The sequence below is a fragment of the Cellvibrio mixtus subsp. mixtus J3-8 genome (genome assembly GCF_000766945.1).
Taxonomy (GTDB): Bacteria; Pseudomonadota; Gammaproteobacteria; order Pseudomonadales; family Cellvibrionaceae; genus Cellvibrio; species Cellvibrio mixtus_A.
In genome coordinates this window covers 752632-810302 of record NZ_KN266207.1, presented here as the reverse complement: position 1 = coordinate 810302, position 57671 = coordinate 752632, and the positions used below count along the sequence as shown (strand labels likewise).

The following is a 57671-nucleotide window of genomic DNA, read 5'->3' as shown; positions in this document are numbered from 1 at the left end:
GAGTGCTAAAGAAGCCACTCAACCCATCATCAAAATGCTGGAAGCCAACGAGGATAACGATGTTTACCTGCGCCAGGCGGGTGCTATCGCATTAGCACGCATTGGCGATCAAAAAGTATTGGGTGAACTCTCCACGCATTCATCGGAAGCCGTGCGGATTGCTGCCGTTGTCGCATTGAAAAAACTAACCAGCCCGCTGCTCGCAAAATTCCTCACCGATAAAAGCGAATACGTAGTTACCAACGCAGCGCGTTCAATTAGCGATGATGAATTGGTGAAGGATGCCCTGCCCGCGCTCGCCGCGCTGCTGGATAAACCCGCTTTCACCAATGAAGCACTGTTGCGTCGCACTATTAATGCCAACGTCTATGCCGATGATAGTGAAGAAAATGCCGCGCGCTTGATTCGTTTTGCGCAACAACCAAAAATTTCCGGTAACTTGCGTGCAGAGGCCATCCAGGCTGTTTCAGTTTGGGCAAATGGTTCCGTTTATGATCGGGTAAGCGGTGTTTATCGCGGTCCACTATCTCATCCAAAATCAGAAGCTATTGATGCATTGAAAACCGGTTACAAACAATTGTTGGGCGATAATAGCAGCGAGGTACGCAAAGCAACTATCGCCGCGTTAGGCGAATTAACACTGCAAGATGCAAACTCACAATTGATTGCAATGCTCAGATCAGACAAAGATGCAAATGTGCGTATTGCTGCATTACACACTCTGAAAAAATTCAATCACCAAAAAATTGGCGATTTGGTATTTACCGCGTTAAGAGATAAAGAACAATCTGTGCGTATGGCTGGCCTGGCATTGGTCCCGGAATTAAATATGCCCGTAGCGCAAGTAGTAGAGATGCATAGCTTATTAATTAAAAACGGCACCGCCTTTGAACAACAAGCTGCCTTGCTCTCACTCGCCAACCTAAAAGCACCGGAAGCCGAAGCTGTTTTCCGCGAGCAAATGACGCAATTAATTGAAGGAAAAATTGCACCGCAAGTTCAGCTGGAATTAGTAACTGCCGCAGAACAAATTGGCTCGCCCGAGTTAAAACAATTACTCGCGGATTATGAAGGCAAGAAAGACAAAAATAATCCGCTCGATACCTATCGCGAAGCGATTTATGGCGGCGATGCAGAAAAAGGCGTTGCCCTCTTCCGCTACAGCAACTCAACACAATGTGTACGTTGCCATATGGTGGGATCGCGCGGTAATAAAGTGGGTCCGGATTTAACCACCATCGCCACACGCATCACTCCGGAGCAAATGGTAGAAGCACTGGTTGCACCTGCTGCACGTATCGCCCCCGGTTTTGGTCGAGTAACAGTCGTGTTGAAAACTGGTGAGCGGATTGAAGGTTCGTTTGATGCAGAAACCAAAAACGATGTCACAGTCACAGCCAATAATAAAGCGCAAACGATCCAGCGCAGTAATATCGAGAAACTGGAATTCGGTGGAATTTCGCCAATGCCGCCGATGGGATTGGGTTTAACCAAAGCTGAATTACGGGATCTGGTTGCTTACCTTTCCACACTGAAAGAAGAGGTTCATGAGGGGCATTAATTTTTAAGTTAGCTCCACTTTTTTGTACCTTCCCCAATAAAAGGCTTAAACGTTATTTGCGTTTAAGCCTTTTTGTTTGAGCTTGAATTTGCACAACCGCATAAGCTAAAGTACGCCTCGTTGCGGCCATCCGCAACCGTTCAAACTTCTCTCAAGCAATTCCGGCACCGGCGAGGTTTTATTCTTAATCGCCTGCATGAATATTCAAGACTCACCTGATAACTCCCCCCTGCTATATGCCAAGCGGCTCATCTGCTGCTATCGGATGCGTGGGATTTGTTTCAGACAGTTGTTCATAAAAAGGATGATGAATAGCCTATTTGTATTTTTGTAAGACACTGATATTTTCGCCAGCGCCTAACTCACAGTACAGCCCTTCTTTGAAAAATTTGGTTTCAACATAATTGAGCAACGATTACCCAAATTGCGCGGTGTAATCGCTCCTGAAGAGGTTTTCGAAATTCAATCTTCCCTACTCCACAACTAAACTGCCAATGGTAATTACATGAGGTCTGGTGAAACCAGCAGTGCAAGTGGTGCATACTGGCAACACCTATTCGCGGAGTTTGAACATAATGCGCGACATCAAAAATATCGATTTAAATTTGTTGAAAGCACTTGATGCCTTATTGGATGAACGCAGCGTGACGCGCGCAGCGGAGCGGCTTTCGCTGACACAACCCGCGATGAGTGGAATGTTGACGCGGTTGCGGGAAAGTTTTAACGACCCCCTTTTTGTGCGCTCGCAGCGCGGGATTGTTCCCACCCAGCGCGCGCTTGAATTGGCCGGGCCGGTTAAACAGGTATTGGCCGAAATTGCGATGCTGCTGACGCCTGCTGAGTTTGATCCGTTCACAGCGCGGATGACGTTATCCATTGCGGCCACCGATTACGCTTTGCAAGCAGTGGCAGTTCCATTTGTGCTGGAACTCAAAAAGCGCGCGCCGAATATTCGGGTGGCATTATTGCCCATTGAAAACTTGCAATTGCATGCACAACTTGAGCGTGGCGATATCGAATTGGTTTTGCTTAGCCCGCAAAATAGTCCGCCCAATTTACACGCACGCCGTTTGTTCGACGAAGAATATGTCTGTGTGATGCGCGATGGACATCCCGCCGCAAAAGCACCGCTATCGCTCGACGAATTTTGCGGTCTTGAGCATGCACTGTTTTCCTATAACGGTGGTTGTTTTAGCGGCGCTACGGATGAGGCGCTGGAAAAAATCGGGCGCGAGCGGCAAGTGATGCTTTCCGTGAAATCCTTTTTGGTGATGACCAATATTGTCCGCGCCAGCGATTTAATTGCTGTTGTCCCCAAGCGCTTGGTTGAGCACCTTGATGGATTGGTGATGCAGGAAACTCCCCTGCCCGTTGAAGGCTTCGCCCTGATTGCTGCCTGGCATGAGCGAACCCACAAAGACCCCGCACACCGCTGGGTGCGCGATCTGTTGTTTGAATTATTTATTACCGATTAAGCGCTTCTCTTCTTGCATGCATTGCCGCAGGAGTTCACTGCCAATCCCCTGATATAAAATTTCATGATGGCAACCATAAGAAAATAGAAATATTTATATACCAGAAGAGCGGTTACTCTGCATTCCACGAATCTACGAATCTACGAATGTAGTAAAAGCCGTTTTCCTCTGGAGACTTACATGTCAGAACTCTTTACCCGCTTCAAATTAAAGGATGTTGAATTACGCAATCGCATTGCCGTGCCACCAATGTGCCAATACATGGCTACCGACGGTTTCAGTAACGACTGGCACCTTGCGCATTACAGCAGCATTGCACGCGGTGGTGCTGGTGTGGTGATTGTGGAAGCTACCGCGGTATCGCCCGATGGCCGCATCTCCCCCGGTTGTTTAGGGTTGTGGAGTGATGAGCACATCGAAGGTCTTAAACAAATTGCCAGTGCCATTAAAAAAGCGGGCGCCGTTCCAGGAATCCAGATCGCCCATGCGGGTCGCAAAGCCAGTGCCAATCGTCCATGGGAAGGTGATGACCATATTCCTGCGGGTGATCCGCGCGGCTGGGAAACTATTTCTCCGTCTGCCGTTGCCTTTGGTGGTGATTTGGATAAAACCCCACGTGAAATGAGCATCATCGATATCAAACGTGTGTGTGCCGATTTCTCCGCCGCCGCACGCCGCGCTCGCGAAGCCGGATTTGAATGGTTGGAATTGCATTTTGCCCACGGTTATTTAGCGCAAAGTTTTTTCTCCAAACACGCTAATAAACGCACCGACGAATACGGCGGCAGCCTTGAAAACCGCAGCCGTTTTTTATTGGAAACACTTGCCGCTGCACGCAGTGTATGGCCAGCAAATCTGCCGCTAACGGCGCGCTTTGGTGTTATTGAGTACGATGGCCGCGATGAAGAAACACTCGCTGAATCCATTGAGCTGGTAAAACAATTCCGCGCTAACGGCCTTGATATGTTGAGCGTGAGCATTGGCTTCTCCACGCCAGATGCCAACATCCCCTGGGCACCTGCATTTCTTGCGCCCATCGCAGAAAAAGTTCGCAACGCAACCGGCTTGCCGGTGTCATCGGCATGGGGTTTTAGTACACCCGCATTAGCAGAAGCAGCCGTCGCCAATAAACAATTGGATTTGGTAATGATTGGCCGCCCGCATCTGGCAAATCCGCATTGGCCTTATCTCGCCGCGCGCGAACTGGGTGTTGAGAAGCCAGCCTGGGTATTACCTGCGCCTTATGCGCATTGGCTTGAGCGTTACAGAACCTGATTGACCTGGTTAAGGTGATGCACAAAAAACTGCTGGCTGAACGCCCGCAGTTTTTTATTGTGTTTGTTATCAACGATAATTTTATGCAGTCTTTCTACTTTGGCTGCACAAGGATTAACATCAGGTCAATTGCCATCACCGCCTACCACCCGGGTTTAGGAACAATTACCCCGGGCTAACTGAAACGGGTATTACATTTGCATTTGATCTTCCGCGCAATACTGCTGTACAAAATCTTCATGACTGGGTAATTTCATTGCGCGCCTTTTGATATCGGCCGAAAAATCCTGCATATATTTGCACAGATCCTGATGATTCATTGCATCAACATATTGGTGATAATCCTCAGGAATTATTCGTTGCCCGATCATAACCTGTGACCAGGAATCCAGCTGGAAAATTTCACCCTCCGCTTTATAGGCTATCGCCGTTTCCCTGAATAGTTTAATGCGATGAGCGAGCGTATCCGGTACATCCATATCCCTGCAATAACGCCAATATGGCGTGTCGTCCCGTATAGTTGCCTTATAATGCAATATCACAAAATCACGAATACGCTCGATCTCGGTTTTTGTTTGCTCATTGTATTCAGCCACATTGGATTCTTTAATGCCGTTGCTGGGGAAAAATCTCACCAGTCGCAGCGCGCTGTTCATAATCAAATGAATACTGGTAGATTCCAACGGTTCAATAAATCCGCTCGATAAACCCAGCGCAACACAATTTTTGTTCCAGCTCTGTTTGCGGCGGCCAGTTTTAAACTTCAATACATGGGGCTCATTAATTAATTCGCCCGGCAAGTTATCGAAAAATGTTTTTCTGGCTTCTTCATCAGAAATATATTTACTGCAATAGACAAAACCGGTACCGATACGACTTTGTAACGGAATATGCCACTGCCACCCTGCTTGATACGCAACAGCGCGAGTGTATGGCAATGCGGGCAACGGGTTTTTAGTTTGTGCTGCAATTGCACTATCGTTCAGTAACCAGTGCGACCAATCTTCATAACCCGTGCGCAGGGTTTGCTCGATCAACAAACCGCGAAAGCCGGTACAATCAATAAAGAAATCCCCGTCCACCACTTCGCCTGATGCCAGGGTCACGCTTTTAATAAAGCCATTTTCATTGTGCGTTGCAACCTCGACAATCTTGCCTTCAGTGCGCTTTACACCACGAGCCTCACTGTATTTGCGCAAAAATTTTGCATAGAGCGATGCATTAAAATGATAAGCATAATTAGTGCGCGGATTTTCCGTGATCGCAAACTTTCCCATTCGAGCCGCTTGTAATTCAAAACAAAAATCCCCGTAATCATTTTCCAACCCCATTCCCTTTGCTTTTAACCAAAAGTGAACAAAATCGGCCATCCACAATTCTTTGCCAGTTATTCCGAAGGAATGGATATATTGATCGCCCTTTTGCCCCCAGTTTTCAAAATTGATTCCCAATTTGAACGTGCCTTGGGTAGCCCGCAAAAATTCCTGCTCATCAATATTTAATAACTTATGGAATGCCTGCATAGGCGGAACAGTTGCCTCACCAACGCCCACCGTTCCAATTTCTTCCGACTCAATCAACCGTATATCCAATACCGATCCAAGGTGATGTGAAACAGTGGCAGCAGCCATCCAGCCTGCAGTTCCCCCACCGGCAATTACGATTTTTTTAATGGGTGTAGTCATATTTTGTCAGGTCCAAATCCAGAGCGTGTTTTTATTAAGATTTTTTAATTTGCAACGCTATAGCTGTGAGGAATAATTTATTACTCACCCTTTTAATTAATCCGATCAGGATGAAACCACATTAACAGCTCACAATTGCGTGCGCTAGTGTTAGCAGGAACAGGGGTTATGTACAGCTAAAGGTCATAGATATTAGCTATTGCATACTAGTGGATTTGCCTACTCTACTGGTTACAAGGCAAGGTTATTGGGGAATTAATTTTCATCTTTTAAAAGATCACTGCGAGTTATCAAATAAAGAACTTGAATGCACAAACATTAAGCCTTTTTATTTGAACTTGAATTTGCACAACCGCATGAGCTAAAGTACACCTCGTTGCGGCACAATCCGCAACTTGGGTTTGGCGACCCGATTAACTCAAGGCGCATAAGCGCCCTACCATGTTACAGGCGCTTTTTTTTCGTCTGCAATCTGATCTATGGTAGCTGTACGTGGGAGACCTTCGGGTCTGCCGGGTTCTTGAGTTCCGGTTCGCCAACCTGCGTGCAGCTGCCACCCTTCAATTGTTTGGCGACAATCGTGGCAGCTTCTTTAACTCAGGGAGCATTACACATGGAAAACACCGATCAAAACCCGTTCAAACCCCTCTCCAGCAACTTCGGCACTGGTGAGGTTTTATTCTTAAATACCCTGGCATCTCGCTTCGATATTATCGACGCCGCTAATCTTCGCTTCACAGCAGCAAAAGATTTAATCGGCACTATCGCTTGCATGACCATTCAAGACTCGCCTGATAACTCTCACCCAGCTATATGCCAAGCGGCCCATCTGTTGCTCTCTGATGCATGGGATTTGTTTCAGGCGGTTGTTCATAAAAAGGATGATGGGAAATAAGCGTATTTGTGTTTTTGTAATTCCATGATATTTGCGCCAATGCCTAAAACAGCTAATATCGGTTTTAGGTTTGGCTTTTTAAGCATTCGTAGCCCACGCCTCCCAAGTAAATATATACACGGCATTTCGTGTGCTCGGCAGCCTGCATACAGTGTTATATAGAATATGAAGACTATGAAAATTAAAATCGTAATCTACACATGCGGAACCCTCGGTCTTGCTTTTATTGTTTTTGGTGGAATGAACATTGGATACTCAGTCAAATCATGCACATTACTTGCATTGACCGGTGTCTTTTTGGGGTTGGTTGCCGCACCAGAAATATCACCCAAAGATTTTAAGCACCCCACTGCATGGCAAATATTCTTCTGCATTGCAGGTTTTTTGGTCGCAGCATTTACATTATCTTCGCCACCAATGGGTTATATTTTGGCAATACTATTGGGGGGTGTTGTTGGTTATTTGGCTCCAGACTGGATTAAACACATTAACTTTCCATAAAAAGCATAATAAAGTGTAGCAGTAGCGAACTGCATTATTTTTTACTTGGGGCAAATATGGAAATTCAATACAAAAAAATAGAGCGCAAAGAGCAACTTCTGGCTTTAATCAAGAATTTGAGCGAAGAAGATTCAAGTAAATGGGAAAATCAATCTTCTGTTGCATTTTTAGAGGCGTTAGGTGCATGGCTTGAAAGTGCTGATGCACTATATAAAAACCTAAATCTTGGAACTAATGCGAATATCCCTAGCTGGCAGTTGTTTGCCGACGCTTTGCAGGCAGCAACAATATATGAATAAATAACAAATCGCCCCCAAACTCAGCGTCAGGTTAAAATAAGTGCTCAACTTTATAGATGCAGAAGCAAAACATACCGAGCTTCTTCGAGATATATTAATAGCATCGAAGGGCTATTGGGGTTATTCTCAAGAGCAACTTGAGATATGGAAATCCAACTTAAGGTTTGAAGAAAAGTATATTACTCGCAATACAGTTAAACTAATTTTGCAAGACGAAGAAATAATTGGATTTTTCGCCATAGCGAAAGGCGATAGTGATGAGCTTGATCACCTTTGGTTATTGCCAAAAGCCATTGGCAAGGGTTATGGCAATCTAGTATTTGCGCAGATTCTTTCAGAATGTAATACATTAGGGATACCCAGCTTTTACGTCATCTCTGACCCTGATGCTGAAGGATTTTATTTAAAGAAAGGTGCGTTGAAAGTTGGAGAGGTTTATAGCGAACCCCAGAAAAGAATGTTACCCAAATTAAAATTTACGCTGGTAACACCTACCTAGCAATCACAGCAGTCGATACCAAAAAGAACACGTAACTGCTGCAACCGTTATAAAAGAGGACGTAGATTGTCACAACATCACAAGGTATTTTTGTTGGGTGTGCTGATCGGATTTATTTCAATGCTCATGCTTTGGGTAGTTTTTTTTACCACTTTAAGCGGTGTTTTGAAATTTATCATCTTTGGGATATTTGCAACTCTATACATTGCAATACAAATGTATGCTTTAGAGAGATTAAAAAAGTCACATTTAGAGCAGCGTTATAACTTGGAGGTGTTTCAACAGGAAATTCGGAACTATAAATGGTTTGGTATATTTTTCTTTGGTGCTGCTTCGCCTTACATATTATCTTTGTTTGTTTATGTGGTTTTAAAAAAATTATAAAAAGGTGCTGCAACCTGCTCACTTCAAGGTTTGAACAGCTTGTAAATTTCGATTAACACGATACAGAAGGAATGCCAATAATGAGCAAGAGCCAGGAAATAAAAATAAGGCTTGCAAAATCAGAAGATTTCGAACAATTCTGTAACACCAGAAACTCTGAAAACAAAGCACAACCCTCCCTTGATGGTAGCGTTGCGCGATACGTGAATATCTTTTATCGTAGACAAATCTTTACCCACATGCTGCCATAAACACATGCTTACCCGTCCGGCCTGGAAAATTGCTTTATTGGTTTTTGCCATTATTTTTCAATTGGCAGAAACAGCTTATGCCAGTAACAGCCATGACTGTTGTGCCGATGCTGCCCCCTGTTGCGTCATGATGACATCATCAAAGACTTGTTCTCCCTGCGTTTCACCCGGTATTACAGGCATCCAGGTAGTATCAGGCGAAAAAGATGTTAGAAACGCTGATTACTCTTTTTCCAGTTCTTATCGCTCATTAAACTTCCACGCGATATGGCGCCCACCTATTGAAGAAAGTGATAACTAAAAAAACATCCACTTTTTCAATGAGGTTATTTATGAAAGCAAAATTGTTAAAAATCGTTGCGGGTCTGACTGCAATGGCAACGCCGGGGGTGGTATTTGCCGCAGCCACTTGTTGTGCTATTGGCGCAGCATGTTGTACTGGCGGGATGCCCTGCTGCCCTTGATTACGTCGGTAATTGAGTGATCGTGAATGCCCGGTGTAACTCACCGGGCATTTTCAATATTGCAGATATGTTTGAGTTATTCATTGCTACCGGATTCATTTCATCCGGTAGCAACTTATCAAGTTGCCTTATGGGCAAACTGCATTTTTACCCGCCCCCTTCACCAAACTCACTTTAGAGAAAGTGATATCCAGCTTTCCATCCGTTAACAATGAGAAAGGTTGCAACACTTGGGTCCAGTATTCGCTTGGCGGTTGGTTAACACCGAAATTTGCACCGGAGTTGGGGAAGCAACTCAAGGGTACCGTTACTGTTTGCCAATTTTTTCCAACGAAGGATTTTAATTTTTCCGTTAAATTAATATCCGACGTGCAGAAAGAGCCACACCCCAAACGCAAGAAGGTAGTTTTTGTTGGCGCTGCATCGACTTTAATTTCAAACACCAGCGCGGTATTTGCCGTAACGTAATTGGTAAAGTCTTTACGATCACTCACCGATAACGCAACCTGCCCGGCACCCTGCCCGTTCCATTCAACACGGCGCGCATCTTCCTGAACATTGCGGTCCACGGCAGAAATTTGCAATGAAGATGCTTTCGCGCTTTTGCTGGTCATGGGAACGCGATCATTCTGGAACCCAATAATTTCCAGTTGCCATTCACCAATCGGGCGGCGATTAAATAAATCCAGCTGATCCACAACCGATTCCGCTTTAATGCCCTCTTCTGACAAATTATCACCCAGTGTATCTTTATCGGCATAACTCAAACCATAACCGTAGGCGAACAAAGGATCGTAATTTTTATCGCCGACATTTAATGGCGATTGGGTGGGATGCCTGGGCCAGGAAAAACTTAAACGGCCTTTCATATCGTAATTAATCTTGTCTTGTGCATTTTTGAAAATCACATCGGCAATCCCCTGGCCTTCAGTGCCAGGTAACCATGCAGCAACAAATGCATCAGATGCATTAATTTCACGGTTTACCCACAATGGACGGCCAGAAATAAATAACGACACCACCGGAATATGTTGGCTGCGTAATTTTTTCAGTAATTCCCAATCAGCAGTATTGCGCGGCTTATAGGAAAGGTCACCAAGGTCACCTTGCATTTCAGCGTAAGGATCTTCACCAAATACAACGATTGCTACATCCGGTTTTTCCTTGTAACTTCCATCCACGCTCAGGACAGCTTTACCACCGGCAGCGCTGACAACTTTATTAATACCCGCATAGATAGAAGTAGCACCGGGGAAATCTGCATTGGTATTACCCGTGCCTTGCCAGGAAACAGACCAGCCACCGGATTGTTTACCAATATTGTCCGCCCCATCGCCAGCTACCAATACTTTTTGATTGCGTTTTAACGGCAACAAATTATTTTTGTTTTTCAACAATACCAACGATTCACGCACAGCCTGACGGGCAATTTCACGATGTTCCGGCGCCCCCAGGACTTCTTTTTTGCCCGCGAGTTCGCGAGTTGAAGGAGCGCCCTTTTCAAATAAACCTGCACGGATTTTTACGCGCAAAATCCTGCGTACCGCGTCATTCAAACGATCCGCAGTAATCTCACCCGATTTTGCTTGCGCCAATAAATTTTGGTAGAGCTGTTTCCATTGCGGGTCCGGCACCATGTAAATATCCAAGCCAGCCATAAGCGATTGCGGACAATTCACTACGGTACAACCGGGAATAAACATATGGCCGTTCCAATCGCCGACAACCAAACCATCAAAACCCATGCGATTTTTTAGTACATCAGTCAGTAAATATTTATGGCCGTGCATGGGCATACCCTGCCAGGAACTGAAGGAGGCCATTACTACCTGCACACCGGACTCAATAGCACTGAAATACCCGGCACCATGAATATCGCGTAGCTGCTGTTCATCACCTTGGGTCGCGCCGCGATCTACACCGTTCAAGGTTCCACCATCGCCAATGTAATGCTTGGTGGTGGCAATAACCTGTTGATTGTTAAAAAGCTCTTTGCCCGGTTCACCTTGCAAACCTTTGATCATTTCGCGTGCAAATGCATTAACAATACGCGGGTCTTCCGACCAGGATTCGTAAGTGCGGCCCCAGCGATCATCGCGTGCTACTGCAACGGTTGGCGAAAAATCCCAATCCAGGCCAGTCACGGAAAGTTCACGCGCGGTTGCCCAGCCGATTTTTTTCAATAGCTCGGGATTGTTGGTCGCCCCCAAACCAATGTTGTGGGGAAACAGGGTTGCGCCTATTACGTTGTTCATACCGTGTACGGCATCGGTACCCCACATAATGGGAATACCGGTGCGGCCGTTGGATTTATCCACGGAAGCGTTATAGAAACTGTCCGCCATTTTTATCCAGTCTTGCAGGGGCGCATATTTATTGCGATACGGCGTAGCGCCTCCACCATTCAACACCGAACCAATGTGATATTGCTTGATCTCCTCCGGCGTCACTTCGTTAATTTCCGGTTGGATAACCTGGCCGATTTTTTCTTCCAGCGTCATGCGGGCTAATAATTCATCAATACGCTTTTCAATAACCGGATCTTTGGCAATCGCACTTGTTAGTACCGGCCATTCATTGGTAAAAGTCGATTGAGGGGCCGGAGATGTTTGGTCAGCGACTTGTTTATCGCTTCCTTGATTGGAATTACAGGCGGTTAATGCCGAGCACAAAATCGCGCCCGACATCAGCAAATAGAGCGATGTTCTTTTCATGGTGTTGTTCTCGCATTGCGCCGGATGCGCATTATGATTTTGAAATTCCGACTGGGGAAACGCCTTTGGGGCAACATCAGAATAAGAAAAAGAAACATAAATTGCGCTCCAGTTTTAGCGTTGCGCCTAGTGGTGCGAGTACAAGTTTATGCAAGAGTGAAAAGTGGAACGTTTTGGCAGGTTGAAACAGCCGAATCTTCAAATAATTCAAGAGTTGCGCGGTGTTGAAACCTTATTGTAAATAAACGAAAAGACGATTTTGCACCATGTGGGACAGTGAATGACGTCCCAGTTTCGAAGGGGAATCTACAAAAGTGGTAGTTCAAAATGGGGGGTGTAATCAGAGGAGAAAGATTATTAAAAAAAAACAGCACCAGGCAACCGGTGCTGTTTTGACTCTTGGTGATTACTGTTGCATATATCGTTCAAACGCTTTCACAACAGGAGGCGTTGAATTGTCAAACTCGGGAAGTCCTATTTGCCTGCGTTGCTCCGCCAGATCGCTGTAAATTTCCTGAGTTCTCGTCTCAATCAATTTAACTTCAGATTTAGTTGGAGAAAATTGGAACATTTGTTGGATTTCCTGAACATTTCCGTTAACGAAAGCACCCTCACCACGCATTCGAGCAACCTCAAGGTAAGACAAGGCTTCAATTACTGCTTGTCTTTTCCTTTCTTCGGTTGGATTAGGCTCATAACGTGGTTCAGAACTAAGCACACTAGCAAGCTGAAAAAGGGCGAAGGTTGAGCCATAGGCAGCGGCTTTAGTTAAAACTTGCTGGCGTTGCGCTGGAGATATAGAAAGACGAGCAAGTTCATGGAGTGCACGGACATCTCCTTGATCACCAAGTTTTTCCAATACATCTTGCGGGTAACTACGGTAATCCGGTGCATTATTTGAACCACTATTCAACATGTCGTGCCAACCACGCTCAGCCCTCCATTGCAATAACTGCTCTTTCTGTACCTGATTGTCTGGATTCCACTTGATTTGGTTATCATCTTCCGTCGTTTCTGCATCTGCATATAAAGTCCCTGAAGAACCCTGAGTAGCCGATTTGTTAACCTCTTTAATAACCATGGATTCGGACTGGCCGCCAATTGAGTCAATAATAGAAGAAGGATTTTCTACGATATTTTGTCTTGCGTAAGTAAAATGCAATATCAACACGATAGAGCTCACCGCAAACAAAATTAAATTTATTCGTAACTTCATAATTTGTGCACTCATTTTAAACTCCTACCATTGTATTGGCCCACAAATGCCCACGGCGCGCCCTCGTGCTCGATTTTCCTCTGCTGAGCAGATTGATTTAGTGTAACTCGCATAGGAGTGAACCATATTCTGACATTCCATGAGCAGATTATATTTAAATGTCATGTTGTTTTTCACAGAGAGCCTGGCTCCAGTGTAGTCAAAACTCCACTCCAAGGTTCCATGATCTCGGCAACCGGCATATTGTGTTGCACGATCAAGATTGACTTCAGCTTCACAAGTTTGGAGGTCTGCTCGAATTTCATATGCAGCAGTATCACAAAACTGTTTCCTTTGTTCCTGTGTCATAACAGGTGCTGGTGGCGGTGCTGGTGGAGGTGGAGGTGGAGGCGTTGGTTGCGGCTTGGGATCAGGATACCAATCGCAATGTGTTCTTGGCGTACAGGTTAATGTGCCTGATGTACCCTGCCAAGTCATCGTGCAATCATTAGTGACTTTACAAAAATATCCGGCATTCGCCGATGAAGCAATCGTGGATAGTAACTAATTGTTAACAGCGAGCGAAATAGCTTTGGTACAAGTTTTTGATAAACATTTTTAATTTTTCGATACAACTATCCTAAATAAATCCTATGCATTTTATTCTCCTGATTAATTCCCTATGCCCATATGATAAGGCGAGTACATAGTAGCTTCGCAAAAATACCATGAGCAACTATTGAATAATATTTTAAGCGTCAGTAATTGACACAGATATATAGCGATAAGGTGAAATGAAGAATTAATTTTAAGGATAAAAATAGCGTATATTAATTGTATGCATCGCACATCACACTTATTTTTTTAAGTTCACAATAGCCGCTTCCGACTACGTTTCTATAACGGATATTTGTATTCTTGGAGAAATAATCAGGCACGGCAATGAGCCGTGCCAATACAGGATTAGTAATTTATTGGTTAAAACTTACAAACCTTCGGATTATCCTTCACGAAATAACTTTTATAGTTTTTCGCTTTTTTATCCATGCAACCTTCCAGATTCAGAATACGCACTTTACGGAAATCCGTCGGCGCAGTTTCTGCTTGCAGGGCGATATAACCGCCTTCCATCGGCTTGCCGTCATCCCATTGCAGATCGTTGTACTCGAATACTTTCTTACCATTGATGATGTGTTGGGCCAATTTACTGCCATGTACCACCAGTTCAGCAGTTACCCATTGATCACCATGGAAGGTGTCGCTCGTTGAGTTCATACAATGGTCTTTGCGCAATTCGCCGTTAATCACCACTTGCGAACCCGGTGTACATAAATTGCCGGTACTGCGCGCATCTTTGCCATTGCCACCCAACAATTGATATTCCATGCAACCGGGGAAATCTTGCTCCACGGTCATGGTTTTTGGGTCCTGGGTATGGAACATAATACCGTTGTTACGATAAGCCCAGTCCGGGCCACCTTTTACCTGATCGCCCACAAAGCGATATTCAACCTGGATTTTGTAGTAGGAAAACGGACCGGCATTGGAAAAGATATGACCAAATTTTCCGCCAAACTCATCGTATTTGTCGTAACGGATTTGCATGATCCCGTCTTTCACACGAAAGGTGTCCAATGCGTTCTCGCCAAGAGGATAACCGCGAACCTTGGGTGACCAGTTGCTCAAATCTTTACCGTTAAACAGGTCGACCCATTCCTCCGTATCCGCTGCTGTAGAGGTTGTCCCGGCTGCGTAAAGGTTGGTAGCGACCAGACAAGCGAAGGCGCTGGATACACAATAGAGGGCAAGCTGTTTTTTTATCATGGTCAGGTTCCTGTCAGGTTATTAGCGTTTTCAGCAAGCCTAGCGCAATTATCTGATAAATGTCAGCCAGGTTTACAAAACCAAACCCAACGCACCTGCTCCATAGGAACCTCCCGTGGGACAAGGTCAATATCCAGACATTTTTCTATGAAAAATCATACTTAAAACTGGCTAACGGCTTCGCCAAATATTGGCTAGATTTTATTCATGGCATTGATTGGAAGGAGTGAACTGATGGGAACTGAACTTAATGATATTGAACGTATTCGCACGGCCCGAATCCTTTGCATACAACATCGATTCCGGGAAGCGATAGAAATTGCGCGAAAAGTTGAAGACCCTGAAACCCGTGAAACGTTGTTATTTATTTGCAAATGCTTCCAATCATCGCAACTTTCTGTTCATGCGGTATGAGTTAACCCTATAGATCCGCCTGTAAGAATTTTATTCGGCTACGTTTTTTACTGCATCACAAACGTTTTCGCAAACGCTGCTCTGCGATAATTAAATCATCGGTTGATTCAATATATAAACTATCTTCTTCCGACATCAGATAAGGAATAATATGTGTGCGAGGGATTTTTTCTTCACGTAAAAATTCATCTACTTTGAAAATGGAAATAGCCTGGTTAGGCATGTAGAGCGAGGGTAGATCCTGGCGGTACGAGTAAGAGGCATGATCACCTGCCAGTGGATGCAAAAACTCCCCGCCGCCCACAAATGCCTTTAAATATTTATTGTTAATCTCATAAACGCTGACGAGGCTTCGGCACGTCGGGAAATCATTAAATTCTGCAAGCGCTTCGCTAATATGGTTTGCTGTTCGCAGTGGTGATGTCGGTTGAAGTAAAACAATAAGGTCTTTATTTGCCGGTTTAATGCGATGGATAAATTCAGCAACCACTGGATCAGTTGGTGAATCATCACGCGCTAAATGCGGATCACGTTTTATCCGTTCTGCATTGTAATAGTGAGCAACTGATAAAATTTGTTCGTCATCAGAGGATACATAAACTTCATCTATGACTGCAGAAGCTTGTGCCGCTTTTATGCTATAGGCAATAAGGGGTTGATCCAATAAAGGAGCAATATTTTTTTGCAATATGCCTTTTGATCCACCACGTGCGGGTATGAGTGCGAAGATCTTCGACATAACATTCCCCTTCAGTTGCCGTTACTAATATAGATTAGTTATATAGCAAAAGTTCTATTAAAGGTCACGAAATTATAAAGATCGTTAAATGATGAAAAAAATGCTAGAAATAATTTAAAAAAATACGCCGCCATTCCACACGGAACAGCGGGTTTTAATTAATTCTTGGAGGTGAAAGGCAAACGATCCAAAATACCGTCCAGGAAATCACCGGTAGAATTTAATGAACGAACGATACTTTCCATGGCCTGGAATTGTGACATAAGGCGCGCACGATAAGCATCACTACGACGCGTTAAGGCGGTTTCATCTTCCTCAACTTTTTTAATGTCTTTGTTAATCGTCGTTTCGCGCTCTTTAATTATACCGGACGATTTCAAATAATCATTTATCTGATTGCTGAGCCCGCCGGCCAAACCACGGGAAAATGTAATGGTTCCGCCAGTTGCGCCGGGCTGCACGGTCATACTCAAACCTTCTGCGTCAGAACCCAGGGCCGGTAGCAATACATTGCCATAACCGAATGCAACTTTTCCGGCAACAGTGCCGCCCACATCAGTACCGGCCGTGCCGCTACCAAGCGCAATTCCCAGGTCATCCATATCCGAAGAGACTGCCGTAAATTCCACTTTACTGGTGCTGCCATAAGAATCAGAGGTAAATACCAGTTTGCCGGCATCGACACTCACTGCAACAGTGGATTTTACGCCTTTGATATTTGCATCAAGGTTAATCAGGCTTTGGATATCCGCAGCCAGGGCGCCCGCTGAAGCATAGGTTTTTCCGGCAGGAATAGTGATTAGCGCACTTTCGGTTCCATCCAGTTTAACTTTAAAGTTGTAATCTTTTCCGGTGGTATCTAATGGAAAAGTTATACCCATTGCTGCACCGGTATTTTTGCCTTTGGATGGTTGCTGGGTAATAACAACATCATATGTGCCCGGTTTACTTTGGGCAGTGTATTTGTTTAATTCAATATTGGCGGCTGAAGATGATTTTTTGGGTACAAATAAATCGCGCACCATATCGTAGTGCTTATCAATGGCTGCACGGAAACCAGTGTTTTCTTCGTCCTCAACAATCTTTAGCGAACCGTCACGCTCAGTACGAATACCAAGGCTCGACAATGAACTAAAACCACTATCACCCAAACCGGGAACTGCGCTGGATAATAAATTACGAATACCTTGTGTCAGGCTTTTCGCGAGTGGATCTGTTTTCAAACTGCCGTAATCTTTTAGCTCAGTATCAAAACCTACCAGTTTTTCCACTTCGGTTTTAAAAGTATTGTAAGCAGCGACGAAATCGCGAATCGCTTTTTCGCCAACACTTTTGTCTTCGTTGATAGAAACACTGATTGTTTCGGTTAATGACGCGCCAAATAAATCGAATTCCAAACCGTCAATTACATCTTTAATTTGATTGGATTCACGGCTAACCAATAAACCATTCACGCGTATTTTTGCATCAAGGCCTTCTTGTTGCTGGGTCATGTTGCGTGTGGTTTCGTTGAAATCAAACTTCGCCAAACCCAGTGCGCCGGCATCTTCGGTAGCCGTTATTTCGATTTCATTTTTAGCACCGGATTTAGCGGTCAATAACAAACGATAAGAACCGCCATCACCTACGATACTGGCAGACACACCCATGTTTGCTTTGTTGATCGCGTCGCGCAGACCGGTCAGGGAGTTGTTGCTATCGTCGATAGTAATAGTGCCGCCACCAACTTTAGAGGAGTCGACTTCAAAATCGGTACCGGCAGCGTTCCATTCGCCCAAACGAATAACCAATGTGCCTTTGCCAATGGGATCAGTCATTGAGCTGAACGTGCCGGAACTAACGGATTGCGATTGGGCAACCTGCTCTACTTTTAATTGATAACCACCAGCAGCCGCTTTTGCGTCCAGTTTGGTGATACTGAGCAATTTGGTATCCGGAACCGAAAGGGATTTGGCATTGAAAGTATCAGCACTACCCAATGCTGATGCAGCACTTTCAAGTTTGGATAAAGCGCTGCGCATTAAACCGTAATCTGAAATCTGGGTTTCCAGTAAGGTTTTTTTTGTGGTTAAACGTTGAGCCTGGACCTGTTTATTGGCTTCTGTGAGTTGGTCAGCCAGTTTATTACTATCAATGCCTGAACCAGTCCCCAAAGCACTGATGATGCTGGAACCTGTTGATGCATTGCTGTTGGTTGAACTCGTTGTACTGCTCACCATGGATACCTCCACGCCATAAAATTACCGCTTACCCGGGTTAGCGGCAACTCATGGGTAAACTTTAGCCGGTTTTGCCGCTTTTTTTAAGAAAACATCTATACAGGTCCAACTCAGCATAAACCGGGCCAACCCCCCTGAATATTGCATGGTAAAGAGTTTGGTAAAAATACTGTAAGCCTTTGATTACTCTACAATTGGTATTGTGAAGAAAAATTCGGTGCCTTCGCCTTCTACAGAGTGATAGTCGATTCTTCCCCCGAAGCGCTCAACAATGGCTTTGGTGATACTCAACCCTAACCCCGTCCCATCGCGCCGCCTGGTATCTGACGAGTCCACTTGTGCAAACTTGCGGAAGATACGCTGGCGAAATGCGGATGGAATTCCCTGCCCTTCGTCTGCCACGGAAATTTTGGCTTCATTTCCTTCGCGCATCATGCTTACCCTTACCTTGCCACCCAAATGGGAATATTTAATCGCGTTCGATAAAAGGTTGGACATAACCTGTAAAAACCGGTCTGCGTCCAGATTCGCACGCAGTTCCCGCAATGACACATCCACGTCATCAAAAACCAGCTCTACGCCATAGCGCGCAGAATATCCCTGGTTTTGGGCTACCGACTGTTGCAACAACGGACAGATTGCAATGCGCTGGTTATTTAATTGCACATTGCCAAATTCCAGTTTGTCGATATCCAGAATATCGTTCACCAACCGGGTGAGGCGATCAGCATTATTATTGGCGATGACCAATAAATCCCTGATGCGCACTTCCAGTTGCCCGATGTCACCACTCAGGGCAATTCCCAGTGCGCCTTTTATAGACGTTAAGGGGGTTCGTAATTCATGGCTTACGGTAGAAATAAATTCATTTTTCAAGCGATCTACTTTTCGTTTTGCTGTAGCGTCATGAACCATGATGGTAAAAAATTGGCGCTCCTGGAATTCCACCGGACTCACACTTAATTCAATCGGCAATTCACTACCGTCACTACGAATTCCTGTGCTTTCACACCAGTTGATCGTTCGTAACACCTCTCCGTCTGCCGTTACCATGTTACGCAGTAACGGAATTAGCTGCCCTATTTCTACCGTTTGTTGGGTATCCAGTTTATAACCGAACAAATGCGCGGCGGCCGGATTGGCTTTAATAATTTTTCCCCGCTCATCCGCCACTAAAATTGACTCGACGGCATGCTCAAGAATGGCGGCAAGTTCTTTTGTGCGCTGTTCAACCAAATCGCGTACATGTTGCGCACGTCCGGTAATCAATAATAAAAATCCGCCCAGGAAACTGCAAAATAATAATCCACCGACTAATACAAACCAGGATTGCAGACTGCGATGTTCCAATAAAAAAGTTTCAGAAGGAATAACACTTACCAAAAGATGCCGCCCGCCAAAAGCAAGTTGACGTTTTATTTCCAGGCTTTGTGCGTAAGCGGATGCGGGTTTCGCGTGATATGAAAAGAAAATAACAGGTGTAGACGTATCAGTGACATCCGTAATCTGTATTTCAAAATCAGTAGCAGTAAAACTGATTAATGCCGGTGGAATTAATTCATTGACACGAATAATAGCGGTGGCATAGCCAATCAGTGCTTGTTGCCGGGCGGCGGCAGTCGATAGATATTCCGCCTTTCGATATACCGGCTGGTAAACAATAACACCGGGTTCATAACCCGGATTTTGTAATAGCTGCAATGGCGCTGTCATGGCGAGGCTGCCAGTATCGCGCGCACGAATTCTTGCAGCGGTGCGAACCGGCTCAACACCAACATTAATTCCGACCAGTATTTGATTTTCCAGCCAGGGTTCAACATAAGTTATTACCGTGTATTCATCGCGATCCGGGGCAATTTCATAAGTTCCAACGGCGGTTTTTTCCTTGATATGAAAATTTTCAAACCCTTGTGTTGCCATTTCTTTTTCAAAGAAATCGCGTTCATCTGCACGCACATGTTGATTCCACGCAACACCCGCTACGCCTTTCGTACCCGGAATAACATATTTGACATAGGCCGAAAATTCTTCACGAGTGACACGGTCCGAGGCGATAAATAACCCGCGCAAGGTTGCAAGGCTATAGGCAAGTGATGACAAGCTTGACTCGACCGAGGCGGTAACTAATTCCGCTTGTTGTTTGAAATGATCTTCCAGCTTTTTCTGTTCATTGTTACTCGCGAGTACAAAAACAGTAACTACCATTACGCTGCTAACAACGATTGGGGCACCAACCGTATAACGGCGGTTATGCCAAAAATGATAGGGCCTCGCAAACAACACACACATTAAAGGGGTGGCAATTAACACACCGATGGCGTCACCTATCCACCATGTCCACCAGGTAAAAAGCATTTGTTTAAAATGAATAATGTCGTTCGCGTAGAGCACGAGGACGCCGAAGCTTGCACTCAAGCTGGTAGCGACCGGTCCACCCAAAATAAAAAACGCAAAAATTTTCCGCTCATCCGTTAACTTATCGGGAAACCCCACGTAGTGGCGAATGAGCCAGGTTCCTGCAAGGCTCGCGATAGTGCTGCCAGATGCAATTTCAGCGGCAACTGCAACCACCGCCAGCGAAAAAGGCTGCCCGGTACTCATAGAAACTGAAATGTTTAATAAGGTTGAACCGAGGAAAACACCCCACAACATGGGCATTCCCCAAATCAGCACTGCACCTAACGCAATACCCATCGGTAAAAACAAACCGGCCACGAATCCCGGCGGAATCGCCAGTAATAACGAAAGCCGGCCAGCGATGACATAAGCCACAACCAGCCAAAAAATACGCAACATCCATCGATCAGTAGATGAGCGGCCAATATCAATCATTCAAAAGACCTGCGTGAAAAAGCATTTTGAAATAATCCGGTCATTTCTATTATCTAGTAAGCCTAGCCGATGTTTGCCGGTTCATCCCGCCAGGATGTTTCAGGTAAAAACAAAAAAACCGCAGCTTGTGAACTGCACCTTGCCCAGTTGGACGGATGTCCAACTTTTGGGGTGCAGTTTAAAAGCTGCGGTTTTTTGCGACCGATGTTAATCGGATTAACGGAGCAATTGCAGAACCTGTTCTGGTCGTGCATTTGATTGTGCCAACATCGCTTGTGCTGCCTGTTGCAATACCTGCGCACGGCTCAGTGCAGCAGTTTCTGCGGCGAAATCCGCATCCACAATCCGCGAACGGGAAGCCGATGTTTTTTCCGATACGTTCGCCAGGTTGGACATGGTGAAATCCAAACGGTTGTTGATCGCACCTAACTGTGAACGCGCGTCGTTAATCGTCGTCAACGCATTATCAATAACACCCAGCGCTTTTTGTGCACCCTGTACCGTGGCGATACTGATCGAGGCAATCGCGGTACCGAATGCACCTTCCGCCGTTACGTTGGATTCAAGCAAGCCCAAAGTAGCAGCAACGGCATTTGGCCCCAATTTAACGCTAATTGGTGAACCATTGCTGCTGGTCAACTTGATCCCGCCAGGAACTGTTTCCGAGGTTGCACTAATAGTAGTTGCCGCACCGGTACCGGATTGAATTTGTAATGCTTCGCCGTTCAAGTCGGCCAAACCGGTATTGGTAGCATCCACACCAAATGTGATTGCAGCAGAATTACCTTCCAGTACTACACGGGTTCCCAACAACGATGCACTAATACCGGTTACGTCGGTCTTTGCGTTAAATGCGGCAACGACTTCGGCAATAGTTGTCAAACCGTTGATGTTGATCGGCTCACCATTCATCAACAACGGCGCAGTGATCGCCGTCAAATCGATACCGCCAAAATCCAGCGTTGTTGAAGAAAACACGTCAGCGGTTACACCGGTATCTTGCTGCGATGCGTTAATGGCATTTATTTTTCCTAACAAACTATCGGTATCTTTGTTAGAAATGATGACGCCATTAATCGACAAATCACCCACATTCCAGGGTACCGCAGGCGTTGTGATACCAACCCCTTCAATTTGGCCCGGGTTAGTGTTTTCACGGAAACCCAGCGAATTCAACTGTGCCAATGTACCGGTTGAGCCGCGAGTGATGGTGATTGGATCACCGTGTTCGGATTCAAGGACCAAACGACCAGCATAAGTGCCGTTAATATTACCGCCCGCAGAGTTGGCAGGAAGGCTGCCGTCAGTGATTACGAATTGCGATACGTTAATACCTGCAATACTTAATTTGCTGTTCTCACCTACCCTCGCATTCAGCATGCCACCACTTTCAGTGTTGATTTTTTCAGCAAGCTCTTCAATATTTTTGGTGTTGCTCACCTGTACGGTGGTTAATGTACCGTCGAGTTTGGTGATCGCAATCTGGAAGATCTGCCCCTCTTCCAACACACCGGTACCAGCACCTGTTGCAGTGGCTTGCGCATACGTGGAAGCATCAATGCCCAGAACGTTTTTGTTGATCAAATTAATCAATTTATCCAGGGTTTGCGCGGCTACTGCTGGCGGGCCAACGATATTAAAGCCGTTGTAACTTTCCAGGGATTTCGCAATCGACTGGCCATTAATAAGAATGTCATTCTCATTAATTAACAAGGTAGAAAGATCAATCTGGCCACCCAGCATATCCACACCCACAAAACCCATCCCCAGGGTTTTGGCATCCATCGCAGGAATTTTCATGGTGATGGTTTGGCCGGCATCGGCACCCACTTGCAAATCAACTTTACCCAGTGAGCCATCCAGTAATTTTTGTCCGTTGAAGGACGTGGAGTTGGAAATACGATCCAATTCCAGAATCAGCTGTTGAACTTCCGCATCCAGTGTTTTGCGGTCTGCCGGTGAATAGATTCCGTTCGCAGACTGGATGGACAGTTCACGCATACGTTGCAGGATATTGGTTGTTTCCTGCAGTGCGCCTTCTGCGGTCTGGATTAACGACACACCGTCGTTAGCGTTGCGGATCGCTTGATCCAGGCCGCGAATCTGGGACGTCATGCGGTTGGAAATTGCTAAACCTGCTGCGTCATCTTTCGCAGAGTTAATACGTTGGCCCGAGGACAAACGTTCAGTTGCCCGATCGAGCGCGTTTCCTGAACTCAGCAATTGGCGTTGTGAATTCAAGGAAGCGACATTGGTGTTAATGACTAAAGGCATAATGAATCTCCTAATGATTGTTCCTGTTCACAGTTGCTATTGCTGTGACAAGTCGACTAATGAAGTTCATAGCCATCGACTAATCGACTCGCTTTGGACCGTCAGAACTTCGTGGCAAGACTTGTAAGAAATTCGCTACCAATTCTTTTCAACCGAACAGGTTGCAACAAACAGGTTTTCTATACGGGTCGCCTAATCCGACTTTTGCACAGACTGTGCCAGAAAATATTCAGGAGATTTTTTCAGGAGCAAGCGGAGGGAAATTTTGCATCGCTATCAACTACGGAACGAACACTAAGTTCGCACAAAATTTTTCGAGTTTCCACGGAAAATTTTATTAAAAAACCATCGCAAAAAAATAAAAAAAGAGAGTCGCTTACACGGCTCTCTTTTATGGTTAAAGCACAGGGTTAAACCCGCAAAAAAAATCAATAAAACCCTATTTTTAAAGCGTTTTACGCTTGCGCACTAAACAGCTGTCCAGGTTCATCCGGATTATGTGTTTGAGCCAAACGCAAAAATATTTCATCGGGAATTTGACGAATAACTTCTTGCGTTGAACGATCCAAAACTTTCACCACAGTTTCACCGGAATCCGGGTCATAACTGAAGTTTAAATCGCGTTGAGTGGACTGAATATACTCATTCATTTGCGCTACAGCAGCCTGCACTCGCTCCTGAACCGCCTGGGAATTGACAGGATCCTGGGGTAAAGATCTTGCCGCTTCAGCGGCAGGCGGCAAATCATTGCCGGTTTTTTGACCTTGGGAAAGCCCCGGCAACGACGAAACCGGCGCAGCTTTCGCTTGAACCGGATTCGAAGCAACTTTAGTGATGTCATTCATAACTATCTCCTCACTAAAATTCCTCCGGGCTTACGGAAATCCGCGCCCGGAGGGAGCCGTTAATTATCTCAACAGAGACAATACTTGTTGTGGACGAGCATTTGACTGGGCCAACATGGCTGAAGCCGCTTGTTGCAACACTTGTGAACGACTCAGGTTTGCAGTTTCCGCTGCGAAGTCAGCATCAGTGATACGTGAACGCGCTGCTGACGTCTTCTCAGAGATGTTTGCCAGGTTAGATACGGTAAAGTCCAAACGGTTGTTTACCGCACCGAGTTCTGAACGCACATCGTTGATGGTGGTCAGGGCATTGTCGATCACTTTAATCGCTTTCTGGGCGTTAGCCTGGGTGTCGATGCTGATGGTAGAAATCGCTGAACCGAAAGCACCACCTGCACCAGCATTCGAATCAATCAAGCCAGATGCCGATGCACCAGCAGTGGTTACATCAACTGAAATCGGGTTGCCGTTGTTACTGGTCAGTTTTATACCTCCATCAGTAACCAGGGTATCGGTTAACGGAGTTGCCCCAGCAGTATTACCTTCAACAAGTTTGACGCCGGCAGTTTCTAGATCAGCCCATGCACCAGCAGTACCATCTGTACCATAGGCAAAACTGGAAACATTACCTTCTAGCACAACACGGGTGCCCAATAAGGATGCTGTAACACCTGTTTTATCTTTCACAGCATTAAAAGCGTCTACAACTTCTTGTACAGAATCACCTGTTGCAACACCAGATAAATCAATAGCAACACCATTGAAGAGCACACCATCTTCAGCGCCCACATCCCCCATATCTACACCATTAAAATCGAGTGTGACCGAAGTAAATGCAGTAGCTGTAACGCCTGTTTGATCCGAAACTTTGTTGATTGCTTTAAGTTTGTCAGTCAAACCACCGGTATCACTAGCACCAATATCCACACCGTTGATCTTTAAGTCACCAACAGCAAATGCTGTAGAGTTCACTTTAGAACCTTCAATGGTGCCCGCTTTATCATTCTCTTTAAAACCAAGGAAACCGAGTTGCTCCAATGTACCATTGGAACCGCGGGTAACCGTAATTGGATCATTATTGTCCGCCTTAAGTGATATGCGCGCGAGAGCTGGTGTTGTAATACCAGTTCCCAACGCTGTAGAGGCATCAGTTACGGTTATAGATGTAACATTCTCAGCTGAAATCGACAGTTTTCCATCATCGCCGATAGTCGCGTTAAATTTACCACCACTTTCAACATTCATTTTTTCAACAAGTTCTTTCAGGCTACTAGTCCCACTTGGGCCACCACCAACAGTAACGGTAGTTGTTGTGCCATCGAGATTTTTCAAGGCCACACTAACGCTTTGACCGGATAACAAAATACCGTCACCAGCATCAGTAGCTGAAGCCACTGCATAGGTCGATGCGGTAACCCCAAGAACATTGGTGTTGATCAAATCAAGTAGGTCTTGGGTCGTATCCGAAGCACCATCAAACGTTTCTGTTCCCTTGGCGATTGACTGTCCGTTAATAAGGATATCGCCTTCGCTGATGGTTTTAGTTGTTGCAAAAGATGCAAGAGCTGTCTCACCGCCCATCAAATCCACACTGGTAGAACCCATACCCAATGTTTTTGCATCCATCGCAGGCACTTTCAAAGAGATGGTTTGGTTAGCACTTGAACCTACTTGCAGCTCTACTTTACCTAACTTGCCATCCAACAGGTTTTGACCGTTGAATGAAGTGGTTTTAGCGATACGATCCAATTCTGATACTAATTGCTTAACTTCCGCATCCAGGGTTTTGCGGTCACTTGGAGAGTAAATACCGTTCGCAGATTGTACAGACAGTTCACGCATACGTTGCAGAATGTTGGTTGATTCTGACAGCGCACCTTCAGCGGTTTGAATCAGAGATACACCGTCGTTAGCGTTACGAATCGCCTGGTCAAGACCGCGAACTTGTGAAGTCATACGGTTGGCAATTGCCAGGCCGGCTGCGTCGTCTTTTGCAGAGTTAATACGTTGACCTGAAGACAAACGCTCGGTTGAACGGTCAAGAGACGCGCCCGAATTCATCAACTGACGTTGAGCATTCAGAGAGGCGACGTTGGTGTTAATTACTAAAGCCATGATGAATCTCCTGGATTTAAATTTCAGTGCAGTGGTTTGTTAAGACCGTGCTGCTAGTGTCGGTTGATGAAGTCTGACGCCAACAGCTTAATCAGCACTTCTAAAAAGGTTATCGACACATCCGGGAGGAGCTTTAGAAATTTTTTATTGCAGAAACCAACTATTTGTAACGAAAAAATCCAAATTCAATTTCATTTAGTTATATAGATTGCTTGCGGTGTCAAATTAACGACCGTAAGCATCCAGCGCCTTATTCGCTGTAACTGATTGACGCAAATCTGACGCTTTATTATCCCTGTTTAGTTCTGCGAGGTTGGTGAGGTGCTGGTTAATGCCTTGAATCTCCTGGATCAACGTGGCAGCCTGGGATTCCAGATCTGCCTTGGCAAGGGATTGCAGGTATTCAGCATCATTAATTGATAACAAACCTTGTTGGCGTTGTTGCACCAGCGTCTCAAAAGAATCCCAGTCGCCCGCCTGGGCAAGGGACAATAATGCCTGGGTTTGACTAAGGGCACGTACCAAGGGGTCTAACAGCGGATTGGTATCCATAGAATCACTCTTCACAATGGAACTAATTCAGACTAACGCCATTAACCAAGATTAGCAAAAAATAAAAATGCTGGCGCAGTAATTTACTGTGCCAGCATAATTCACCGGGGTCATATAAAGCTAATTAAAGGTAGGTAAATAGTGTTAATTGACTCACCTTTGCAAAACTTTGTTGTGCAGCACTCAGCACCAATGACTGCATGGATAATTTAATTGTTGCATCGGCATAATCGAGCCCTTCCAAACCTTTCAACGCGGTTTGCGTTGACAAGGTGATATCCAGATTCAATTCCTTACTGCTTTCCAATGTATTAAGGCGCGAACCGAGTTCACCTTGCACCGACGTTAAATTGGTTTCAACATTTTTCAAATTAGTGATTGTCTTGGCCACAATCTTTGCCAGTTCAGCTTTGCTTTCAGGCGTATCTTTTACATTTTTCATCGCTTCACTAAAACGTGTAAGCGTTGTTAGCAAGCCTTGTTTATCGGTGGACTCCACAAAGAACGTATCACCCGGCTCGATCAGTGCGCCAACAGTAGATGATGTTCCTGTTCCGCGCGTGTTTAGTCCCGTTAATAAATCCAGGTTCGCATTTCCACCTTTAATAGTAACCCTGGAATTATTATTGGAAATAATCCCCTGGTCCGTCACCGTTAACCCCAGGCGGGTTAACTTGGGATAATTAGCAGGATTATTAAAAATTTCAGTCAGTGTGTTAGGCGAAACACCGGTGATGTTTTGATTGAGTGTGAAGGACTCCACTTTCCCATTGACTTCCAGTTGGAATGTCGCCGGGGTTGAACTGAAATCCGTTGGCGTAAATGTAAATGGCAAATTGACTGAGCGAGTTCCATCCGTTCCCATTATTGCCGTAGCACCAGGACCGCTAGCACCGTTCACAACTTCAATATTTTGCCCACCTGCGCTTTGGATTCCCGCAGCGGTTATCGTAATACCTAATGACGCCAGCTTCGCAGCATTTCCTGTTGGCAACGCCGGCGGAACAGCAGCGCCACTATTTAATTCTGCGGCTAATGCCGCACTGTCACCTGCGGCGATAGGTGTCGACATGGTGAAATATTCTGTTTTACCACCGATACGAATACCAAATTGGTCCCCTACTCCCAATGCGGTTGCCGGTGTTACACCAAATGGTAAATTAGCGGGGATTGCCGGTTGTCCGGGGAATGGATGCCCCATAACTTTGAATTTGGCTCCGGCCACTTCAATATCACTACCGGCCACATACAATTGTGTAGGCAATAAAATTTTTCCAGTGGATTTTTCAGTCACCGTAAAATTAACAGCCGATCCATTTTTGCTGAATGTGATCTGCAGGTCTTCCGGATACAGACGATTGAATTCATCCTGATCAATAACTTCACCCACCGAAATAATCGCCGGCGGTTCTGATTTGTTACTGGCACTTGCTGATGTATTAAATGTATTGTGTCCACTGGGAATGTCGACAAATAATTTTTTCCCGGAATCACTTACCGCTACTGTAACTGACGTGGATGCCTGCAAGCGAAGCTGCCCTTCATCACCCAGGTATGAATAGTTTCCACCGACATCGCCCACAAACGGTTTGGTATCGCCTTTATAGCCTGCAAAAATATATTGTCCGGAAGCGTTGCGGGTATTTTGCAAATTCACCAGTTCAGAAATTCGAGTATCTACTTCTGCGGCTAAAGCTTTGTAATCTGATGAGGTATAGATTGCAGTGTTACCGGCTTTTACCGCCAGTTCACCCATGCGCTGCCCCAGTTTCACAATGGTTTGTATGGTGGATTCTTCGAGGTTTAAATTGGTTTCAGCAATATTGATATTCTTGCCGTATTGTTCAGTGCGAGCCAATTCCTGGTTGAAACGAAGGATCGCGGTTGCAGCAACAGGATCATCGGCCGGTGATAGCACTTTTTTCCCGGTCGCCATTTGCTCCTGGGTTTTAGTGACGGCAGATTGTGCCTGGGTCATACCCAGCGTTGCAATGGTATAAATTTGTGATGTGGATACACGCATGCCAATTCTCCTGAATGCGGCAAGGGCGGCAATAAATTGCCCTCGCCAGGCTCATGATATTAACAATGCACAAACTGATCCAAATTGAAAAAATAATTAAAGCGAATTCAACAGCGTATCAAAGAGTTCGCGCGCAACCGAAATGACTTGCGCATTAGCCTGGTATAGTTGCTGGAATTTAATTAAATCGCTCGCCTCTTCATCCAGGTTCACACCGGAAATACTGTCGCGCATACTTTGCGTTTGTTCTAACAAACTTTTGCTGGCTTCCGTGTTTATTTTTAGCAAGCTGCTTCGGGTTCCAACTTCTTCTACCAGTTTTCCATAACCATCATCCAGCGTCAGCGTTCCGCCTTGCATTAATTTTTTTGAATCCAGTGCAGCCATCGACAAGGCATTGCGGTTATCGTTGGTTCCATTAGTATTAAAACCAATAGTGAATGTATCGCCTGCTTTGGGTTGGCCACTAATTGCCACTTGATAACCCAGGAATGATGGCGCTGCAAAATCGGCAGCAGAACTCTCGCCAAATAACGGACTATTGGATGGTGATGTACTGAGTGTAATACCATTCGCCATCGTAATATCAATTCTTCCGCCAACAACAATGCCCTGCAATTCACTCGCACCGGTATCTGCACCTGTGACACGAACACTCGGATTTCCGGTTGCATCATTTACATCAAGGCTACTCGCGCTCGACGCTTGAAAACGAATATCCAGATCTACACCGGATGATGCAACCAAACGTAATTCGGGTGCGCCAGTGACAGGATTAGTACTGCTTTGTGCGCGAATGCCCAATGTTTTTAAATCAGGGTTTTCGTTAATTTGTTTGGCAAGGTAATCGTTAAATGCCGCTTCGCCATCGGTATTGATATCCGGAACGTCCATATGGAATGCAGTGCCGGCAGCATCGTATTTAATGATGGGCTTGCCATTAATAAATAATTGCGTCGGTGGATCCTGGTCAGCGGTATCCAATTTTAAATTGGTGATATTTGCGGTCGTAGACGCACGCGCAGAAACACCGGGAATCGTACTGATTTGTGCCGCGGTCTCCATGGCCGAAGCGCCGGGTACGGTAGTTATTGTGCGTGTGCTTTGCGAACCGGTGTTTGGATCAGTAATCGTAAAATGTAATTGTTCAGCCAGATAACCGTTTTTGGCTAACGGATCTGTTAATGACATCACTGTCTGGGCTGCACGACCATCCGGCAAACCGAGGCGATCACCTTTACCGATAACAACGGTTTCACCAATGTCGCTGGTAAAAATATTATTGCTGGTACCCGGAATAAAAATTTGCTCGCGCATTGCCGGGACTAATGGCTTTGGATTACCCGGGTCACTGTTATCCAGAACTTCGTAAGTTGTTTCAGAGGTGAAACGAATAATAATCGGTGGCGATAGTTTGCCGGGTGTGGAATACGCGGGCAAGCGATTGCCATTACTATCCACCAGGCTCAATACCTGCCCTGCACTGATCAAACCGCTACCGGAGTTGCCGGTATTGGATGATGTGCGTATAGGCGATGCAAATGCCAGGTCTTCCGGACGTTTTATTTCCGAGCGAATATCGCGTGCGCCATTTTTAGTGGGTTGCAATACAAATGAATCCCCGCCCTGAAATGAACCGCTGGTTAAATTCAGGTTAACGCCATCAAAAGAAATAGTTGCCGGATAGGCCCCGGACAATGTTCCCTGATTAACAACCGTTTTGTCTGAGAGACGCGTGATTACATAATTCGATGAACCCGGCAAAATATCAAATTGATAATCACTGGTAGTCAATGCATTCGCGTTCTCAATGGTGACAGACAAAACACGGTCAAATGGCGCTTTGTTATTGCCGTGGACAACACGGTTTTGCGCGATATCCGTCGCATTGATATCACCAAAAATACGTTGCCCATAATCGCCATCCAGGTCAATACCTTGCTGTTGCTGGGTATTAAATTCGTCGGCCATGACCAATGCAATCCGCCCCATTTCATTGATAGACTGAAATAACACATCATCGCGAAAATCGAGCAGCCCACCCAATTTTCCGCCAGATATTTGCGAAGTAATATCAGTTGCCGAGTTTTTACTGACAACCTGGATCTTGCCGTCAGTAGTGACATTGAATTCGCTGACAGAAGCGCCCACTACTAATGGCTGGCCATTGCCGATAAAGATATTTAGATCACCGGTATCTTGTTTAACGGTCTGGATTGAAACCAATTCTGATAATTGCCGCAAAGCCTCATCGCGTTTATCCATTAAATCATTGGGCATATTGCCATTGCCTGACGCAACTTTTTCCGCAATAGATTGATTGAGCGAGGCAATTGATTTGGCCAGGGACGAAACCTGTGCCGTTACCGTTTTTATTTCGCTATTAATACTTTTTTCTATTTCAGAAAGACGTTGGTATAAATTATTAAAACGTACACTTAAACTTTCCGCTTCAGTAACAATCAATTGCCTGCCCGGTGTGGACGCCGGGTCATTCGCACCATTTTGCATTGCGGCAAAAAATGTTTGGAAAGCACCGGCTAAACCTGTTGACGCATCCGAAAATAATTTATCGATTTTTCCGATATTGTTGTTGAAGGTATTGAGTTGGTTATAGGTAGACGTATCCAGGCGGAGTTGATTGGTGACAAATTCATTCACCACGCGTTCGATAGACGTAGTGGTGACACCGGAACCGATGAAGCCGGCACTGCCAATATATTGTTCCGGCCTTGTTGCGTAAGTAACTTCCTGGCGAGTGTACCCTGCAGTATTCGCATTGGAAATATTATGGCCAGCAGTACGCAGCGCATTTTGGCTTGCCTGCAAACCGGCAATCGCATTGGAAAGAAGACCGGACATAGGATTACTCCACTAACTTCCGGCCAGTGCTGGCCGCGTTGGAAATAAAGGATTGCGCAGTTTGCGCCAACTCCCCGAGCGAGCGGATCGCATCGGAGTTTAATAAACTTTTAATTTTTTTAGCATAATGGGGATCCGTTGCATAACCAGCGGATTGCAATGCGTCAGCATATGCCGATGAATTTTTTCCAGCATCCAGGGCATCCTGGTAGCGCGGATTATTCTTCATCAAACTCACATAATCGGAAAAACTTTGGGCATAGTCACTGTACTTACGGAAATCCGCTTTTTCATTAGCGGCAATACCATCGCGATATTCCAATGTAGAAATATTCACTTTATCGCCTTGCCAACCACCAGACGCTTTAATATTGAACAAATTAAAACTGTTATTGCCTTTTTGATCGTGGATAACATGTTTTCCCCAACCCGTTTCAAGCGCGACTTGTGCGATCAATACATCCGGGCTGATTTGCAGTTCCGCCGCCGCTTTTTCGGCATGGGGCTTTAATAAGGTCACAAAATTTTCCTGGCTCTCGCTAATGCTGGATTTTTGCCCGGCGCGTGAATTAATTGTTTGTGGCTTGTTGAGTAATGCAGGAATATAGGCTGCGTTGAACACGCCATCATTTTGTATTGCCGGTTGTTGATTCTCATCAGAGAACATTAACTGATCATTGGTGTTGTCACTCATCCGCATAAAATCAGCCACCCAGGAATTCAGGGTTTCAAGGTCATTGGCAAATACTTCTTCCGTATTATTGGTTGCTGCGTTTGCAGTGTTGGTTTGTTTATATTTAACAGCCGCAGGCAATTCCCCGATATTTGTTGAATCGGTTTTATTGGTGTCCGCCTTCATGGTGGCACCGTAGGATTGCATCATCTGCTTATAAAAATGATCCGCCAAACCCATACCGCGACCACTGGTTAAATTAAGCACCATTTGTTGGTCCAGCATGTCGCGATGAAAACGGGTTGTGTTGCTATCAAAATAATTGCCTTCAGAAAAGGCTTCATTGGCTTCGCGCATCGTCTTCAGCATTTGTTGTACAAACATTGCTTCAAATTTTTGCGAAATTGCTTTTAATGCCTGCGGATCTCTGGCGCGCCCCATCGCCTTGACCGAGTCAAGCGCATTTGCATCAAGATAGGTATCCTGAACTTGTGGAGTTTTTACGCCAGTATCAACAGACAACATTTAGATCACCACTAATTCTGCTTTAAGTGCACCGGATTCTTTCAACGCTTCGAGAATCGCCATTAAATCACTGGGCGATGCACCGACGTTATTTACCGAACGAACGATATCGTCCAGGTTTGCGCCCGGTGAAAATTTAAACATGGGATTCGTTTTCTCTTCAGCTTTTATATTACTGCTGGGCACGACAACCGTTTGACCGCCAGCCAACGCGTTGGGTTGAGTCACATTAAGGCTTTCTGCAATAGAAACTGTCAAACTGCCATGGGTTACTGCAACCGGAGAGACGCGAACATTTTTACCAACAACGATAGTGCCGGTACGTGAATTGATAATAACTTTGGCAACCTCTTCGCCCGGTGTAACTTCGATATTTTCCAACATCGAAACAAAATCGACACGCTGTGCCGGGTTAACCGGGGAATTCACCATAATTGAAACGGCATCCAGTGGGCGCGCCACATCAGGGCCAAGCATTGCATTAATACTTTTTGCCAATTGGTTGGCCGTCGTGAAATCTGCACGATGCAAATTAAACACAATGGGTTGGCCGCCTGCGAAATTGGTTTCTACGATGCGCTCAACCATCGCGCCACCGGGAACGCGGCCAGCGCTGGGAATATTGACAGTAATTTTGGAACCATCATTACCGGATGCACTCAATCCACCAACAATCAGATTACCTTGCGCTACCGCGTAAACTTTTCCGTCCAGACCTTTTAACGGAGTCATTAATAAACTACCGCCGCGCAAACTTTTCGCATTACTGATGGACGACACAGTGATATCAATAGTTTGGCCCGGCTTTGCGAAAGCAGGTAATTCTGCTTGTACCATTACCGCCGCAATATTTTTCATTTGCATACGCGCACCTTCCGGTACGGTAATACCAAATTGCTTCAGCATCGAGTTGAACGATTGCACGGTAAATGGCGATTGGGTAGTTTGGTCACCAGTACCATCCAGGCCTACCACCAAACCATAGCCAATCAATTGGTTGGAGCGCACACCGGCAACACTGGCAATATCCTTAATGCGTTCGGCTTGCACTGTTGCGCTCATTGCCAGCAACAGGCTAATCATCAAGCAATAAAATTTACGCATAAGAACCTCAAACACAGTGACTACAGTTGGATAAAAAATCAATAACAGCGGTCAAGTAAAAATCCGGCGTTACAATGGCCATATATCGCTATTGAAAAAGCGCGACAACCAACCCATTTTTTGCGTGCTCGCTAATTCACCCGAACCGCTGTAGGAAATTTTTGCATTGGCCAGGCGGGTAGACACAATAGTGTTATCTGGTGCGATATCTTCCGCGCGCACTATGCCGCTGATACGAATGAATTCATCACCACGATTCAACGTTATCCATTTTTCTCCGCGCACAATTAAATTACCGTTAGGTAAAATTTCCGCCACCGTTACCGTGATATTGCCCTGCAAGCTGTTGCTTTGATCAGCATCGGCACTGCCATCAAATGTTCTGTCCTGATTTAAGGTGGTGGTTAACTCTTTGCCCTTAATGGTGGGGTTCGCACCTAATAAAGGACCCGCATTAAAATTAACGCCGCTTTTCTTACCGGTTTTAACACCGGATGATTTTCTCGAAACAGTACGCTCACTCAGTGTTACGGTAATTACATCACCCACAAAATGGGCTTTGCGATCATTAAATAAATTAATACCGTAGGCATCCTGGTATAACGAGCCTTCGGTGCGTTGCGGAACCGGCATGTTGGCAGCGATGGTAGGTGCATAAGCGGGATCATCGGCCATCGGCTTGTTATTAGCACAACCTGTGGCCGCGACAATCATCAACACAAGACTGGTACATTTAGCGATAGTGAAGAAAATTTTCTGGCTCATGATGTGTTTACCTGGGTTACTGCGCAAAAAAATACTAATGTTCAATTAAAGGTTTTGGGTAATGAATTGCAGCATTTGGTCTGCAGTGGACACCACCTTGGAATTCATTTCATAGGCACGCTGGGTGGTGATCATATTCACCATTTCCTCAACAATATCGACGTTGGAATTTTCCAGCATCCCCTGCTTTATCACACCCATACCATTTTCACCGGGAGTGCCTTGCACAGGGTTACCACTCGAAACCGTTTCGACAAATAAATTACCGCCAATGGGTTGCAAGCCGGAATGGTTTACAAAGTCCACAAGAGTGATGGTGCCTAACTGTTGTGGGTTGGGTTGCCCATTAGTGAAACCATTTACGGTTCCGTCTGTGCCTATGGTGACCTTATTGGTACCCTGTGGAACAACGATGGCGGGTTCCAGTAATAAACCGTCAGCGTTCACTACCTGGCCCTCGCCATTCAATTGAAGCTGGCCATTACGCGAATAAACGATAGTGCCGTCAGGCTGCAAAAATTGCAGGAAGCCGTGGCCATCAATCGCCACATCAAATGATTGTTCGGTTACCTGTAAATTACCTTGGGTAAATTCTTTTTGTGTCGCTACCACGCGCGCACCGGCACCCAATTGCAAACCGGATGGCAATTGCGTTTCTTGTGTTTGTTGTGCGCCCGGTTGACGCTGGTTTTGATACAACAAATCTTCAAAAATCGCGCGATCACGTTTGAAACCAATAGTGCTGGTGTTGGCCAGGTTATTGGAAATAGTGGTTAGCTGGCGATCCTGTGCTGATAAACCGGTTTTACTGACATAGAGCGCTGCGTGCATGATCTATTCCTCTGGTTAAATGCGTTTAATAACGGCACTTAAAAAATTGACGATTAAAAATTACGACATTTGTAAAAGCTGTGAAGACGCCGCTGAATTTTCTTCGGCAGTTTTCATAATCTTCACTTGCATTTCATACTGACGGGCAAGGCTGAGAATTTGTGTGAATTCTTCCACCGCATTAACGTTACTGCCTTCGTACATACCACTGCGCAATATCACCTCGGGAGCGGCATTAGCATTCAAGCCATCGCGTTGGCGAAATAATCCGTCATCACCTTTCTCAACATTTTTTACATCCGGATTCACTAATTTGAGTTGGCCAACTTGTACCATGGCTTCAGGGCCCTGCCCCAATCCCACAATGGAAATAGTTCCATCAGAACCAATTTGGACTTTTTCATTTTCCGGGATATTGATCGGACCACCGGCGCCCAACACAGGTAAACCATTCGCGGTGCGCAACATGCCGTTGGCATCAATGGCGAGGTTGCCAAAGCGGGTATAGGCTTCGGTGCCATCCGGCGCCTGTACGGCAAGAAAACCATTACCTTGAACGGCAACATCCAGAGAATTATTGGTGGTTATCATCGGGCCGGATTCAAAATTGGAACGCGGGGATTCTGTCAGCGCATAAGCGCGTGTTGGCTGACCTTCACCGTAATAAACCCCCATGCTCCGCGATTGCTCGAAATCCGCGCGGAAACCGCTGGTACTCAGGTTTGCCAAATTATTGGCACGGTTGGTCTGCGCCAACATATTGTTTTTGGCACCCGTCATGGCGATAAAAAGAGCTTTTTCCACAATCGTTACTCCGGTTGCCAGCGCGAATTGTTCAGCGCTGGTTTTTTGGCGAATTTGCCGTTACCGGAGATTTTGCAAGAGCGGTGCCAATATTGGATTTATATTTAATTATTTGATTTATAAGGATATTTTCAGTAGTAGTCACAGGCGTGTAATTTATTGCACCCGCATTATCCAATCACCTGAATAGAAAGCGGCAAAGAGCTTCCGCCCTTTGCCGCTGTGTTGTTTGGTAATGATATTTGTTGCCGAATCGGGCGTAATATTTATTGGGTGTGATAGTCACGCCCCTACAGTTCTGCGCCCATTAATTATCCATTACCTCAAATTAATGATCGTTTGGGTGGTGGCATTTGCAGTTTCAATGGTCTTCGCGTTCGCCTGGTAATTGCGCTGCGCGATAATCAGATTCACCAATTGCTCGGACAAATCCACGTTGGATTCTTCCACCGCCCCCGCAGTGATGTTACCCAACTGCGAAGAACCCGGTGCTCCGATAATTGCCTCACCCGATTCAAAGGTTTGGGCCCACATGGTATCGCCGGTTGGCTTCAGGCCATCCACGCTGGCGAAGTTCGCCAATGAAACCTGCCCTAATACCTGTGCTTCACCGTTGGTGAAACGCGCAAACACGATACCGGTATTGCTGACATCCAGGCCAGCCAAACGACCAGTAGCATAACCATTTTGATCCAGTTCCTCGGTAGAAAATGCGCTGCTGAACTGGGTGCTGCCAGTCAGGTCAATCAGGAAGTTCGAACTCGCCGGCGGTTCTGCAACAGGCACAGTACCACCCTGCAACACATTCAACGGTCCCAATGCGCCAATAGGTGCCCCGTCTTCACCCAACGGAGTCCAGTTGGAAATCAGAATTGCGTCGGTCATGGACGAGTTAATGGTGCCATCCTGTGTGAAATGGATATCATAAGACGCCATTGTAGGTGCCACGTTTTGAGGAGATGGCAACGAGGGGTCCGGGTCACCAACATTCTGTCCATCAATCTGCACATACATTTTCCAATGGTTTGGTGATGTTGTAGGGTCAGCCGGGTCGTAAGCTTGTTTCACAAAAAACTGGCGCATTGAATGGACATTACCCAAGCTGTCATACACCGGCGTGGTGGTTGCATGGTTATAGGTTTTTTGATCATTTGGATCAAATGCATTAATGGGAACCGGAGTGAAGAATCCCGGAACCGTACTGGCACCAAACATACTTCCCCCGCTCACAGGAACTGTCTGGCCAGTTTTGCTATCCACCAGTCCATAACCTTCTTGCATGGTGATACTGATTTCACCACCGACGGTAATGCCTTTGTCCACTTCACCCGCTACCGTTGTGTCCAGGGTTTGCAAAAGGCCCCTGCTTCCCAAAATTTCAACGATTCCACCTGCTGAGCCAAATGAAAAATTCAGATCGGCACCGGTTGCCGATTCCACCACCAGGTTTCCGGTTGAATCCAGCTTTGCCGTGATACCAAACAGTGTGGTTTTGCTCAATGAATTAATTTCATCGCGCAACGCCGTCATATCACCCAAACCGGTGACGTCATTCGCAGTGAGGGTTACGCCATTTAAGGTAAGGGAGCCATTGTTATCAAAGGTCCTTGCAGGAATTGCTGGTGGACCAACAACGGCTGGGGCGTCGCGCAAAATAGTTGCCGAGGTTTTTGCAGTAGCGGAAACGCCGGCCAGTTTATTCAATGCAGATGCCGTTTCGTTTGCTGGCGCACCATAGGTACTAATAAACGTTTTCTCAGTGCCATCAGGGCCTTTTATCACGAGGGTATAAGAACCGTAATCGTTGGTAACCTTTGCTTCACCGGTAACTGTTTGGGTACTGGGCAAATTGGTCGTCAGGCTGTCTGTTGCGGTAGAGCCGGTTGTTGCGGTGAGCGATAACGTTGACGCGACACCTGCTGCGCGATCCCTGATTTTCAACCGGTTATCAACCGGATCAACAAATGCATCCACGTTAATTGAATTCGGGTCACTGAAATTTCTGTTATTAATTTCGTCTGCAAGGTCTTCCAGATTATTGAAGGTCACGTTGGGAGAAAGTGTGATACCCAGTGTTTGCACTGTGCTGCCCACTTGCCTGGTGATGGTTAATACCGTTGCGTTGGGCGCAGCCGCGGTTGTCACTGGCAAATCAGCTACGCCAATCAAATCAATTGTTGAGGTGGTCGGGCTTTTCAATGCCAGTTGCGCTTCGCCAATTGCAGTCCCATTGGTTTGAAAACGACTACCGGTTGACTCCAGTACAACCTCCTTGGAGTTGAGGTTATACGATGCAAAAACACCGGTAGTTTGGCGTGGCTCTTGTGAACTAACATCTACGCGTAAATCGCCCAAAATACCACCAACGTTGCCATCCGCATCCGCAGGAAAACCTTGTAGCAATGCGCCGGTGCCATTCACGATATAACCGTTTTTATCCAGGCCAAATGTACCTGCACGGGTAAACAAACGTTCACCGTTTTTTTCTACCACAAAAAAACCTTCGCCGTTTACCGACAAATCCAATTCGTTTTGGGTAAATTTCAAATTACCCTGGGTAAATTGCTGGCGAATATTTTGAATATTAACGCCACTGCCCGGAGTATTTGATCCACCACCCAATAAGGTACTTGTGTATACATCGCCAAACTCAGCGCGTGAAGATTTAAAACCAATAGTACTGGCATTAGCGATATTATTGCCGGTTACCTGTAAATCGGTATTGGCTGCGCGAATTCCACTTAACGCTGTGTTGAACGACATATTACACCTCGACCATAGGGATTAATGGCTGTAAATTTTTTACTACAAAAACATTAATTAAATTGTTTCACTTTGCTGGCTTCTACTGCGCCTATGCCTGCAAGGTTCAAAACCAGCGCGCCGTTTTCACCAATACTCACACTATTCACATTCGCACTTAACGACGTTTTTAGCGCTTCATTTTTACCGTTTTGATCAGCCAGAATTTCAAATTTGTATTCTCCCACCGGTGCTGCCGTCTCACCTGCAGACCAATCCAGCAATTCACCATTGACTTCAATAACCTGTCCATCCCAACGGAAAACCATTTCACCTTTTGGAACTTCGCCGACAGGAATGGTTTGTGCGAGCTGGCCTTTTTCATCATAAATATTGATTTTCAAATTCTTGGTGGAATACGCCAAATCTGCACTGCCGGCAACAAAACTGCCTTTCGTTAACACACTGGTTTCCGATTCCACATTCACACTGGTTCCAACCAATGATGATGCTTGCAATGCATTATTCGACATAAAACTCTTGAAACTGGTATTCAAACGTTCCAATCCTTCTACCGAACTGAATTGCGCCAGTTGCGCCACAAACTCGCTGTTATCCTGCGGGCTCAGCGGATTTTGGTTATTCATTTGCGTAATCATCAATTCCAGAAACGCAGCCTGGCCTAATTCATTGTTATTTTTTTTGGTTTCTGTTTTTTTGTTGATGCTCAGGTTATCTGTAACGCTGGAGCTGCTATTAGTGCTGCCGACAGTAGACATGCTATTTCTCCTTCACTAATTACTGACCAAGCGTTAATACGCGTTGAACCATTTGTTTTGCAGAGTTCATCACTTCAACATTCATTTGGAATGAGCGCGATGCAGCGATCATATTCGCCATTTCTTCTACCGGATTTACGTTCGGGTAATACACATAACCTTGCTCATCTGCTTTTGGATGATCAGGCTCATAACGGCGTTGCAATGGCGCATCGCTTTCAACAATGCCAAGCACTTGCACACCGACTTGCGATTCCACTTCGTTATCGCTGTAAGTGCCTTCCACTGTATTTGCACGCATCGCATCACGCTGGATCGCGGCAAAAACCGGCTGGCGGCTGCGATAAACTTCATTCACACTGGAGCTGGCTGATTGGGCGTTTGCCAGGTTGCTCGCGGTTGTATTCAAACGCAGGCTCTGCGCATTCATACCTGTGCCAGCGATATCAAAAATATTTCCAAGTGCCATGATCTGTTACCTATGTCATTCAGGTGAATGATAAAAATTATTCGCCGCGAATTGCGCTACGCAAGCCGGTGAACTTACTATTCAAAAATTGAAAACTGGCTTGAAAAGCCAATGCGTTTTTCATGTATTCCGCGTGTTCAATTTGATCTTCCACTGTGTTGCCATCAATCGATGGTTGTTGTGGAGTGCGGTACAGCACATCGCCTTCAGCAGTATCAAAACCCTCGCCAGAAATATGGCCATTTTGCGTAGTGGCCAAATCAAAACCCGATGACGGATTCATTTTTTGTTGCAGGGCTTGTTTGAAATCCAAATCTTTGGCTTTGTAATTGGGGGTATCAATATTGGCCAGGTTATTCGCCAATACCGATGCGCGCTCGGAACGGAAATGCAGCGCACTCTCGTGAATACCCAATGCTTTATCGAAGGAAATGGACATAATCGTTACTCTGGCAAGTTCGAAAGTGGCAATGCACTTCAGCCACTTTTTACGGTTACCAACATCAAAGCAACCGCTGTGCCAACCACCAAAAACTAATCTATCCAATTGTTTTATATAAGATTTTTATTCGCTTCCACAAGAAAACAAAAAGGCGGCAAGCGGCAAGCGGCAAAGCTTTTCCGCCTCCGTTAGCCGCTTGATTAACCGTTATATGGCAAAAAAAACCCGCAATAATGCGGGTTTAATAAAAAAGGAGTGAAAACCAAATCAGATTGCCCGGTAGAGAATCCCTGGTTCACAACGAACCATCTCAAATAAATCGGCGGCACCCGCAAGGCCTTCCGAGGAGCCCAGAAACAACAAACCTTGCGGCTTGAGCGCAGCGTGAATTTTTTGCAGGATTTGACGCTTTAAATCAGCATTAAAATAAATCAGTACGTTGCGGCAAAATACGATGTCGAATTTACCCAGGCCCGCATAAGAATCCATCAGGTTAAGCGAGCGAAAATCAATTCGCTCTTTCACAAAACTTTTCACTCGCCACATAGTTGGAGTGGGATTATCAAAATATCGCTCCAGGCGCTCGGATGACAAGCCGCGCATAACCGACAACTTGTCATACTCGCCACGCTTGGCCTGATCCAGTACGGTAGATGACAAATCGGTTGCAACAACCTGCACCGGCCGTGGGAGATTGCCCATAGCCTGCCGCTTGTACTCTTCTACCATCATGCTAATCGAATAAGGCTCCTGCCCCGAGGAGCATGCAGCCGACCATATGCGGACAGGCCCAAACATACGATTATTAGGTGCCATGAACTGCGGTAGGAGGGTATTTCGTAAATAGTCGTAGGGATAATTATCGCGAAACCAGAAGGTTTCGTTGGTGGTCATGGAGTCGATGACCTGATCTTTCAATTTGCGATTAAAGCCTTGCTTTAATACACGCACTAATTCGCCGAACGAAGCAATATTGTTTTCTTCCAAAATACGACGAATACGGTTGGTTACGAGGTACTGTTTATTGTCGCCCAGTGAAATTCCACAGGCGTCCTCAAGGAATTGACGAAATTGATCAAACTCCTGCTGGTCGAGATTATCTCGACCAGCGCTGGCAGGTTTGCTAAAAGGAGACTCTTTATTAATCATAACAACTCAACGTAAATCGTAATCACATCCATTGTGTAATTCCTTTTTTACGCCTGTTCGGGCGGCAAAAGGCTTTCACCGGTAATCGCCAATACGCGATCATTAACGCGCTTGGCCAGTTCATCCGGATGGAATTTTGCCAAAAAGTCATCGGCACCAACCTTGCGAACCATGGCTTCATTAAATACACCGCTCAACGATGTATGCAAAATAATATGAAGATTTTTTAATTGGGGATTATTGCGAACCTCTGCCGTGAATGTATAACCATCCATTTCCGGCATTTCAATGTCGCAAATAATCATGATTAATTCTTCATAAGGATTTTTGTTTTCCTTCAATAAATCCTGCAGATATTTGAAGCCTTCGGCACCATCTTTCTTGATGGTGGTTTTAATGCCCATACTTTCTACAACGCGCTGGATTTGTTTCCGCGCGATAGTTGAATCATCAATAATCAGGATATTTTTCTGCACGACACGATCAGCAATACCATCTTCGATAACACCGGCACTGACCTCTTCGCGCATTGGTGCAACTTCCGCCAGGATTTTCTCAACATCAATAATCTCAACCAACTGTCCGTCCACTTGAGTAACTGCTGTCAAGTAATGCTCCTTGCCCGCGCCCTTTGGTGGCGGATGGATATCACCCCAATTCATGTTCACAATGCGCTCGACAGAACGCACCAGGAAACCCTGCGCAGTGCGGTTATATTCGGTAATGATAACAAAGCAACTCTCGATATCCGGCAGCTCACGGCGCCCGATGGCCAGGTTCATATCCATGATCGGCAAAGTGCCACCACGGATATGGGCCACACCACGCACGACCGTACTGCGACCGGGAATCGCGTTTAATTGTGGACACTGCAGGACTTCTTTCACCTTGAAGACGTTAATGCCATACAACTGCTGGCCACCAAGGCGAAATAACAGGAGCTCAAGACGGTTTTGACCAACCAGCTGGGTGCGCTGATTGACACTATCCATTACGCCGGCCATGCAATTACCTCATTCTCATCTAAATGGTTTTTAAAACTGCCTGAAAAATCGCGGCACAATATTTGCTTTGGTACTTTTCAGAACAGCTTAGCGGCAAAAAACCGCCGGACTTTAGCCATTCACAGACAGAATCTGCCTGACATAAAGTGCTTACCCTTGAGGATAGGACAAAATATGGAACTTCCTAGTTTTTATAGAACTTTCGTGAAGAATATTTTGCGCCAGAGCGCCACTTATCTTTTGCCCGCTCAAAAGCACTTCATATCGTCAAAATTTTGTCCACTGGCATTGATCGCAGCAGCTTGCAGCGCCAGCTACCCTGCCCTTGCCACAGGCATTTACAGCCATTTGCAATTAAAGCAGGACACTACCAGCTTCCTGGCAAGCGAATATCAACAAGCCCCCCACGAGCGCATTGATATTAGTGTTGGTAATCTGGATAACCGCCTTCGCCTGGGCCAATGCCCTGCCCCCGTAGGATTCACCGCCCAAGATCAAACCGGCCTGGGCGGCAATATTACAGTCAAGGCCCAATGCGCAACGGAACATATAAATTGGGCGGTCCACATCCCCGCCCAGGTTGTGATCTATCGCGAAATTCCGGTGGCATTGAGGGATATAGCGCGCGGTGAATCCATCACTGCCGCTCACTTAACTACCAGCCTGGTCAATGTGAGCAACATCCGTCAGGGCTTTGCCGCTGATAGCGGCGCGGTTATCGGACGAGAGGCAAAACGTAATATCGGTAAAGGTGAACCATTCAGAAATACGGTGCTTGATGCCCCTACCGCCATAAAACGCGGCGAAGTCGTCAAGCTGGAATCACTTGTAGGCAGTATTAAAGTCAGCAGCAACGGTACCGCAATGGGTGATGGGCGCCTCGGACAGAAAATCCGCGTCAGGAATGACTCATCAGACCGTATAGTAACCGGCGTTGTACGAGGCCAGGGATTAGTGCAAACCTTGTGAGACCAGTATTTAGGCGGCGCTGAAAGTTTTTTTAAATAATTGCTAAAGTTACGGGAGCTAAAGCCGATAACCTGGCTAGGAGAGCCACAAATACGGCTTTCCAACTTGTCCCGACATAGCAACCGCGACAATTTTGTACAAATCGCCCGCAGGGCGAACAGGGGAAAACAAATGAACTTCAATACCAACAACTCGCTGGATTCTGTCAGCACCAAAGGCACTCGCAGCAAGCCTGCTACCACTGCGGCATCGGAAACCAAAGCGCCCGCTGCTGCACCCGCACCCGCCACACCCAAGGCTGGTGATCAAGTGGTGTTGAGTGAACAAGCACAAACGCTTGGCCGCTTGCAAAGCAAAATCGACGCTGCCCCCGATGTCAATCTGGATAAAGTGGCAGAGATTCGTCGCGCCATTGCGGAAGGTCGTTTTGAAATCAACCCGGAACGCATTGCAGAAAATATGCTCAACCAGAATGACTTGCTGGGCTAATTGCCGTTAATTGAATAACCGTTTTTTGACTTGAAGGATAATTGACAGGCTCTTCCCCGGCGCCTTTTGAAAAAACCTTCTCCACATCCAGTAGAGGTTGCTATGTCTCTCGATATTAATGCCCTGCGTCAAATGATTACGCAGGACACTACCGCCATCGCCCAACTCAAACAATTACTCATTGAAGAGCGCCAATTGCTTGAACAGCGCAAACAAGATGGCCTGCAAGAAATCATCGAACAAAAATCCATTACTGTTGAGCAATTAAATAACAGCGCAAAACTGCGCCATCAAATTCTCACCACACTTGGCTTACCCACTAATGCCGCTGGCTGGGATACGTTCTTGCAACGCAACACCGCTACATTGCCGCTGTGCGATGACTGGAAAAATCTGGTGAGCGAGTTTGAAGAATGCCAAAAAATGAATGATGTGAATGGAAAGATGCTTGCCCGCTCGCAACAAACCCTGAATCATTTGCTGAACTTGTTGCGCGGTAAGGTAGCAGCCCCGTCCCTATATACCGCTCAAGGCACACAAACCCAACATACTTCATCCTATACCGTTGCCAAGGCTTAATATTTTTCCCGCAAGCCTATATAATCCGCGCCGCACGCAACTGCGTGTGGTGCGTCCCTGTAGTTTAATCGGATAGAACGTATGCCTCCTAAGCGTATGATGTGGGTTCGATTCCCGCCGGGGACGCCATTTTTCAGAGTGCTATTCATCACCTTTTTATTTTTTTAATTTATCCAAACCAAGCAGATACTCTCCCAACGCATAATATGCCGGTAGCGATGTTGGATCATTTGCAGAGTTACTTGCGATTGGATGACTTGCAAATCGGGCTATGACCATCCCGGCTGCGGGATCGATATACAACGCTTGCCCATGAACACCCCGCGCCATAAATGCACCGTTCTTATTGTGGGTAACCCACCACATGTTTCGATAACTCCAACCGGTTAAGTGTTTATACCCGGCTTTGGCAAAATCTTTTTTATTTGCCCCCTGTCGAATATCATCAATGACGGTTTGCGAAATAATTTTTTGGCCGTTATACATTCCATTGTTTCTAATCATTTCTCCAAAGCGTGCAAGGTCACGCAAACCAGTATTCAATCCACCACCGGCAAATGGTGTTCCTGTGGAATCCACCGACATATAAGCATCTTGCTCTGCGCCTAATTTCTTCCAGATTCGCTCGGATAACAATTGCGCAACCGAGCGCCCGCTAACCCTTGCCAACACCCAGCCCAAAACATCCGTGTTCGCTGTACGATAATGGAAACCATCACCATGAGAACCTTCTGCTTGTACTGTTTGCAGGAAGTCATAATAAGACCGCGGCCCCTTGTAGTCCTTTGGTTTAGTTAATGGATTACCTGCTGCTGCATGGGCCCAAACCTCTGCTGTAGGATCAGCATAATCCTCCCTGAAACGGATACCTGTTGTCATATCCATAACCTGTCTCAGGCTCGCATTACCAAACGCTGATTTGGCAAGCTCCGGAATATACTCGGCTATTTTTTTATTCGCATCGAGCAAACCATCTGCAACCATCATTGCAGCCAATGTTCCTATAAATGTTTTTGTTACTGACATAGCAGCATGTTGTCCTTCTGCTCCGAGCACACCGAAATAGCGTTCATAAACAATATTGCCTTTATGCAAAACAATAATTCCGTCAGTGAAATTAGCAAGCAATGATGCCTCCCAGGTCATAGGCTGTTTTGAATTGGTAGGTAAAAACATTAATTGATTAATATTCCCATCGATTTTTTGTTTTAGTTCAGAAGGTACACTCACCCCGCGAGATACATTTACCGTAGGCATCAATTGCCTGAAATTAGACACGCTCCAGCGCATTTGCGGAAATTTAAAATAACTTCCATCATCAAAACGAATAATGCGATCTTCAGGTGGTGGGAAGCCAATCATCCAGCCCAATTTTATGGGGTCGCTCTCAAGTGCATCCGGTATTTTTTCTTCCGCCGCAAATGCCACGACACTACTCAAAGTAAAGACAGCGGTACACATCACCACGAAATTCTTTCTGATAGCACTCCGCTCCATGATATTCCCCTTATGAAATGGATTTGAAAGCGATAAGTTTTCATTTGTTTTCGGAAAGTCTAGACCACAACAAACACCTGAAGGATAAAGAAAGAAATTCGACCAAAAAAGCAGTGGCTATAGTCGCATGGCATAGAATCTGCTAATTAAATTTGCAACATTAAAACAGGAGTTTGACGCGATGGATGTATCCAGATCATCAATTGCAAATTTATATAATTTTACGAATTCATTGGCCAGAAATAGAGACGATAAAGCGCAAGCGCTTTCCTTATTCCCTCTAAAAGCAAGTTCACCCGACAAAGTAACGATATCAGAACAAGGAAAAGCGCTTTCAAATCAGGAAGTACCAGAAGAATTGTTAAAAATGGCAATGGCGCCAGGCTGGTATCAGGATTTACTCCCGATCTCCAGCAAACTTGGCGTTTCAGAATCCTATAGCAATGGTCACTTTGCGCGCATGGAGACTTATCGGGAAACATTTAAAAATGAATTATCCGAATACGGAAAAATTTTCAATGAAGCCTTTGAGGCCACAAAAAAGGAATTTGGAATAAATACTCAAAATGACATGTATGAAAAAGTTATCAAAAATCCGGAATATAGTGAATCTCTCAGGCAAGCATTCGAGCAGAAAGTAACTGCCGCGCCGAGAGGACTTGAACTGATGAGTATTCTGGGAATCAAGCGGAAATAAATTGGATATTATTTGCCGTAACTGCGGCAAATAATTGCCCGAAAATCGTTTGACTGTTGCAAATTGCCACTGCGAATTTGTGAAATTGCATTTCACCGGAAAATATTCATTATTGCTCCCAATAACGCAACCCGGACCCGGAAATTATCCTGTTTCGAAGAATAAACCCAGATTATTACTGCCCCCGGTTATGCGCCTTTCCTCAACTTATTTATCGTTGCCTCTAGCGTATCAAGCGATACCGGTTTAGTTAAATGGCCACTGAATCCAGCTTCCATCGCTTTACGAATATCATCCGCCTGGCCGTAGCCTGACACAGCAATAATAATGACGTCGTTATTAGTTGTACGAATTTGCTGCGCAACTTTATATCCGTCGATATCAGGCAAACCAATATCCAGCAACACGATATCAAATGTTTTTTGCGCAAAAATGGCGAGTGCATCAGCGCCCTTATATGCTACAACTGTGTCATGACCAATGGTTTTTAATAACATAGAGAGAGAGTTTGTTGCATCTTCATTATCGTCGACCAACAAAAATTTCAGCGAGGGCAATACAGTATCGGTCACAGCATTACCTAACGATTCTTTTGCACTCGCAAGAGGCAGGCGAATTGAAAATGTTGCCCCCTGCCCCAAACCATTACTGTACGCCGTAACATGGCCCCCATGCATTTTAATGATGGTATTTACTACGGACAAACCAATCCCCAGGCCACCAGCACTGCGATCAATGGATTTATCAATTTGCATAAATAAATCAAATATTTTTTCCAGCATATCCTTTTCAATACCGATACCACTATCAGATACATCAATAACAGCTTGTTTATCTTCACTGCGCAAATTAATCCTTACGCATCCACCTTCCTCAGTATATTTGGTTGCATTGACCAGAATATTGACGATACTTTGCACCAGCCGTGCATAATCACCATTAATGATAAGGTGTGTTTCGGCGCAGTCATACGTAAGCCGCAGCTTTTTTTCCAACATAGCGACACTGGTCGATTCAACTGCAAAGCGTATTACTTGATCCAGTAATACCGGCCCGAGTTGTAATGCCATACGCCCTTGTGAAATCCGGGAGACTTCGAGCAAATCATCAATCAATCGAGTTAGTTGTACAACCTGGCGGGTGATAAGTTCACCCAATGAATGGGGCACAGAACCATACTGGGTTGTTTGGGTTAGCAGTTCACTCGCATTGCGAATGGGTGCAAGCGGGTTGCGTAATTCATGGGCAAGCATTGCTAGAAATTCATCTTTGCGCTTATCCTGCTCTTCAAGTATTTGCTGGGAAAGTACGCGTTCGGTTACGTCGTAGCCATTAACAAAAATTCCGGTTATTTTATTTTCCGAATTACGGATAGGTTGCAAAACAAAATCCAGAAATACATTTCGCTCAATACCATCGCGATTTTTAAATGTTACCGGCGTGGCAATTCCGACATGGGACTGGCCCGTTGCATAAATGTAATCCAATAGATCACCGAATCCTTGTTCAAAAACTTCCGGCACAACTTCACGCAACGTTTTATTAACAAGATCGGTCTGTCCAACCAACTCGCAATAACGCGTGTTTGCATACTCATAAACGTGATCAGGCCCGGTGTAAATACACATAAATGCAGGTGCGTTAGTAAAAAGATTTTGCCAACGCGCCTCCACTTCCCTTTGCCGCTGCTGCTCCAAAACATGATGGGTTGTTTCAGACACAATGACTAAAACACCACCTACCTGATTAGGCGCAGTTTCATCGTAAATAGGATCAAATGAATAAGTCCAATAACCGTATTTAATTTCTCCATCACGCGTAACAGGCACCAATTGATCTTCGCGCCAGATGCTTCCATTGCCGCTCATTACCTGTTCGATTTGCGGGCCTATTATTGGCCAGATTTCAGTCCAACAGGTTTTGCCGCATTGCCCCAACGCACTTGGATGTCGCTCTACGCCGATATAGTTACGGTAAGCATCGTTATAAAACTGGATCAATTCCGACCCCCACCAAATGAACATTGGGTGGCCAGAAGAAAGCATCAGCCTCACTATGGTTTTAAGGCTTTGGGGCCATGCAGAGGGATTTCCTAATGGAGTGCGATCCCAATCGTATTCGCGAATGCGTTGCCCCATGTCTCCACCACCGGATAAAAAGACATGGGTGTGCAAATTTTGACTCATAGGTTCCACCCCCGGGAGAAAACAATGCTAAAACATAACGTAAACATAGCATTCCCTACCAGGCATTTGAATATAATCCTTTATTGTCCATGATCGGGATTTTCGCTGTATTCGGATTGCAAATACTGCAACAATAAACGGCATTACTATTTAGCATCATAGGTACAAAAAGTGACCGACACACCTCTTTATGGTTTCTCCGATAACTCATTCCAGGCCGCAGGCGGCACCGAAGGCATACGCAAATTGGTTGATGATTTTTATGAGGAAATGGACACCTTGCCGGAAGCGGCAATTATCCGCAAGATGCACAAATCAGATTTGACCGAATCGCGAGACAAGCTGACATTATTTCTCAGTGGCTGGATGGGTGGCCCAAACAATTACCGTGAAAAATACGGGAACATTAATATTCCGCGTAGCCATGCTCATCTAAAGATTGGAGAAGCAGAACGCGATGCGTGGTTGCTATGCATGGAGCGTGCAATAGCGAAGCAACACTATGCACCTGCATTTTCAATATATTTACTGGAGCAACTGCGGATTCCTGCAGAACGTATTTTTCTCACCAGGGGACAACCGCTGGGCTGGTAATTATGTGTGGATCAAAATAACTTCCACAATATTGCCTCTGGCTATTCTATTGGTTCGTACGTGTTGCCGTCGCAACATAGTTTTGGATCTGTTCAATGACCTTCAATGCGTAGTCACGACCTACATCAAGCCCTTGCGAGTCCAATGTATAAAGCTGTTGAGCACCTGACGATGAAAAATCTTTATGCAGTGCCCGCTCAAATTTTTCAAAATCTTTTTGGTAGAACGCGAGCGCGTCATTAATTTTTTCCGGATTAAACCGGATCAAGTCAGTATTCTCTATCAACAATTTATTGATGACTCCACCTGAGTCAAACACCGATAAACCAGTTGACTGGATAATGCTTTGAAATTGCTCGTTATAACGCTGAGCGGCCTCACCCAGGCGCAAATTATCCCTGGTAATATGGCCAAAGCTTCCATTATTTATACCTTCACGGGCCTGGTCCAATTCCTGGGTCTGGATTGATTTTTGATGATTAACTCCCTGGTTTAAAATAGCATTTAATGCCGACCCAACATCACCTGGCGTGTCAAAAAACTTTATCGCCTCATTGGCTTTTTCCAGCATGTAATTGAAATAAATTACATCATCAACTGAGAAGAAAACATTTTCCGCTGCACTCAATGCATTGCGTACCGAACCAAATAAATTAGCAGTGTCTTGCGCCCCCAAAATACCCGACGTAGATTTCTCAAGGGCATCCACCTGATCTTTTAATGCCTGCGTACTTCCCCTTCGCTCAGGAATAAAATTTTCCCTTTCGTCAAGGCGAAAAATATCGGCAACAAGAGGCCGGGCAACAATTGCCGTTGATTCATTGAGTACAAAATCTACATTCAGCAAGTTCCGTCCATCGTCTCCACCGGAATCTTGTATCCTAATTTCCTGAGTGATTAATTGTTCCTGGGTTTGGGTGAAATGCTCCGCTGCTTTTCGTTGTAATGGGTCGCTGCCTTGGGACAGATAATTCAATACCGAGTTTCTTTCCGTAGATTCAAGGCCAGCCAGGTATTTGTTCATTTCAAACAGGTACTGTGCTTCAGCGCTGATATGGAGGTTTGAATCTGTTTTGATGTCGGGCAGAGCAGGTTTTGACGCCGGTGTTGATGCGGAAGGTGTTGTTGATATAAGCTGGAAATTAACATTCATGCGCGCCTGAACTTCATTCATAAACCTCTCCTTTTGTGCACCGAAAGCGCTTTCATACGACTCATTTAACAAATATCGGCCTTGCAATAAAAAACTTTAGAAAAAATAGCCCTGTAAATTTACAAGGCTATTTTTTGTTACTAATTGATTAACAACCGGTGTATGTATAATACGCGATGTCATTAAGGAACATTTGGCTATTACTAATATCAAATTGACCTGTGCTCTCAATCACCCTGATTGTATTGATATTATTGTTGCCATTATTATTACGGATCTCCAATGAATGCACATCATAGTTGTATATCAGACATGCACCATTGAATGTACGAGCTCCTGCACCGGAGGGCGATGGTAACCCCACGGTGTAATATCCTGCTGCATCTGTTGTCGCAAACGCGCTTGAATTAAGACCACTGATTGAACCGATTATACGAAACTCAATAACAGCACCTGCAACAGGGGCGTTATTTGCATCATATGCATATCCACTCAATGTCGCTATCGATTTAAACGCAAAAAAATTGCCTTGCCCATAATCCACCCTTGCTGTGTACCCTTCATCAGAACCGAAATTAAAGGTAATTCTGTTCAGTGCACGTGAAGAGCTGAACTTGTAAGGAACACTTGCATTGGCGGTATTAGTTGGCGATTTTATTGCCCAATAATAAGTGCCTGCCGGCAGGGTTAAATTTGCAAAAGTGTTATTGGGCAAAACAAAAGCAGATGTACCATTCGCATAAAAAAGCTCAGCGTGATAATCACCACCAGTGATTCTGTAGCTGATAGTATCAGCTGCACTTAATGTGATGCGGTGAAAATCTTTATCGGTGCCGGTATCAAGGTTGCCACTAATAAGGCCCAATGTTGACGACATGACTTTTGCTTGCCAGAAGTTATCGTCAGGTTCATTCGCATCAGCACCGGACGAACTAAAGTTTCCAAACAAATACGATCCACCAACGATAGTCCCGACAGATTGCACCATTAACAAATAACTACCTGGAACAGCTATCTCACTAAGCTGTTCAGCACTCGCGCCACCCATGTATGAACCGGCAACCAATGTATAAGAAGATGTGCCTGTCGGTTGACGATAGAGTTTGATATCAATATTGCTATTAGTTGCTGATTGGTGCTGTAGCAATGTAGTAATTTTGGTTGCTGTGGTTACATTAAAAACGTACCACTTTTCCGGCACCGCAGTAGTTACTGAATCACTATAAGTATTGTTGAGGCTGATTGAATACACGGGTGGTGATGACAGTGGTGTTATTGAACCATTCAGTTTACTGGCAGAGACGTTATTCGCTTTGGTTTTATTCTTTCCTGCTGGTGAAATATCGATGATAGTGTTTGGGTCCACATATACGAAATCATCAACTAATGGGGCAACAAGTGGTTCTTCATAATTTGGCTCGATATGCGCCGCACTGGTGTTTACTGACTGAAGGTACTGCCCTGAAGCAGGCAATACATCGTGGGATAAGGCGGAAGTTGAAGTCAAAATCGCACTAACCAGTGCAATTGAAGATAAACATGTACCAATTATTTTTTTCATAGTAAAAATCCTATAACTACTAATCTAAAAAATTAAAATACCCATACTTGCATTTCAAAAACCTTGAAATGACATAAGGATATTTGCTCATCGCAATAAATTAATCAGGATAATAGGATAGGAACTACAATAGAAACTACAAAATAGAGGTAGCAATGCATAACCCTATAAATATAGGGAGAGACGTTTTTAAACCGTCAACATCCATCAATTCCTGCCAACAATATTCAACTAAAATCCTATCCATGTTTACCGTTAATTTCTTCTTGCCATTCGAGATTAGCAAAGAAAGGTTAGGCGTCAAGAAAAGCAAAGGAAGTTAATTGATTAGTTTTGTAAATTTATTCATGAAGACAAATAGCGTTATCATTTACTTTTCACACCCTCAGAAATTCATGGTTTACTGCAAGGAATTTTTATTGGTTCAGATCTCATCTGTTGGAAGTAAAAATTGTACTCATCAGCAGTTCTCTTGCTGACTGCCTTTCAACACCGAATCAGTTTTCTTTCATTTGTTCCACAGTTGAGATGCAAACAGTTACAATGCCTGCCGGCAACCAATTTGACCTATCTTTATCTTGACTGCTATGAACCTGATTTTGCTCACACACGATGATTTACTATCACCCACTCGCGCACTGATTCGCGATGCGCGCCGTTTGGCTCACATCCGCGAGGTTCATGGGGCAAATGCGGGTGAAACCTATAAGGTCGGCCTATTGAATGGGAATATGGGCAACGGCACCCTGCTGCGTATTAATGAAACAGAACTGGAACTGGAACTGGACCTCACCGAGGAACCACCAGCAGCATTACCACTAAAGCTAGTACTGGGTTTACCCCGCCCGAAAATGTTGCGACGTATTTTTCAAACCATCGCCACCCTGGGCGTAAAAGAGTTACATTTGATTAATTCTTATCGGGTAGAAAAAAGTTACTGGCAAACACCTTTTCTGGAACCGGAAGCGATTCATGAGCAATTAGTGTTGGGGCTGGAACAAGGTTGTGATACACGATTACCACTGGTGCATTTGCACAAACGCTTTAAACCTTTTGTGGAAGATGAATTACCTGGCATTATTGCCAACACCACCGCTTTGGTTGCACACCCTTACACAGATGCCGAATGCCCACGCAATATCAATTACGCGTTAAGTTTGGCAGTTGGCCCTGAGGGTGGTTTTATAGCTTATGAAATTGATCTATTGAAAAAAATCGGTTTTGATGCAGTGCATTTAGGCAGGCGAATTATGCGGGTCGAAACAGCAATTCCCTATTTATTGGGACGATTGTTTTAAACATTTTGTTGCCTCTCATTCAAAAGGGAGGAATATTCAGGGCATTATTTTATAAAAGATAAAATTATTCTTGTTCAAGAAACACTTCAAATTTTTCGATAGGTACCGGTTGGCTGGATAAATAACCCTGGTAATAATCGCAGCCAAACGATTTCAAAATTGCCAATTGTTCAGCTTCTTCAACACCTTCAGCAACCAATTCCATATCCAACAAACGGCCCATGGTAATAATGGTTTCTACCAGCACGCGATCGTTGCGATCTTCTATAATATCGCGCACAAAACCTTTATCAATTTTCAATGTACTTACCGGCAAACGCTTCAGATAACTGATAGATGAATAGCCGGTACCAAAGTCATCCAGTGAAAAACTGATGCCACGCTCACTGAGGGTGGTCATAGTTGCAATCGCGTCATCCACGCGCTGGATCACAATACCCTCCGTAATTTCCATATCCAATGAATTTTCCGGAATCGGATATTTTTCCAGGGTTGTAATAACGTCATCCACAAATGCGGCGCGGCGAAATTGCCGTGGGCTGATGTTAATACTCAAGCGCATACCCGGCTTCCACAAACCGGACACATGCCATTTCACCAGGGTTTTACAGGCATCTTCCAATACCCATTGCCCGACTTCGATAATCATGCCGGAAGTTTCCAGCACCGGAATAAACTCCACCGGTGACACCATGCCTTTGGTGGGATGGTGCCAGCGTAATAATGCTTCTGCACCTACAACATTATTGGTTTTAATATCAATTTTGGGTTGGTAATAAAGTTGGAAATGCCCCTCTTCAAGGGCGCGATGCAAATCGCCTTCCATTGTCAGTTGGCGACTGACTTTATCTGCCATTTCTTCGTTAAAGAACTCAATGGAATCGCGGCCTTTTTCTTTTACTTGATACATAGCGGTATCGGCGTAACGCAGCAATTCGTGCACTGAATTATTTTTATCCGGATAAACCACAACACCAACGCTACAGGTCACACGCAATTCCATATTGTCGTACATGTAAGGCTGGGAAATAATTGAGCGAATCTTTTCGCTGATTTCGCCTGCACGCAACGCGGCAGTTTCAATATTTTGATCAAGCACGGTGAGCACAACTACAAACTCATCACCACTCAAACGCGCAACCAGATCCTCTTCACGCACAGATTGTTGCAAGCGAGAGGCAACCACTTCGAGCACGCGGTCACCTACAGGATGCCCAAGCGAATCGTTGATTGTCTTGAATTGATCAAGGTCGATAAACAATACCGCACCAAAATAACCGTGGCGCTCTGCACGACGCAATTCATGCTCCAAACGCTCCACTAATTGCACACGATTGGGTAAGCCGGTAAGCGCATCGTGGTGAGCCATAAATTCCATTTTTGCTTGCGCATTTTTCCGTTCGGTAATATCTACCGAAACAATAAGTGCAACTTTCTCATCGTAAAATGCCAGCGGCATAATGTGGGTTTGCAAAAATAATTGCTTGCCGGTTGCAGTAACAAAACGCTCTTCAATCACATCCAGTTCTTCGTTGCCACGAATAACACGGTAATCGTTTTGCAACATGGTATCGATATCAAACACCGAGTTTTTCAACAATTGCCGCACATGCAAATTGCGCATTTGCTCAGGGGTATAACCCAATTCATTCGCAAGGGCTTTGTTAGCAAACAAATAATAACCAGCGATATTACGCGCTCCGATCATTACCGGAAGATGATCAATAATCTGGCGCAAATGCTCTTCACTTTTACGCAGCGCCAATTCCACGGCGCGCCGCTTGGCGAGGGATAATTCAACAACATCCAATAATTGATTGGAGCTGGCGATTAGCTGGGCCAATTCATCTTTGCGATGGGCAGGCAATTGCGTCAGGCGATTAACGCCGGGATGATCGGGATTAATATTATTGATCTCGCGCGATAAGCGCACCAATGGTTTGGTCAGGGTGTAGTAACACACCACAAACAGCAACAATACCAAAATCATATTGCGCAACAAACCAGTGAAAAGCGCTGTTTTGGAACGGTTATAAAAACCTTCCAATGCAAGATCCATATCTACGGAAAAACGAATACTGCCGGAAGTACCGTCGGTATAACCGGGCAATAATAAGTTTTCAGTGTACTCGCGCGTGTTATCAGTAATTTTACTGGTGAGCCAACGGGTTTTTACTTCTGGCCGGGTACTGCTGCCCTGCGCCAGAACATTGCCGGTATCATCATAAATAACAACTTCATAAATAAAACCATAGCGCAGTAATCCATTGACTACTTCGTAAGAAAGCTCATCGTCAAGGGTGGAGACTGAACGAACGGCAGGAGGCGTTGCGACTTTAACGACGCGATCAATCAGTGATTCGAGTTCTTTTTCCTGGTTGAGGAAATCCAGGTAAAGCTGGACTGAACTCAATAAAAAGCTCAGCACAAACGCCAAAATAATACTTATTTTGGCAAGCTGGAAAGAGATGCCATTAAAAAAGGACGGGGCTTTATCTCTCATTGACCTAAGTTTTCCGGGCGCTGGGGGGAATAATTATTGGTGTTGGGGGACGCATTTATCCCCGGCAGCTATAACGTGACTGACTTGGCAGGAGTATAGATCAATATTATCCAAGGCGCCCAAATCTATAGTGTTATTTTCTATAGCGCTGCGATTTTATCTGCGGTAAAAAAGTGATTTTAGAGTAACGCCAATGGATCTTTGGCCAACAGTCCAAATGAGTTGGCTACGCCGCTGTGGGTAAGCTGACCGGCATGGATATTTAACCCGGCACGGAATCCGGCATCGTATTTCAAGCAGGTTAAACCCTCATCAGCCAGGCGTAGAATATAGGCAAGCGTGGCATTGGTCAGGCCTAATGTAGAGGTTCGCCCCACAGCACTGGGAATGTTTGCGACACAATAATGAATAATGCCTTCATCGACATAAGTTGGATCCTGGTGGGTCGTAGGCAAGGACGTTTCAAAGCACCCGCCCTGGTCTATCGCCACGTCTACCAACACACTCCCCGCCTCCATTTGCCGAATGAGTTGACGATTAAGAAGCTTGGGGGCACTGGCGCCAGTGTTAAGCACACTCCCAATCACCAAATCAGCTGCGATTGCACATGCATTGACCCGCTCCTGGACAGCATATTCACATATGACGCGCCCACGCCATAAATCATCCAAATAACGCAGGCGCGCGATAGATTTATCCATCACTCGCACTTGCGCCCCCAATCCAACTGCCATCGCCGCCGCGTTCGCACCGACCACACCGCCCCCCAGAATCAAAACACTGGCCGGGGCAACACCGGGAATACCGCCTAGCAATACCCCTTTTCCACCTTGCGCTGCTTCGAGGTGATGGGCGCCGGCCTGCACAGCCATCCGGCCCGCGATTTCCGACATGGGAGCTAACAAGGGTAAGCGCCCGTGGGTATCAGTAAGGGTTTCGTAAGCGATGCAGCTCGCACCTG

General features: G+C 45.4%; 46 protein-coding genes and 1 tRNA gene (2 of these 47 only partly in view). 17 read left to right on the top strand and 30 right to left on the bottom strand.

Annotated features, from left to right (window positions below; all coding sequences use genetic code 11):
* From A596_RS08540 to A596_RS23120, 4 genes are all read left to right on the top strand, one after another.
* A protein-coding gene (locus tag A596_RS08540; RefSeq protein ID WP_084128154.1) for a HEAT repeat domain-containing protein crosses the window boundary here: on the top strand, positions 1-1561 show its 3' portion. Its footprint begins 1925 nt before the window's first position; 1561 of the gene's 3486 nt are visible here — the last part of the coding sequence; the start codon falls outside the window, past its left edge; the stop codon is at positions 1559-1561.
* A 575-nt stretch (positions 1562-2136) separates the two neighbouring features.
* Positions 2137-3036, top strand: a complete 900-nt coding sequence (locus A596_RS08535) for a LysR family transcriptional regulator (protein WP_039914496.1) — start codon at positions 2137-2139, stop codon at positions 3034-3036.
* Positions 3037-3216: 180 nt separating this feature from the next.
* Positions 3217-4311: an NADH:flavin oxidoreductase/NADH oxidase gene (locus tag A596_RS08530; protein ID WP_039913712.1), complete on the top strand. Its 1095-nt coding sequence runs from the start codon at positions 3217-3219 to the stop codon at positions 4309-4311.
* A 17-nt stretch (positions 4312-4328) separates the two neighbouring features.
* Positions 4329-4490, top strand: a complete 162-nt coding sequence (locus A596_RS23120; RefSeq protein WP_160280112.1) for a hypothetical protein — start codon at positions 4329-4331, stop codon at positions 4488-4490.
* A gap of 12 nt (positions 4491-4502) precedes the next feature.
* On the opposite strand, the gene A596_RS08525 is transcribed toward A596_RS23120, so the two are convergent.
* Positions 4503-5996 (bottom strand): tryptophan halogenase family protein, encoded by a 1494-nt coding sequence (locus A596_RS08525; RefSeq protein WP_039913711.1) that lies wholly within the window; start codon positions 5994-5996, stop codon positions 4503-4505.
* 613 nt (positions 5997-6609) lie between these two features.
* Between A596_RS08525 and A596_RS08520 the strand changes: the two genes are divergently transcribed.
* From A596_RS08520 to A596_RS08500, 5 genes are all read left to right on the top strand, one after another.
* Positions 6610-6891, top strand: a complete 282-nt coding sequence (locus A596_RS08520; protein WP_039913709.1) for a hypothetical protein — start codon at positions 6610-6612, stop codon at positions 6889-6891.
* A 174-nt stretch (positions 6892-7065) separates the two neighbouring features.
* Positions 7066-7392: a hypothetical protein gene (locus A596_RS08515; RefSeq protein WP_039913708.1), complete on the top strand. Its 327-nt coding sequence runs from the start codon at positions 7066-7068 to the stop codon at positions 7390-7392.
* A 56-nt stretch (positions 7393-7448) separates the two neighbouring features.
* A complete protein-coding gene (locus A596_RS08510) occupies positions 7449-7691 on the top strand; it encodes a DUF7660 family protein (RefSeq protein WP_039913706.1) in 243 nt (80 codons plus the stop codon).
* Positions 7692-7731: 40 nt separating this feature from the next.
* Positions 7732-8190, top strand: a complete 459-nt coding sequence (locus tag A596_RS08505) for a GNAT family N-acetyltransferase (protein ID WP_039913705.1) — start codon at positions 7732-7734, stop codon at positions 8188-8190.
* Between the two features lie 66 nt (positions 8191-8256).
* Complete coding sequence (locus A596_RS08500; RefSeq protein WP_039913704.1) at positions 8257-8574, top strand: hypothetical protein; 318 nt, start codon at positions 8257-8259, stop codon at positions 8572-8574.
* A gap of 843 nt (positions 8575-9417) precedes the next feature.
* On the opposite strand, the gene A596_RS08490 is transcribed toward A596_RS08500, so the two are convergent.
* The 3 genes from A596_RS08490 to A596_RS08480 form a co-directional block, all read right to left on the bottom strand.
* Entirely contained in the window at positions 9418-12003 is a 2586-nt protein-coding gene (locus tag A596_RS08490) for a glycoside hydrolase family 3 protein (protein ID WP_039913702.1), read from the bottom strand.
* Between the two features lie 406 nt (positions 12004-12409).
* Positions 12410-13234: a hypothetical protein gene (locus A596_RS08485; protein ID WP_039913700.1), complete on the bottom strand. Its 825-nt coding sequence runs from the start codon at positions 13232-13234 to the stop codon at positions 12410-12412.
* 942 nt (positions 13235-14176) lie between these two features.
* Complete coding sequence (locus A596_RS08480; RefSeq protein WP_039913698.1) at positions 14177-15022, bottom strand: 3-keto-disaccharide hydrolase; 846 nt, start codon at positions 15020-15022, stop codon at positions 14177-14179.
* A gap of 234 nt (positions 15023-15256) precedes the next feature.
* Between A596_RS08480 and A596_RS08475 the strand changes: the two genes are divergently transcribed.
* A complete protein-coding gene (locus A596_RS08475; RefSeq protein WP_039913696.1) occupies positions 15257-15436 on the top strand; it encodes a hypothetical protein in 180 nt (59 codons plus the stop codon).
* A 55-nt stretch (positions 15437-15491) separates the two neighbouring features.
* On the opposite strand, the gene A596_RS08470 is transcribed toward A596_RS08475, so the two are convergent.
* From A596_RS08470 to A596_RS08370, 20 genes are all read right to left on the bottom strand, one after another.
* A complete protein-coding gene (locus A596_RS08470; RefSeq protein ID WP_039913695.1) occupies positions 15492-16175 on the bottom strand; it encodes an acylneuraminate cytidylyltransferase family protein in 684 nt (227 codons plus the stop codon).
* A gap of 158 nt (positions 16176-16333) precedes the next feature.
* Positions 16334-18394: a flagellar filament capping protein FliD gene (gene fliD / locus A596_RS08465; RefSeq protein WP_052417344.1), complete on the bottom strand. Its 2061-nt coding sequence runs from the start codon at positions 18392-18394 to the stop codon at positions 16334-16336.
* A gap of 183 nt (positions 18395-18577) precedes the next feature.
* Complete coding sequence (locus tag A596_RS22035) at positions 18578-21226, bottom strand: CHASE domain-containing protein (RefSeq protein WP_052417343.1); 2649 nt, start codon at positions 21224-21226, stop codon at positions 18578-18580.
* Positions 21227-21442: 216 nt separating this feature from the next.
* The gene (locus A596_RS23800) at positions 21443-23500 is read right to left on the bottom strand and encodes a flagellin N-terminal helical domain-containing protein (protein ID WP_039913693.1); all 2058 of its coding nucleotides are present in this window, start codon (positions 23498-23500) and stop codon (positions 21443-21445) included.
* Positions 23501-23955: 455 nt separating this feature from the next.
* Complete coding sequence (locus A596_RS08450) at positions 23956-24345, bottom strand: flagellar protein FlaG (protein ID WP_039913692.1); 390 nt, start codon at positions 24343-24345, stop codon at positions 23956-23958.
* A 63-nt stretch (positions 24346-24408) separates the two neighbouring features.
* Complete coding sequence (locus tag A596_RS23795) at positions 24409-26460, bottom strand: flagellin N-terminal helical domain-containing protein (RefSeq protein WP_039913691.1); 2052 nt, start codon at positions 26458-26460, stop codon at positions 24409-24411.
* Positions 26461-26685: 225 nt separating this feature from the next.
* Positions 26686-27012, bottom strand: coding sequence for a flagellar protein FliT (locus A596_RS08440; RefSeq protein ID WP_039913690.1), 327 nt, complete (start codon positions 27010-27012; stop codon positions 26686-26688).
* Positions 27013-27136: 124 nt separating this feature from the next.
* Entirely contained in the window at positions 27137-29035 is a 1899-nt protein-coding gene (gene flgL / locus A596_RS22030) for a flagellar hook-associated protein FlgL (protein WP_052417342.1), read from the bottom strand.
* 96 nt (positions 29036-29131) lie between these two features.
* A complete protein-coding gene (gene flgK, locus A596_RS08425) occupies positions 29132-31897 on the bottom strand; it encodes a flagellar hook-associated protein FlgK (protein ID WP_039913688.1) in 2766 nt (921 codons plus the stop codon).
* 4 nt (positions 31898-31901) lie between these two features.
* Positions 31902-33095: a flagellar assembly peptidoglycan hydrolase FlgJ gene (flgJ, locus tag A596_RS08420; RefSeq protein ID WP_039913687.1), complete on the bottom strand. Its 1194-nt coding sequence runs from the start codon at positions 33093-33095 to the stop codon at positions 31902-31904.
* Positions 33096-34199: a flagellar basal body P-ring protein FlgI gene (locus tag A596_RS08415; protein WP_039913686.1), complete on the bottom strand. Its 1104-nt coding sequence runs from the start codon at positions 34197-34199 to the stop codon at positions 33096-33098.
* Between the two features lie 69 nt (positions 34200-34268).
* The gene (flgH, locus tag A596_RS08410; protein ID WP_039913685.1) at positions 34269-34964 is read right to left on the bottom strand and encodes a flagellar basal body L-ring protein FlgH; all 696 of its coding nucleotides are present in this window, start codon (positions 34962-34964) and stop codon (positions 34269-34271) included.
* A gap of 45 nt (positions 34965-35009) precedes the next feature.
* Entirely contained in the window at positions 35010-35795 is a 786-nt protein-coding gene (flgG, locus tag A596_RS08405) for a flagellar basal-body rod protein FlgG (RefSeq protein WP_039913684.1), read from the bottom strand.
* Between the two features lie 60 nt (positions 35796-35855).
* Complete coding sequence (gene flgF, locus A596_RS08400) at positions 35856-36599, bottom strand: flagellar basal-body rod protein FlgF (protein ID WP_039913683.1); 744 nt, start codon at positions 36597-36599, stop codon at positions 35856-35858.
* Positions 36600-36917: 318 nt separating this feature from the next.
* Positions 36918-39362: a flagellar hook-basal body complex protein gene (locus tag A596_RS08395; RefSeq protein ID WP_039913682.1), complete on the bottom strand. Its 2445-nt coding sequence runs from the start codon at positions 39360-39362 to the stop codon at positions 36918-36920.
* A 53-nt stretch (positions 39363-39415) separates the two neighbouring features.
* Positions 39416-40120 (bottom strand): flagellar hook assembly protein FlgD, encoded by a 705-nt coding sequence (locus A596_RS08390; RefSeq protein ID WP_039913681.1) that lies wholly within the window; start codon positions 40118-40120, stop codon positions 39416-39418.
* A 19-nt stretch (positions 40121-40139) separates the two neighbouring features.
* Complete coding sequence (flgC, locus tag A596_RS08385; RefSeq protein ID WP_039913680.1) at positions 40140-40589, bottom strand: flagellar basal body rod protein FlgC; 450 nt, start codon at positions 40587-40589, stop codon at positions 40140-40142.
* Between the two features lie 37 nt (positions 40590-40626).
* A complete protein-coding gene (gene flgB / locus A596_RS08380) occupies positions 40627-41028 on the bottom strand; it encodes a flagellar basal body rod protein FlgB (RefSeq protein WP_039913679.1) in 402 nt (133 codons plus the stop codon).
* 270 nt (positions 41029-41298) lie between these two features.
* Positions 41299-42180, bottom strand: coding sequence for a CheR family methyltransferase (locus A596_RS08375; protein ID WP_052417341.1), 882 nt, complete (start codon positions 42178-42180; stop codon positions 41299-41301).
* A 47-nt stretch (positions 42181-42227) separates the two neighbouring features.
* On the bottom strand, positions 42228-43184 hold the full coding sequence (locus A596_RS08370) for a chemotaxis protein CheV (protein WP_039913678.1): 957 nt from the start codon (positions 43182-43184) through the stop codon (positions 42228-42230).
* A 174-nt stretch (positions 43185-43358) separates the two neighbouring features.
* Here A596_RS08370 and flgA point away from each other — a divergent pair, with 174 nt between their 5' ends.
* The 4 genes from flgA (at position 43359) to A596_RS08350 (ending at position 45350) form a co-directional block, all read left to right on the top strand.
* Positions 43359-44153: a flagellar basal body P-ring formation chaperone FlgA gene (gene flgA / locus A596_RS08365; RefSeq protein ID WP_039913677.1), complete on the top strand. Its 795-nt coding sequence runs from the start codon at positions 43359-43361 to the stop codon at positions 44151-44153.
* A 171-nt stretch (positions 44154-44324) separates the two neighbouring features.
* A complete protein-coding gene (flgM, locus tag A596_RS08360; protein ID WP_039913676.1) occupies positions 44325-44642 on the top strand; it encodes a flagellar biosynthesis anti-sigma factor FlgM in 318 nt (105 codons plus the stop codon).
* Between the two features lie 102 nt (positions 44643-44744).
* The gene (locus tag A596_RS08355; RefSeq protein WP_039913674.1) at positions 44745-45221 is read left to right on the top strand and encodes a flagella synthesis protein FlgN; all 477 of its coding nucleotides are present in this window, start codon (positions 44745-44747) and stop codon (positions 45219-45221) included.
* Between the two features lie 53 nt (positions 45222-45274).
* Positions 45275-45350, top strand: a tRNA-Arg gene (locus A596_RS08350).
* 27 nt (positions 45351-45377) lie between these two features.
* On the opposite strand, the gene A596_RS08345 is transcribed toward A596_RS08350, so the two are convergent.
* Positions 45378-46718 carry a serine hydrolase domain-containing protein gene (locus A596_RS08345; protein WP_039913673.1) on the bottom strand — a complete coding sequence of 447 codons (1341 nt, stop codon included), beginning with the start codon at positions 46716-46718 and terminating at the stop codon, positions 45378-45380.
* Positions 46719-46899: 181 nt separating this feature from the next.
* Between A596_RS08345 and A596_RS08340 the strand changes: the two genes are divergently transcribed.
* Positions 46900-47415, top strand: a complete 516-nt coding sequence (locus tag A596_RS08340) for a hypothetical protein (protein ID WP_039913672.1) — start codon at positions 46900-46902, stop codon at positions 47413-47415.
* Positions 47416-47603: 188 nt separating this feature from the next.
* On the opposite strand, the gene A596_RS08335 is transcribed toward A596_RS08340, so the two are convergent.
* On the bottom strand, positions 47604-49601 hold the full coding sequence (locus tag A596_RS08335; protein ID WP_039913671.1) for a hybrid sensor histidine kinase/response regulator: 1998 nt from the start codon (positions 49599-49601) through the stop codon (positions 47604-47606).
* Positions 49602-49772: 171 nt separating this feature from the next.
* Here A596_RS08335 and A596_RS08330 point away from each other — a divergent pair, with 171 nt between their 5' ends.
* A complete protein-coding gene (locus tag A596_RS08330; RefSeq protein WP_039913669.1) occupies positions 49773-50195 on the top strand; it encodes a group II truncated hemoglobin in 423 nt (140 codons plus the stop codon).
* 46 nt (positions 50196-50241) lie between these two features.
* Here A596_RS08330 and A596_RS08325 read toward each other — a convergent pair whose 3' ends face one another.
* On the bottom strand, positions 50242-51369 hold the full coding sequence (locus tag A596_RS08325) for a hypothetical protein (RefSeq protein WP_039913667.1): 1128 nt from the start codon (positions 51367-51369) through the stop codon (positions 50242-50244).
* A gap of 127 nt (positions 51370-51496) precedes the next feature.
* Complete coding sequence (locus A596_RS08320) at positions 51497-52909, bottom strand: carboxypeptidase-like regulatory domain-containing protein (protein WP_039913666.1); 1413 nt, start codon at positions 52907-52909, stop codon at positions 51497-51499.
* Positions 52910-53496: 587 nt separating this feature from the next.
* Here A596_RS08320 and A596_RS08315 point away from each other — a divergent pair.
* On the top strand, positions 53497-54207 hold the full coding sequence (locus tag A596_RS08315) for a 16S rRNA (uracil(1498)-N(3))-methyltransferase (RefSeq protein WP_039913664.1): 711 nt from the start codon (positions 53497-53499) through the stop codon (positions 54205-54207).
* 64 nt (positions 54208-54271) lie between these two features.
* Here A596_RS08315 and A596_RS08310 read toward each other — a convergent pair whose 3' ends face one another.
* Both A596_RS08310 and ald read right to left on the bottom strand, forming a co-directional pair.
* Positions 54272-56710: a putative bifunctional diguanylate cyclase/phosphodiesterase gene (locus A596_RS08310; RefSeq protein ID WP_039913663.1), complete on the bottom strand. Its 2439-nt coding sequence runs from the start codon at positions 56708-56710 to the stop codon at positions 54272-54274.
* Positions 56711-56889: 179 nt separating this feature from the next.
* On the bottom strand, positions 56890-57671 hold the 3' portion of the coding sequence (gene ald / locus A596_RS08305; RefSeq protein ID WP_039913661.1) for an alanine dehydrogenase. Its footprint extends 328 nt past the window's final position; only the last 782 of its 1110 coding nucleotides appear in the window; its start codon lies beyond the right edge, outside the window — the gene reads right to left on this strand; it ends in the stop codon at positions 56890-56892.

Excerpts from the sequence above, each read along its gene's own strand:
- flgC (WP_039913680.1), bottom strand. The coding sequence starts at position 40,589 with ATGGCACTTGGAAATATTTTTGATATCGCTGGCACAGGTATGAATGCG.
- A596_RS08370 (WP_039913678.1), bottom strand. The coding sequence starts at position 43,184 with ATGGCCGGCGTAATGGATAGTGTCAATCAGCGCACCCAGCTGGTTGGT.
- A596_RS08395 (WP_039913682.1), bottom strand. The coding sequence starts at position 39,362 with ATGTCGTTCAACACAGCGTTAAGTGGAATTCGCGCAGCCAATACCGAT.
- A596_RS08535 (WP_039914496.1), top strand. The coding sequence starts at position 2,137 with ATGCGCGACATCAAAAATATCGATTTAAATTTGTTGAAAGCACTTGAT.
- flgK (WP_039913688.1), bottom strand. The coding sequence starts at position 31,897 with ATGTCCGGTCTTCTTTCCAATGCGATTGCCGGTTTGCAGGCAAGCCAA.
- A596_RS08440 (WP_039913690.1), bottom strand. The coding sequence starts at position 27,012 with ATGGATACCAATCCGCTGTTAGACCCCTTGGTACGTGCCCTTAGTCAA.
- A596_RS23795 (WP_039913691.1), bottom strand. The coding sequence starts at position 26,460 with ATGGCTTTAGTAATTAACACCAACGTCGCCTCTCTGAATGCTCAACGT.
- A596_RS08335 (WP_039913671.1), bottom strand. The coding sequence starts at position 49,601 with ATGAGTCAAAATTTGCACACCCATGTCTTTTTATCCGGTGGTGGAGAC.
- A596_RS08325 (WP_039913667.1), bottom strand. The coding sequence starts at position 51,369 with ATGAATGAAGTTCAGGCGCGCATGAATGTTAATTTCCAGCTTATATCA.
- A596_RS08485 (WP_039913700.1), bottom strand. The coding sequence starts at position 13,234 with ATGAGTGCACAAATTATGAAGTTACGAATAAATTTAATTTTGTTTGCG.
- A596_RS08345 (WP_039913673.1), bottom strand. The coding sequence starts at position 46,718 with ATGGAGCGGAGTGCTATCAGAAAGAATTTCGTGGTGATGTGTACCGCT.
- A596_RS23800 (WP_039913693.1), bottom strand. The coding sequence starts at position 23,500 with ATGCCTTTAGTCATTAACACCAATGTCGCTTCCTTGAATTCACAACGC.
- flgB (WP_039913679.1), bottom strand. The coding sequence starts at position 41,028 with ATGTCCATTTCCTTCGATAAAGCATTGGGTATTCACGAGAGTGCGCTG.
- A596_RS08315 (WP_039913664.1), top strand. The coding sequence starts at position 53,497 with ATGAACCTGATTTTGCTCACACACGATGATTTACTATCACCCACTCGC.
- A596_RS23120 (WP_160280112.1), top strand. The coding sequence starts at position 4,329 with ATGCACAAAAAACTGCTGGCTGAACGCCCGCAGTTTTTTATTGTGTTT.
- A596_RS08475 (WP_039913696.1), top strand. The coding sequence starts at position 15,257 with ATGGGAACTGAACTTAATGATATTGAACGTATTCGCACGGCCCGAATC.
- flgL (WP_052417342.1), bottom strand. The coding sequence starts at position 29,035 with ATGCGTGTATCCACATCACAAATTTATACCATTGCAACGCTGGGTATG.
- A596_RS08340 (WP_039913672.1), top strand. The coding sequence starts at position 46,900 with ATGGATGTATCCAGATCATCAATTGCAAATTTATATAATTTTACGAAT.
- A596_RS08355 (WP_039913674.1), top strand. The coding sequence starts at position 44,745 with ATGTCTCTCGATATTAATGCCCTGCGTCAAATGATTACGCAGGACACT.
- A596_RS08480 (WP_039913698.1), bottom strand. The coding sequence starts at position 15,022 with ATGATAAAAAAACAGCTTGCCCTCTATTGTGTATCCAGCGCCTTCGCT.
- A596_RS22035 (WP_052417343.1), bottom strand. The coding sequence starts at position 21,226 with ATGATTGATATTGGCCGCTCATCTACTGATCGATGGATGTTGCGTATT.
- A596_RS08375 (WP_052417341.1), bottom strand. The coding sequence starts at position 42,180 with ATGATTAATAAAGAGTCTCCTTTTAGCAAACCTGCCAGCGCTGGTCGA.
- flgG (WP_039913684.1), bottom strand. The coding sequence starts at position 35,795 with ATGCACGCAGCGCTCTATGTCAGTAAAACCGGTTTATCAGCACAGGAT.
- A596_RS08525 (WP_039913711.1), bottom strand. The coding sequence starts at position 5,996 with ATGACTACACCCATTAAAAAAATCGTAATTGCCGGTGGGGGAACTGCA.
- A596_RS08310 (WP_039913663.1), bottom strand. The coding sequence starts at position 56,710 with ATGAGAGATAAAGCCCCGTCCTTTTTTAATGGCATCTCTTTCCAGCTT.
- A596_RS08520 (WP_039913709.1), top strand. The coding sequence starts at position 6,610 with ATGGAAAACACCGATCAAAACCCGTTCAAACCCCTCTCCAGCAACTTC.
- A596_RS08515 (WP_039913708.1), top strand. The coding sequence starts at position 7,066 with ATGAAAATTAAAATCGTAATCTACACATGCGGAACCCTCGGTCTTGCT.
- A596_RS08390 (WP_039913681.1), bottom strand. The coding sequence starts at position 40,120 with ATGTCTACTGTCGGCAGCACTAATAGCAGCTCCAGCGTTACAGATAAC.
- flgJ (WP_039913687.1), bottom strand. The coding sequence starts at position 33,095 with ATGTTGTCTGTTGATACTGGCGTAAAAACTCCACAAGTTCAGGATACC.
- flgM (WP_039913676.1), top strand. The coding sequence starts at position 44,325 with ATGAACTTCAATACCAACAACTCGCTGGATTCTGTCAGCACCAAAGGC.
- A596_RS08415 (WP_039913686.1), bottom strand. The coding sequence starts at position 34,199 with ATGCGTAAATTTTATTGCTTGATGATTAGCCTGTTGCTGGCAATGAGC.
- A596_RS08470 (WP_039913695.1), bottom strand. The coding sequence starts at position 16,175 with ATGTCGAAGATCTTCGCACTCATACCCGCACGTGGTGGATCAAAAGGC.
- flgH (WP_039913685.1), bottom strand. The coding sequence starts at position 34,964 with ATGAGCCAGAAAATTTTCTTCACTATCGCTAAATGTACCAGTCTTGTG.
- A596_RS08450 (WP_039913692.1), bottom strand. The coding sequence starts at position 24,345 with ATGAATGACATCACTAAAGTTGCTTCGAATCCGGTTCAAGCGAAAGCT.
- flgA (WP_039913677.1), top strand. The coding sequence starts at position 43,359 with ATGGAACTTCCTAGTTTTTATAGAACTTTCGTGAAGAATATTTTGCGC.
- A596_RS08490 (WP_039913702.1), bottom strand. The coding sequence starts at position 12,003 with ATGAAAAGAACATCGCTCTATTTGCTGATGTCGGGCGCGATTTTGTGC.
- fliD (WP_052417344.1), bottom strand. The coding sequence starts at position 18,394 with ATGGTGAGCAGTACAACGAGTTCAACCAACAGCAATGCATCAACAGGT.
- A596_RS08530 (WP_039913712.1), top strand. The coding sequence starts at position 3,217 with ATGTCAGAACTCTTTACCCGCTTCAAATTAAAGGATGTTGAATTACGC.
- A596_RS08510 (WP_039913706.1), top strand. The coding sequence starts at position 7,449 with ATGGAAATTCAATACAAAAAAATAGAGCGCAAAGAGCAACTTCTGGCT.
- A596_RS08320 (WP_039913666.1), bottom strand. The coding sequence starts at position 52,909 with ATGAAAAAAATAATTGGTACATGTTTATCTTCAATTGCACTGGTTAGT.